At 61.9% G+C, this 55,961-nt stretch carries 58 protein-coding genes and 2 tRNA genes (1 of these 60 running past the window's edge); 47 read left to right on the forward strand and 13 right to left on the reverse strand.

The annotated features are described in order from the left end of the window. On the forward strand, positions 1 to 402 hold a 402-nt coding region (locus CRO48_RS32100), incomplete at its 5' end, for a hypothetical protein (RefSeq protein WP_097138092.1). Positions 403 to 503: 101 nt separating this feature from the next. Here CRO48_RS32100 and CRO48_RS08295 read toward each other — a convergent pair. Then, the gene (locus CRO48_RS08295) at positions 504 to 689 is read right to left on the reverse strand and encodes a hypothetical protein (protein ID WP_102026003.1); all 186 of its coding nucleotides are present in this window, start codon (positions 687 to 689) and stop codon (positions 504 to 506) included. A gap of 70 nt (positions 690 to 759) precedes the next feature. Here CRO48_RS08295 and CRO48_RS08300 point away from each other — a divergent pair, with 70 nt between their 5' ends. Beyond that, on the forward strand, positions 760 to 1,005 hold the full coding sequence (locus tag CRO48_RS08300) for a hypothetical protein (protein ID WP_141402022.1): 246 nt from the start codon (positions 760 to 762) through the stop codon (positions 1,003 to 1,005). Positions 1,006 to 1,043: 38 nt separating this feature from the next. Here CRO48_RS08300 and CRO48_RS08305 read toward each other — a convergent pair whose 3' ends face one another. Next, positions 1,044 to 1,271 (reverse strand): hypothetical protein, encoded by a 228-nt coding sequence (locus tag CRO48_RS08305; protein ID WP_097138096.1) that lies wholly within the window; start codon positions 1,269 to 1,271, stop codon positions 1,044 to 1,046. A gap of 243 nt (positions 1,272 to 1,514) precedes the next feature. On the opposite strand from CRO48_RS08305, the gene CRO48_RS08310 reads away from it, so the two are divergent. Then, positions 1,515 to 1,588, forward strand: a tRNA-Cys gene (locus tag CRO48_RS08310). Between the two features lie 263 nt (positions 1,589 to 1,851). Here the strand turns inward: CRO48_RS08310 and CRO48_RS08315 are convergent. Then, positions 1,852 to 2,157 carry a hypothetical protein gene (locus CRO48_RS08315; RefSeq protein ID WP_097138098.1) on the reverse strand — a complete coding sequence of 102 codons (306 nt, stop codon included), beginning with the start codon at positions 2,155 to 2,157 and terminating at the stop codon, positions 1,852 to 1,854. 165 nt (positions 2,158 to 2,322) lie between these two features. On the opposite strand from CRO48_RS08315, the gene CRO48_RS08320 reads away from it, so the two are divergent. Further along, positions 2,323 to 2,397 (forward strand) — tRNA-Asn (locus CRO48_RS08320). Between the two features lie 47 nt (positions 2,398 to 2,444). Here the strand turns inward: CRO48_RS08320 and CRO48_RS31750 are convergent. Next, positions 2,445 to 2,774 (reverse strand): hypothetical protein, encoded by a 330-nt coding sequence (locus tag CRO48_RS31750; protein WP_141402023.1) that lies wholly within the window; start codon positions 2,772 to 2,774, stop codon positions 2,445 to 2,447. Positions 2,775 to 2,776: 2 nt separating this feature from the next. Between CRO48_RS31750 and CRO48_RS08325 the strand changes: the two genes are divergently transcribed. Both CRO48_RS08325 and CRO48_RS08330 read left to right on the forward strand, forming a co-directional pair. After that, positions 2,777 to 4,150, forward strand: coding sequence for a DUF6538 domain-containing protein (locus CRO48_RS08325; RefSeq protein ID WP_141402024.1), 1,374 nt, complete (start codon positions 2,777 to 2,779; stop codon positions 4,148 to 4,150). A gap of 286 nt (positions 4,151 to 4,436) precedes the next feature. Further along, positions 4,437 to 4,736, forward strand: a complete 300-nt coding sequence (locus CRO48_RS08330) for a hypothetical protein (RefSeq protein WP_097138102.1) — start codon at positions 4,437 to 4,439, stop codon at positions 4,734 to 4,736. A gap of 511 nt (positions 4,737 to 5,247) precedes the next feature. Here CRO48_RS08330 and CRO48_RS08335 read toward each other — a convergent pair. Further along, complete coding sequence (locus tag CRO48_RS08335) at positions 5,248 to 5,559, reverse strand: sunset domain-containing protein (RefSeq protein WP_097138104.1); 312 nt, start codon at positions 5,557 to 5,559, stop codon at positions 5,248 to 5,250. A gap of 174 nt (positions 5,560 to 5,733) precedes the next feature. On the opposite strand from CRO48_RS08335, the gene CRO48_RS08340 reads away from it, so the two are divergent. Then, a complete protein-coding gene (locus CRO48_RS08340; RefSeq protein WP_141402025.1) occupies positions 5,734 to 6,336 on the forward strand; it encodes a hypothetical protein in 603 nt (200 codons plus the stop codon). A 188-nt stretch (positions 6,337 to 6,524) separates the two neighbouring features. On the opposite strand, the gene CRO48_RS08345 is transcribed toward CRO48_RS08340, so the two are convergent. Beyond that, a complete protein-coding gene (locus CRO48_RS08345; protein ID WP_097138107.1) occupies positions 6,525 to 7,079 on the reverse strand; it encodes a recombinase family protein in 555 nt (184 codons plus the stop codon). Between the two features lie 631 nt (positions 7,080 to 7,710). On the opposite strand from CRO48_RS08345, the gene CRO48_RS31755 reads away from it, so the two are divergent. From CRO48_RS31755 to CRO48_RS08400, 12 genes are all read left to right on the forward strand, one after another. Continuing rightward, a complete protein-coding gene (locus tag CRO48_RS31755) occupies positions 7,711 to 8,466 on the forward strand; it encodes a hypothetical protein (RefSeq protein ID WP_141402026.1) in 756 nt (251 codons plus the stop codon). Beyond that, entirely contained in the window at positions 8,399 to 8,659 is a 261-nt protein-coding gene (locus CRO48_RS08350) for a hypothetical protein (protein WP_097138109.1), read from the forward strand. Before CRO48_RS31755 ends, CRO48_RS08350 begins: the two co-directional genes overlap by 68 nt. A gap of 120 nt (positions 8,660 to 8,779) precedes the next feature. Further along, positions 8,780 to 9,199: a hypothetical protein gene (locus CRO48_RS08355; protein WP_097138112.1), complete on the forward strand. Its 420-nt coding sequence runs from the start codon at positions 8,780 to 8,782 to the stop codon at positions 9,197 to 9,199. Between the two features lie 582 nt (positions 9,200 to 9,781). Beyond that, positions 9,782 to 10,087 carry a helix-turn-helix domain-containing protein gene (locus CRO48_RS08360; protein WP_141402027.1) on the forward strand — a complete coding sequence of 102 codons (306 nt, stop codon included), beginning with the start codon at positions 9,782 to 9,784 and terminating at the stop codon, positions 10,085 to 10,087. Beyond that, complete coding sequence (locus tag CRO48_RS08365; protein ID WP_407071902.1) at positions 10,084 to 11,565, forward strand: cryptochrome/photolyase family protein; 1,482 nt, start codon at positions 10,084 to 10,086, stop codon at positions 11,563 to 11,565. Before CRO48_RS08360 ends, CRO48_RS08365 begins: the two co-directional genes overlap by 4 nt. Positions 11,566 to 11,695: 130 nt before the next feature. Beyond that, positions 11,696 to 12,736 carry a cysteine synthase A gene (locus CRO48_RS08370; RefSeq protein ID WP_097138114.1) on the forward strand — a complete coding sequence of 347 codons (1,041 nt, stop codon included), beginning with the start codon at positions 11,696 to 11,698 and terminating at the stop codon, positions 12,734 to 12,736. A 3-nt stretch (positions 12,737 to 12,739) separates the two neighbouring features. Then, complete coding sequence (locus CRO48_RS08375; RefSeq protein WP_097138116.1) at positions 12,740 to 13,483, forward strand: alanyl-tRNA editing protein; 744 nt, start codon at positions 12,740 to 12,742, stop codon at positions 13,481 to 13,483. A gap of 12 nt (positions 13,484 to 13,495) precedes the next feature. Continuing rightward, a complete protein-coding gene (gene sseA, locus CRO48_RS08380; protein WP_097138118.1) occupies positions 13,496 to 14,350 on the forward strand; it encodes a 3-mercaptopyruvate sulfurtransferase in 855 nt (284 codons plus the stop codon). Between the two features lie 4 nt (positions 14,351 to 14,354). Further along, the gene (locus CRO48_RS08385) at positions 14,355 to 14,921 is read left to right on the forward strand and encodes a GNAT family N-acetyltransferase (RefSeq protein ID WP_097138120.1); all 567 of its coding nucleotides are present in this window, start codon (positions 14,355 to 14,357) and stop codon (positions 14,919 to 14,921) included. 112 nt (positions 14,922 to 15,033) lie between these two features. Further along, positions 15,034 to 15,585: an OmpA family protein gene (locus CRO48_RS08390; RefSeq protein ID WP_097138122.1), complete on the forward strand. Its 552-nt coding sequence runs from the start codon at positions 15,034 to 15,036 to the stop codon at positions 15,583 to 15,585. A gap of 182 nt (positions 15,586 to 15,767) precedes the next feature. Continuing rightward, the gene (locus CRO48_RS08395; protein ID WP_176526690.1) at positions 15,768 to 16,823 is read left to right on the forward strand and encodes a phosphotransferase enzyme family protein; all 1,056 of its coding nucleotides are present in this window, start codon (positions 15,768 to 15,770) and stop codon (positions 16,821 to 16,823) included. Between the two features lie 64 nt (positions 16,824 to 16,887). Beyond that, the gene (locus CRO48_RS08400) at positions 16,888 to 17,352 is read left to right on the forward strand and encodes a DUF1203 domain-containing protein (RefSeq protein WP_097138126.1); all 465 of its coding nucleotides are present in this window, start codon (positions 16,888 to 16,890) and stop codon (positions 17,350 to 17,352) included. A 117-nt stretch (positions 17,353 to 17,469) separates the two neighbouring features. Here the strand turns inward: CRO48_RS08400 and CRO48_RS32105 are convergent, their stop codons facing one another. Further along, positions 17,470 to 17,634 carry a hypothetical protein gene (locus CRO48_RS32105; protein WP_097138128.1) on the reverse strand — a complete coding sequence of 55 codons (165 nt, stop codon included), beginning with the start codon at positions 17,632 to 17,634 and terminating at the stop codon, positions 17,470 to 17,472. 236 nt (positions 17,635 to 17,870) lie between these two features. Here CRO48_RS32105 and CRO48_RS08410 point away from each other — a divergent pair, with 236 nt between their 5' ends. Beyond that, on the forward strand, positions 17,871 to 18,770 hold the full coding sequence (locus CRO48_RS08410) for a calcium-binding protein (protein ID WP_210201985.1): 900 nt from the start codon (positions 17,871 to 17,873) through the stop codon (positions 18,768 to 18,770). A 133-nt stretch (positions 18,771 to 18,903) separates the two neighbouring features. Here CRO48_RS08410 and exbD read toward each other — a convergent pair whose 3' ends face one another. Both exbD and exbB read right to left on the reverse strand, forming a co-directional pair. Beyond that, a complete protein-coding gene (exbD, locus tag CRO48_RS08415; protein ID WP_097138130.1) occupies positions 18,904 to 19,329 on the reverse strand; it encodes a TonB system transport protein ExbD in 426 nt (141 codons plus the stop codon). 3 nt (positions 19,330 to 19,332) lie between these two features. Next, the gene (gene exbB, locus CRO48_RS08420) at positions 19,333 to 20,391 is read right to left on the reverse strand and encodes a tonB-system energizer ExbB (protein ID WP_245423467.1); all 1,059 of its coding nucleotides are present in this window, start codon (positions 20,389 to 20,391) and stop codon (positions 19,333 to 19,335) included. A gap of 288 nt (positions 20,392 to 20,679) precedes the next feature. Between exbB and CRO48_RS08425 the strand changes: the two genes are divergently transcribed. The 6 genes from CRO48_RS08425 (at position 20,680) to CRO48_RS33455 (ending at position 28,715) form a co-directional block, all read left to right on the forward strand. Then, positions 20,680 to 21,330, forward strand: coding sequence for a protein-L-isoaspartate O-methyltransferase family protein (locus tag CRO48_RS08425; protein ID WP_097138134.1), 651 nt, complete (start codon positions 20,680 to 20,682; stop codon positions 21,328 to 21,330). 337 nt (positions 21,331 to 21,667) lie between these two features. Beyond that, positions 21,668 to 23,065: a TolC family outer membrane protein gene (locus CRO48_RS08430; RefSeq protein ID WP_097138136.1), complete on the forward strand. Its 1,398-nt coding sequence runs from the start codon at positions 21,668 to 21,670 to the stop codon at positions 23,063 to 23,065. Positions 23,066 to 23,244: 179 nt separating this feature from the next. After that, positions 23,245 to 24,069 carry a PopZ family protein gene (locus tag CRO48_RS08435; RefSeq protein WP_097138138.1) on the forward strand — a complete coding sequence of 275 codons (825 nt, stop codon included), beginning with the start codon at positions 23,245 to 23,247 and terminating at the stop codon, positions 24,067 to 24,069. A 126-nt stretch (positions 24,070 to 24,195) separates the two neighbouring features. Further along, complete coding sequence (locus CRO48_RS08440; protein ID WP_097138140.1) at positions 24,196 to 27,039, forward strand: valine--tRNA ligase; 2,844 nt, start codon at positions 24,196 to 24,198, stop codon at positions 27,037 to 27,039. 360 nt (positions 27,040 to 27,399) lie between these two features. Then, positions 27,400 to 28,008, forward strand: coding sequence for a hypothetical protein (locus CRO48_RS33450; RefSeq protein WP_407071903.1), 609 nt, complete (start codon positions 27,400 to 27,402; stop codon positions 28,006 to 28,008). Continuing rightward, positions 28,005 to 28,715: an outer membrane protein transport protein gene (locus CRO48_RS33455; protein WP_407071904.1), complete on the forward strand. Its 711-nt coding sequence runs from the start codon at positions 28,005 to 28,007 to the stop codon at positions 28,713 to 28,715. The genes CRO48_RS33450 and CRO48_RS33455 overlap by 4 nt, the downstream gene beginning before the upstream one ends. A 224-nt stretch (positions 28,716 to 28,939) precedes the next feature. Here the strand turns inward: CRO48_RS33455 and CRO48_RS32110 are convergent, their stop codons facing one another. Beyond that, positions 28,940 to 29,092: a hypothetical protein gene (locus CRO48_RS32110; protein ID WP_176526691.1), complete on the reverse strand. Its 153-nt coding sequence runs from the start codon at positions 29,090 to 29,092 to the stop codon at positions 28,940 to 28,942. Between the two features lie 68 nt (positions 29,093 to 29,160). Between CRO48_RS32110 and exoR the strand changes: the two genes are divergently transcribed. Further along, a complete protein-coding gene (exoR, locus tag CRO48_RS08450; RefSeq protein ID WP_097138142.1) occupies positions 29,161 to 29,964 on the forward strand; it encodes an exopolysaccharide production regulator ExoR in 804 nt (267 codons plus the stop codon). Between the two features lie 61 nt (positions 29,965 to 30,025). On the opposite strand, the gene xth is transcribed toward exoR, so the two are convergent. Beyond that, the gene (xth, locus tag CRO48_RS08455; protein WP_097138144.1) at positions 30,026 to 30,808 is read right to left on the reverse strand and encodes an exodeoxyribonuclease III; all 783 of its coding nucleotides are present in this window, start codon (positions 30,806 to 30,808) and stop codon (positions 30,026 to 30,028) included. Positions 30,809 to 31,004: 196 nt separating this feature from the next. Between xth and CRO48_RS08460 the strand changes: the two genes are divergently transcribed. Then, positions 31,005 to 32,498 carry a nucleobase:cation symporter-2 family protein gene (locus CRO48_RS08460; protein ID WP_097138146.1) on the forward strand — a complete coding sequence of 498 codons (1,494 nt, stop codon included), beginning with the start codon at positions 31,005 to 31,007 and terminating at the stop codon, positions 32,496 to 32,498. A 66-nt stretch (positions 32,499 to 32,564) separates the two neighbouring features. Here CRO48_RS08460 and CRO48_RS08465 read toward each other — a convergent pair whose 3' ends face one another. Beyond that, positions 32,565 to 32,900, reverse strand: coding sequence for a HesB/IscA family protein (locus CRO48_RS08465; protein ID WP_097138148.1), 336 nt, complete (start codon positions 32,898 to 32,900; stop codon positions 32,565 to 32,567). A 212-nt stretch (positions 32,901 to 33,112) separates the two neighbouring features. Here CRO48_RS08465 and CRO48_RS08470 point away from each other — a divergent pair, with 212 nt between their 5' ends. From CRO48_RS08470 to CRO48_RS08540, 15 genes are all read left to right on the forward strand, one after another. Beyond that, positions 33,113 to 34,330 (forward strand): deoxyguanosinetriphosphate triphosphohydrolase, encoded by a 1,218-nt coding sequence (locus tag CRO48_RS08470; protein ID WP_097138150.1) that lies wholly within the window; start codon positions 33,113 to 33,115, stop codon positions 34,328 to 34,330. A gap of 67 nt (positions 34,331 to 34,397) precedes the next feature. After that, on the forward strand, positions 34,398 to 36,158 hold the full coding sequence (gene argS, locus CRO48_RS08475; protein WP_097138726.1) for an arginine--tRNA ligase: 1,761 nt from the start codon (positions 34,398 to 34,400) through the stop codon (positions 36,156 to 36,158). Between the two features lie 60 nt (positions 36,159 to 36,218). Further along, positions 36,219 to 39,782, forward strand: a complete 3,564-nt coding sequence (locus tag CRO48_RS08480) for an SPOR domain-containing protein (protein ID WP_097138151.1) — start codon at positions 36,219 to 36,221, stop codon at positions 39,780 to 39,782. Between the two features lie 117 nt (positions 39,783 to 39,899). After that, entirely contained in the window at positions 39,900 to 40,919 is a 1,020-nt protein-coding gene (gene nagZ, locus CRO48_RS08485) for a beta-N-acetylhexosaminidase (protein WP_097138153.1), read from the forward strand. A 93-nt stretch (positions 40,920 to 41,012) separates the two neighbouring features. Continuing rightward, entirely contained in the window at positions 41,013 to 41,819 is an 807-nt protein-coding gene (locus CRO48_RS08490) for a segregation and condensation protein A (RefSeq protein WP_097138156.1), read from the forward strand. Next, the gene (gene scpB, locus CRO48_RS08495) at positions 41,779 to 42,528 is read left to right on the forward strand and encodes an SMC-Scp complex subunit ScpB (RefSeq protein WP_097138158.1); all 750 of its coding nucleotides are present in this window, start codon (positions 41,779 to 41,781) and stop codon (positions 42,526 to 42,528) included. The genes CRO48_RS08490 and scpB overlap by 41 nt, the downstream gene beginning before the upstream one ends. A gap of 103 nt (positions 42,529 to 42,631) precedes the next feature. Then, a complete protein-coding gene (locus tag CRO48_RS08500) occupies positions 42,632 to 43,735 on the forward strand; it encodes an ABC transporter ATP-binding protein (RefSeq protein WP_097138160.1) in 1,104 nt (367 codons plus the stop codon). A gap of 43 nt (positions 43,736 to 43,778) precedes the next feature. Further along, on the forward strand, positions 43,779 to 43,976 hold the full coding sequence (locus CRO48_RS08505) for a twin-arginine translocase TatA/TatE family subunit (RefSeq protein WP_097138162.1): 198 nt from the start codon (positions 43,779 to 43,781) through the stop codon (positions 43,974 to 43,976). A gap of 48 nt (positions 43,977 to 44,024) precedes the next feature. Continuing rightward, a complete protein-coding gene (gene tatB, locus CRO48_RS08510) occupies positions 44,025 to 44,723 on the forward strand; it encodes a Sec-independent protein translocase protein TatB (protein ID WP_097138164.1) in 699 nt (232 codons plus the stop codon). After that, the gene (tatC, locus tag CRO48_RS08515; protein ID WP_097138167.1) at positions 44,720 to 45,568 is read left to right on the forward strand and encodes a twin-arginine translocase subunit TatC; all 849 of its coding nucleotides are present in this window, start codon (positions 44,720 to 44,722) and stop codon (positions 45,566 to 45,568) included. The genes tatB and tatC overlap by 4 nt, the downstream gene beginning before the upstream one ends. A gap of 71 nt (positions 45,569 to 45,639) precedes the next feature. After that, positions 45,640 to 46,923, forward strand: coding sequence for a serine--tRNA ligase (serS, locus tag CRO48_RS08520; RefSeq protein ID WP_097138169.1), 1,284 nt, complete (start codon positions 45,640 to 45,642; stop codon positions 46,921 to 46,923). Positions 46,924 to 46,939: 16 nt separating this feature from the next. Continuing rightward, positions 46,940 to 47,695, forward strand: a complete 756-nt coding sequence (gene surE / locus CRO48_RS08525; RefSeq protein ID WP_097138171.1) for a 5'/3'-nucleotidase SurE — start codon at positions 46,940 to 46,942, stop codon at positions 47,693 to 47,695. Between the two features lie 12 nt (positions 47,696 to 47,707). Next, entirely contained in the window at positions 47,708 to 48,364 is a 657-nt protein-coding gene (locus CRO48_RS08530) for a protein-L-isoaspartate(D-aspartate) O-methyltransferase (RefSeq protein WP_097138173.1), read from the forward strand. 277 nt (positions 48,365 to 48,641) lie between these two features. Next, on the forward strand, positions 48,642 to 49,262 hold the full coding sequence (locus tag CRO48_RS08535; protein WP_097138175.1) for a biotin biosynthesis protein BioC: 621 nt from the start codon (positions 48,642 to 48,644) through the stop codon (positions 49,260 to 49,262). A 234-nt stretch (positions 49,263 to 49,496) separates the two neighbouring features. Further along, complete coding sequence (locus CRO48_RS08540) at positions 49,497 to 51,005, forward strand: peptidoglycan DD-metalloendopeptidase family protein (protein WP_097138177.1); 1,509 nt, start codon at positions 49,497 to 49,499, stop codon at positions 51,003 to 51,005. A gap of 119 nt (positions 51,006 to 51,124) precedes the next feature. Here the strand turns inward: CRO48_RS08540 and CRO48_RS08545 are convergent, their stop codons facing one another. Continuing rightward, on the reverse strand, positions 51,125 to 51,979 hold the full coding sequence (locus CRO48_RS08545; protein WP_097138728.1) for an ATP-binding protein: 855 nt from the start codon (positions 51,977 to 51,979) through the stop codon (positions 51,125 to 51,127). Between the two features lie 208 nt (positions 51,980 to 52,187). On the opposite strand from CRO48_RS08545, the gene yajC reads away from it, so the two are divergent. The 4 genes from yajC to CRO48_RS08565 all read left to right on the forward strand — a co-directional run. Beyond that, entirely contained in the window at positions 52,188 to 52,523 is a 336-nt protein-coding gene (gene yajC / locus CRO48_RS08550) for a preprotein translocase subunit YajC (RefSeq protein ID WP_097138179.1), read from the forward strand. A 90-nt stretch (positions 52,524 to 52,613) separates the two neighbouring features. Next, positions 52,614 to 55,115, forward strand: coding sequence for a protein translocase subunit SecD (secD, locus tag CRO48_RS08555; RefSeq protein WP_097138181.1), 2,502 nt, complete (start codon positions 52,614 to 52,616; stop codon positions 55,113 to 55,115). Positions 55,116 to 55,117: 2 nt separating this feature from the next. Next, positions 55,118 to 55,504, forward strand: a complete 387-nt coding sequence (locus CRO48_RS08560; RefSeq protein WP_097138183.1) for an Mth938-like domain-containing protein — start codon at positions 55,118 to 55,120, stop codon at positions 55,502 to 55,504. 33 nt (positions 55,505 to 55,537) lie between these two features. Then, positions 55,538 to 55,961, forward strand: the 5' portion of a protein-coding gene (locus CRO48_RS08565; RefSeq protein WP_097138184.1) for a phytoene/squalene synthase family protein. It continues 467 nt past the right edge of the window; only the first 424 of its 891 coding nucleotides appear in the window; it begins with the start codon at positions 55,538 to 55,540; its stop codon lies beyond the right edge, outside the window.

The raw sequence follows: 55,961 nt of genomic DNA on the forward strand, positions 1-55,961 counted from the left end.
AACCTGAATACGATCATCCAGATCATCACGCTTATCGGCATGTGCGTCGGCGGCGTTGCGATCTGGGTGGACAAGAGCAGGGACATTGAAGAGCTTCAGGCATGGCGCACAGCGATCGAGCAGGACCGGAAGGAGAAATCGGCCGAATACCGCGCCAACATGGCGAAGCTCGAAGAGCGCGTGAAGGGCACGGAAAAGGACATCGGCAAGATCGACAACCTGCAATACCGGCTGACAGTGGCCGAGCAGTCCACCGCGACGACGGCCACGGCGATGAAAGAGCTTCAGGACAGTCTCAACGATATGAACGGCGATATCCGGGTCATGCGGGAGATATTGCAGCGGCTGGACAACGTGAACGGCCGCCGGGCGGAGAAGCAGACATTTGCCGTTCCAGGCTGATCACCACCAGCCAATCGCCTGTCCAAGCCGCCCCACGAAACTCGCCGCCGCGCCCAATGCGGCGACGATCAAAATAGCGTAGACCCACCAGGGATCACGCCTCATCGGCTTTCGCCGGCGCTATCCGGCCGGTGCTCCCCGCACCACCAATCGATCGTGCCCTTGCCGCGGTCATAGCCGAAACTTCCCCACCTCTTACACGCCGGGTGCTGGCACCAGTGTTCCTCGTGAATGCTGGCTGCCTTCTGCCCGTTTGGCTTCTCGTCACTCATCAATTTTTGTTCCATCTTCGTTCTCGTTGTGCCATTACCTCATTGAGGCATGCGGGCCAACACGAGAGCAAGAAGGATTTGGCTTATGGTTCGTAGATCCGGCCGCCACGAGCATATGTATGACCACGAGCGGGAAGCGTTCATCGCCCACGCAACGGCCCTTCACAAGACAATCCGCAACACTTCCGGCAGCCTGACGACCTCGAGCGAGGAATACCGCGTTCTGACCGAACTGAATCAGGCCATCTGCGGAGCGATCCAGAAGATTACCGGAGAACCGCCGGCGTGGGCTCGACCAGCGACACACACTTCCACGGGCGCGCCGAGGTAGGCATCTGGCCGCGCCCGTGCGGGACACTGGGCGCGGCTTCATTTCCTTCTCCGCGCGCGCTTCACCGACGCCTCCGTACGTCTGTTGTATTCCATAGCCAGGACATGGTTGTCGGCAAGCATCGCGATGGCCGTGCTCGCTTCCTCCTCATCCCATCCTGCCTGGACGGCGCGCCAGACGAGATCCTGGAAAGAGGCCTCCAACGCCTCTTCGCATTCGATGAGCCGGTCGGGCGTGTCGGGTGTTCTGGGTGACGGGATATCCATGCGTCTCCTCCATTGGGATGAGCTCCGCCTTTGAGTGAAAATGGCCATGGAGAAACGTAGGGCCACAGCCCCGGCAGTCCATCCCAAAGATGCTGGTCTGATGCCCTCAAGATGGCCTTGTGGAGAACTTTTCCCGAACCGTTGTTCAGAATGAAAAAAGGACAGCGTTCAGAATGGAGGGTATTGCGTCCAACTGAGATTCGTTCTAAACGCCCGACACCACACGCTTTTAAGCATACGGATGGCCTCGTGGCGGAGTGGTGACGCAGAGGACTGCAAATCCTTGCACCCGAGTTCGATTCTCGGCGAGGCCTCCACTTTTTCCCTTTATGACTTCAAAGTTTCAGGCGCGATCATTCGGCGCCTTTGTTGCTTTATCAAGTTCAAGTTGGTCTCAAATTCCCGACGGAGCGCGCGCGCGCGCGAGACAGAGAGAGAGAGAGAGAGGCTTCGCCGCCCTTCGACGAGGCCCGCACTCTCTCTCATTTTGGGGTGTGCGGCTATTGGGCAGCTGCTGTCTGCACTTGACGCGATAGCCATTGCATTAATTTCTTGCCCGAAACGCCACCGGCTTGCGCAGCTACCGTTCCGAGCCGCGTTTCACGCCGGCACGGCGCTGTTTGCGCGTCGCCCACCAGATGGCCAGTTTTCGGCGCTGGCGTCGGACGAGCGGGGAATCGTGCGACAGCACGAGAAGGCCGAGCGGAATCATCCAGAAGCCCAGCACGGGCAGAAACCCCAGTAGGCCGAAGAAGATCAGCACGAAGCCGATCGTCATCCGTAGCGCCCGCGATTGCGGAAGCTTCCAGCGGAACGGCCCCATGACGATCTCGTGCGTGCCGTGGTCGATGCCAAAATGGGTCTTTGACGTGCTTTTTGGTTTCATCCGCTCGCTTCGCAATTCAGGGATGCCGGATTTCCGGGCACTTGCGTGAGACATCTGGTTCCTTCTCCACAGTCAATCAAGGAGGATGCGAATTTTTCTGAAAAAACCGCTTGGCAAATCGGTTCAGCATTTGTATTACGCGCTCACTCCGCAGCGAGCGGATGATCCCTGGTAGCTCAGCGGTAGAGCATTCGACTGTTAATCGACAGGTCGCCGGTTCGAATCCGGCCCGGGGAGCCAAATTCAGAGCCTTCGCAGAAATGCGGAGGCTCTTTTTCTTTGGAAAATCAACGGCTTGGCGTTCCGCCCCTCTTCGGATCGGGCGGCATTGTTACATTTTGCTGATACATTTGCCCCTTCAGTCTCGCTTCGGCAAATTCGCCAACAGTAGAACTTCTTCTGAAAGAAAGTAATCGAAGGCATTCGCCAAGAATTCGTTTTGATTTCAAATTCTTACCGGCACCTTTCCTTTCCAACGCCCATTGACGGCTGCGAATATCTTCGATATGCTTTGGAACAATTGGGCGGCTCGGAAGAACCCGTTGCCCGTCCTGCTGTATCATCATCAACATTTTGGGACAGGTGAAACCATTGGCATGAAACGCCAGTGACTTCATACGTGCGCAATTCAACCTTACAAGAGCACTTCAAATTGCAAAAAGCTGAAACGAAATATCTATTTGCGCGAAACGGAACATATTATTTCCGTCGCATCATCCCAAAGGATCGGGTTGCCGACTTCAACAAATATGGAAAGAGAAAGCGTGAATGGGTTCATAGCCTCAACACCAAGTCTATTACCGAAGCGCTGCCTCTGCTGGCAGAATACGCCGAACACTACGACAACGTTCTTTCCATTACCCCGAACACATCGGGCGAAATCACGATTCCCGCTGTAAGGGACCGCGCGAAGCTGTGCGGAACGGTCTATCAGCACGTTGACCGGATCGTGACCGCCCCTGTTGAAGACATCGATGAATTCGGTGCGATGCTGGAAGAGTATGCTCGAACGCCGAATCCGGACCCGATCATGATCGCGACCGCTGGCGGGGTTGTCGAACCGCCCGCCGTGACGATGCGCGAAGCGTTGGAACAGTTTCAGACCGATTCCCGCGATATGTGGCTGAACCTGTCGCATCGGGCACGCCAAAAGAAGTGGAACAAGTACAAGGAAGCCGTCACCGACTTCGAAAAAGAGATGGGCGCGGATTTGGATATCCTGAAGCTCACGAAAAAACAGGTCTACGAATATCGGTCGAAGCTGCTGGAACGCGTGGAGACTGGACGCATCAAGGTCGACACGGTTCGCAAAAAGCTGATGTGGCTTCGGGTGATCGTGCGCCACGCCTATGAGATCGACGACCGGAAGGGCGACGACTCACCGTTCGAGAACCTTCGACCGATCAAGGGTATTGGCGACGAAGTGAAGCGCCCGCCGATTCTCAACGATGAAGCCATTGCGATCCGGAAGCATTTTGCCGAAATCGGCGCTCACCCTGAACTGATAGCGATTTGTGCCGTGCTCGAAAACACCGGCGCACACGCATCAGAAATCGTGATGCTCGCCAAGGACGATATTGTTCTGGACGCAGAGATTCCGCATCTGCTGATCCGTCCAAACGAATTCAGATCGATGCTGAAGACCGACAACCGCATTCGGAAGGTGCCACTCGTCGGAATTGCCTTAGCGGCGATGAAGCGCTTCCCCGAAGGCTTCCCGACCTTCAGGTTGGACAATGGCAATGGTGGTGGGAAGCTATCTGATGACGCCAATCATCTCATTCAGCAGGCTGCCCCGGGCAAGACGACGTACGGCTATCGCCACAGAATGGCGGACTTGATGAAGGCGAAGAAATACGAATATTCGCTGCGAACCGCCATTCTTGGGCAAAGCGACGGCAAGAAAAGGATTGGGGACCACTACGGGACAGAACTGCCGCTGGACGTAAAGCTTGAAATTCTAACCAAATGCCTTCCACCGGAAGCATACTAATATCAACTATAACAAAGGACATTGGCTTAAAGCGAAGACGAAAGTCACTTATATATTATGAATAAGCCCATGTATCCGATAAGGATCATGGAAATTGAAAAGGAAATATACATTCAATAATATTTTCGATTATCCTGAAATTCGCGATGAATTCTTCCGCGACTATCAGATACTAATCGATGATCTAAAAGCGCAGGGGCATAGAGCCGTTGCAATGAAGCATGCAAGAAATTTAAAGCGATACAAAGAAGAGCTTGCATCAATCTGACAGGGAGAACGAACAAACATGACCATCAGCGTTGAAGACATTAAGGCACGGATCGATTCCGCTCAGGGCACAAGCCACGATCCGGAATTCTACGACTGGAAGAACGCCAAGGCGTTCGCTGACCTTCTTGGCTTCAAGCTGAAGTCATGGCGCGACGAGGATACAGGCGCAACCCATTATGGCGAACCGCCTGAAGACGCGCGTGACGTGGATCGCCTCACATTCGACAATGGAGCCGCGTGGAGAAGCAATCCACCGGAAAAGCGCACGCATTTTGGATTCAATCCAATCGGTTGCACACCCATGCATCGACGGTAGTAAAAGCACCAGAACCATCCAGTGCGATTTCCGTTATTTTTGGGTGCCCCCAATTCATATAGTATGTCGTTGGAGCGGAGTTATAATCTCCGCCGGACGCAACGATGACAGATATATTTGACTGACCTTGATAGTCCTTGAACGTGCTCTGGTACAATATCCGTGAGTAGAAGCTTACTTTCTCTTTCCCTTTCTGGTCGAGTACCTTAGAAAAATTGGTGACCTGACCGCCATTCAACTTCGCGTTTACGTATATTCGAAGCCCTCTGAATTGACTGCTAACCTGCTGTTCGCAGTGCATCTCTGCTGCAAATGCGGAAATCGGCGAGACAACCGATAGTGCCACTGCTAAACACCAAGCTTTCCAATCCATAACGCGCCCCATCGCAACTAAGTGACTCGCCACAATATCACGCGATTCACGTGAGGAAAGCGACAGCAGAACCTGCCAGATGAAAGGTGCGGCATTTGGCTATAGAACCCGCCCGATCTTGCAGCGACCACGCTTCGCTTAGTTTCGCGCCTTCCGCCATCCAGCCGCAAGCGCTTCGGCTTCGGAACAGAACCACCTTTCCCCGTATTCCAACCGAATACGAGTGGCGTCGTAGTCTTCCTGCCCCGGCACATGATAAATGCGTTCGCCGCCGTTGAAGCTGACGTTGCCCTTTACGTTGCAGCCTTTGGCAAGAGCGCCAACAGACGACATCATACCGGTGTCAGCGGAAAAGACCGCCCCGGCTATGGCGAGCGCACCAAGAACGAATATGCCGGGTGCCTGTCTGATCAATGATCGCCGCTGCTGGCGAAACTTTCGATAGCGCATTGAACAAACTCCCTTCTCGCACTTAGATAGCAGATGAAAGTTGATGCTCGTTTCCGAATATTAGTAGATTTTGATGGATCGATAGACGGATTCAGGACCGCTTTTCATTTGATACGAAGTTGTGAATATTCCGCTGCACACTCAATCATCTGGTGACCAATGCACGACGATTCCATGAGCATGATGATCAGTCCGGACTACAGCGTTGACTACTGGCAGAAGCTGCAACTTGATCCAGACAACCCGGATGAAAACGAATGGACAAAGGCGGCGAACGTCTTACAGAACCGGATTCAAAAGAGATTCCTTGAACCCGCTGATGCATTGATTGTGGCGGATGCGCCGAATAGCCGTGGCACTTTTGGTTTCGCGATCCTCGCGTTGGATTTCATCGTCATCGAGACAATTCAGGGGTTTCGCGAAGGGCGTACCGGAAACAGCCAAGACCAGTCAGTTCGCTTCATGAAGAGATGGGACGAATTCTTGGCTTGCTTGGACGACCGAACTCAATGGAAATCCAAAGCTGAAAACCTTTATGCGCAAGGACGTTGTGCGCTCCACCATAGAGGCAGTACCGACAAAATCGTCGTTCGGCGGGGCGAGCGGTATCCAATGCTGAAATTCAATGACGACGGTCGAATTCAAATCAATCGGACGAAATTTCACCGAAGCCTGTCCGATGCATTCGGGCGCTACATTGATGAACTGAAACAACCAGAATCAGTCTCGCTACGTCGATGCTTCAAACAGAAGATGGATGCGATTTGCGCGGATTAGCGAGCATGAATATTGCGCGAACGCTTATTTTGATGACGTTTGCGCCCCTGCGCTCGCTGCCCCGGAAATTCCGCCAAATTGCCCCTATTTGCAAGTCATTCGCAACAGAACAGATTCCGAACATTGGGCATGAAAAAGGGGCGGCACCAATCGGTACACGCCCCGGGTAAACGGCTATTCATTCGGCTTCAGGCGGTCTTTGACGGCAGATAGCGATAAACCGATGCCCGACCTATTCCAAGCTCTTTGGCAATCTCTGTAGCGCCCTTACCGGCTGCTACCAGCTCATTGATCCTGTCGGCATCGATGCTGGCTTTTCTGCCCTTGTATACGCCGTCGCGTTTCGCCTTGGCGATTCCTTCAAGCTGTCGCTCTTTCCTGATAGCGGTTTCGAATTCAGCGAAGACACCAAGCATTTGCAGGAAGGCACGACCAGCCGGGGAACCGGTATCGATTGGCTGTTCTGTCGCCTTCAGGTGAACGCCCTTCTTTTCGAGCGTACGAACGATAGTGGCAAGATCGGCAATGGATCGGGCAAGCCTGTCGATGCGCGTGACAATGATCGTATCGCCAGCCCGGGCGAACTCGATAAGGGTTGCCAGTTCGTCGCGCCCTTCAGTCGTGGTGCCGCTCTTCTTCTCGCTCCGGATGATCGTTGCACCGGCTGCACGCAAGGCGGCTTCCTGAATGGTCAAGTCTTGGTCTGTCGTGGATACGCGGGCATATCCGTAAATCTGTGTCATTGCGCTACCTCACTGTCTCATATGGATTTAGATGTGTGAGTCATATTGTCTCGGAATAAGGAAATCAACCCAAATAAGACGCGCAATCTGTCTCATTCAAATGTCTTGGTGCGGTAAACCCAAATGACACATGAAAGGCGTCAACGCGACGGGTAGCGCCCGACCGAACGCCTCGTGATCTGCTCACGACACACCAACCAAACGTGATGAACGCTGCTGTTCGGCGGATCAGGTGCCTCAGCGCTGCGCCAGACTTGATGGTAGAAAACCACCCAAGAAATTGCAATTTATACAATATTTTCATTGACTTATAAGGGAAAATGGACTAATATGTCGGCGTTGGATTTTACTGTAGGCGGGAAATGGTGGCGGGAAGCTATCTGATGACGCCAATCATCTCATTCAGACCGAACGCCTCGTGAAGTGCTCACGACACACCAACCACGCCGATCTTTGAGGCGTGATCCACGCGAAATTCACACGCGCTTCCCAAGCTAAATAGACAGCCGACCAAGTTGGCGCTCAAGAACCCGATCAATAGAACGAGCTTGAGGCTTTCCAAATAATTTTCAATGCGCTTCTTCGATGAAGTGGCGCAATTAGATATATATTACCTAATAACAGAGTTACAATGACATCAAATCAAACAAGCACATGGGCATTTCAAAAGATAATCGATAAAGCCGCATACGATATCAGCGCATCTTCAAATACAGACCTAAATCGTATAGAAGACTACATTAGACACAACGCCTTTTTGGCAACTATCCTGCTCGATAGCGGCGGAACGCCTTGTCACATTGGGGATGCACAAAGAAGATTCAACAAAGCCTTCGGAAAATATCACGCAACCGAAATGAGGAAACAGTGCCTATCAAACGGTAAAGTCACGCGCCGGAACAAGAAGCTTCAGCCACTGGCGTTCATGGCATTCGATATTGAAGGCACTCGGCACAATGGCTTCAACACTGTAACGGCGCACCCTCATGGTCATGGAGCCGTCATCTTCCACGAACGTACCCTTGCCAATTTCGAGGATGCGAACAAAGAGTTCCTAACATTGGAAGGCGGTTACAAGATTAGCAACCCGACACCGGGCATTTCCTTGGTCGACCTCAAGCCCGTAAACAGCTTCGAAGACCTCGCCAGATTCCTGACATATTCCCTCAAGTTGGAAGGCAAGCTGAAAAACAACGATACGAACTATGCACCGTACGACTTTTATCCAGCATGGTCAGTGGATTTTCCCTTCTGGAGCTTCCGTGCTCCGGTTCCGGCGCTGTCGCCTCTCCCACCTAACACAACACGAGGAGCAACAAATGAAGGCGAACGGATATGGTCGCTTCATTCAGAAGATTGTCATCAATGTCGCCCCGACCGATCTTGACGCGGTTTCGCAAAAGCTCGGCATTCCTGCGGAAGAGGAGATCGGTGACCCGCTAACTCGGAGATTGATCTGGACGCGCCTTACTCGTCAACTCGGCAATGACGAGGATGTCGTTTTCGATCTTTGGATGGAACTGGGGCATCTTGCCGACAAAACGGAATGGCAGATAGACTGGGAGGCGTCCGATTATTGACTTGGTGATTCAACGTTACCAACTGTTCGAAACAGTGAGTGCCAAAAACCTTCGTTTTCTGGCTTCTTAACGTTTGTGCGTACTTGATGAGGCGTGACATCTTCGAAGCAGCGGAAGCATATGGACGACTTTGCCCCAATCGACCTGAATGACGACGATAGGCGCACTTACAGCAAGCTATGCGCAGCGGTCCACGATTTTTCGATGGCGGTGGAGTACGGGGAATTCATTCTAAAAAAGGGATGGAATGCCCATGCGGCTGACCGAGGCAATGCCTACTTGCTGCAATCCGCCTTTGTGACTGCGATGCTGGTCTCGTACGGACGTGCCTTTACACAAAGCAATGGCTGGAACGATTTCCCGAAAGAACTCCTTGACCTTTACGATGCGGGCGAACTTGGACAGCACGAGCGCTTCCGGGAACTAAGAAATAGGGTCTATGCTCACACAGACCCGCGAGAATTTAAGGTCCATCCATGGACGAAGGTCCTGATTTCTGTCGCCCCCCGACATCATGTAGAAGCCGACGAATCGAGATGAGCGGCAAGATGATCGAGGCACTTCATGACATGTGCTTTGGGATTACCGCTCGATACGCATCGAAGTGACGACCAAATCCGAGAGCGTAGACGATAATTGAGCACTGCAAAAAGGCCTGCTGACCACGTCCTGTCTTTTTTCAGGTCTAATTCCAGTATTGAAATACCGTCTGTATTCCCGTCGTCCTGAAGGGGATTTAACTAAATCTGTTTTCCCGGCTCATCATCCTGATTTTGGGCGCGTCCGGTCACTGCGGCGAAATGAACAATTTTTTACATAGCCCGATTACTTCCAACAATGCGACAGCATTTCATCAATAATGTTACATTTTGCTGCTACATTTTCGCTTATTGGTTCATTGATTCTATTGGAAAATTTCGACCCAATGGAATAGGCCCGGGGAGCCAGTTTCAGAAGGGCTGCGCCACAACGGCGCGGCCCTTTTTCATTTTCGCCCTATCATCGCGTCTGTGGAACTCTGGACGACCCGTGGGTATTTACAGCCCATCCGGGACCGGGGTGATGGCGTGATCACGTTGTACGCCGCCCGACCGTCCACGAAGCATCGACGCGAGGATCGTGATGGCCATTTCCCCCTCCCAATGCCGCGCTGCGCGGGCTCTGATCGAATGGAGTGAGGAACGGCTTGCCAAGGCCGCCCGCGTTTCCGATCGCACGATCATCGACTTCGAGCGCGGCAGCAAGGTGCCGCCGTCGGCCTCGCTGGAAGCGATCGAAAAGGCGCTTCTTGCGGCGGGCGTCGAAATGATCAGTGAAGACAATGCCGGCCCGGGTGTGCGATTGAAGCAGGGCGGCAACGAGGAACAGGCGGGAGCATCGATGGAGAGGGGTGGCAGATCGAGCAGAGCGGGCGAACGCATCAGATGAGCGCGGGCAAGGCGTTGCCGGCCGATGCGGCCCCCGTCATCCTGTGGTTTCGCCGCGATCTCAGGCTTCACGACAACCATGCGCTGGCCGCCGCGGCCAGCAGCGGTCGGCCAGTGGTGCCGCTCTTCATTCTGGAAGACGGCAATGACGACGCCATGCCCTATGGTGCAGCGCAGGCCTGGTGGCTGCATCGCTCGCTGGAGCGGCTGACCGCACGTCTGGAGGCGATCGGCAGCCGGCTGATTCTGCGGCGGGGCGGAGCGGCGGACACTGTCTTCTCCGTCGCGGACGAGACCGGTGCTGACGCCGTCTTCTGGAACCGGCGCCACGACGCTTGCGGGATCGAGATCGACAGCGCGCTGAAGGCGGGCTTGCGTGCGCGGGGAATCGACGCCCAGAGCTTTGCCGGGCAGCTCTTGCATGATCCCACGCGCCTGAAGACGAAGACCGGTGGATCCTACAAGGTCTTCACGCCGTTCTGGCGCGCGCTGCAGCAGGGCGGGGAACCCGATACGCCGATAGACGCGCCCAGTTCGGTTCGTTCGCCCGAACGCTTTCCCGCCAGCGACCGTCTCGACGATTGGTCTCTGCTTCCGACAAAGCCCGATTGGGCCAGCCGGTTCGGTGAGGTCTGGACACCGGGAGAAGAGGGCGCGCAGGCGCGACTATCGGTCTTCGTGGCGGATCGGATCGGCGACTATGACCGTACCCGTGATTTTCCCGCCATTGACGGAACCTCGCAGCTTTCGCCGCATCTGGCCTTCGGCGAGATATCCCCCGCAGTGCTGTGGCATGCCGCGCGCCTTGATGAAGGCAGCCGCTGGACGGAGGGTCTCGTCACCTTCCGGAAGGAACTCGCCTGGCGCGATTTCTCCTACCACCTGCTCTATCATCACCGAAAGCTCGACAGCGAAAACATCGACCGCCGCTTCGACGCGTTCGAATGGCGACGCGACGATGAGCGTTTTGCGGCCTGGACCAGGGGGATGACGGGATATCCGATCGTTGATGCCGGTATGCGTCAACTCTGGAAGCACGGCTATATGCACAACCGGGTGCGGATGATCACGGCATCCTTCCTGATCAAGGACCTGCTGATCGACTGGCGGCGCGGCGAACAGTGGTTTCGCGACACGCTTCTGGATGCCGATCCGGCCTCCAATGCGGCGAGCTGGCAATGGGTGGCCGGATGCGGCGCCGACGCCGCGCCCTTCTTCCGCATCTTCAATCCCGTCCTGCAGGGCGAAAAATTCGATCCGGATGGCTCTTACGTGAAGGCCTTCGTGCCGGAACTCGCGGAGATGCCGGCAAAGTACGTCCACCGGCCGTTCGAAGCGCCGGCACCCGTCCTCAGGCAGGCCGGCATCGCTCTCGGGACAGACTATCCGCAGCCTCTCGTCGACCATCGCGCAGCCCGCGACCGGGCGATGGAGGTGTTCGCCCGGATCAGGGGCGGACACGCCGGCGAAGGGGACTGAGATCGGCCGAAAGACGCGAAATTATACCGGCGGAAGGCGAGCACTAGGAACGGAATTTCTTGCAAACCATTGCTTGCGGATCGAAAAGTCGCTCCCTAATCTATTGGAAAAATTGTGAGGCTCGCGAGCGATGGCTATTCTTACCTCGGTACTGGACGCGATTGGCAACACGCCGCTGATCCGGCTGAAGGGGGCGTCGGAGGCGACGGGCTGCACCATTCTCGGCAAGGCGGAGTTCCTCAATCCCGGCCAGTCGGTCAAGGATCGCGCGGCGCTGTCGATCATTCGTGCGGCGGAGAAGGCGGGTCAGCTGCGCCCGGGCGGCGTGATCGTCGAGGGAACGGCCGGCAATACCGGCATCGGTCTGGCACTGGTCGCCCAGGCACTCGGATACCGCACGGTGATCGTCATTCCCGAGACGCAGAGCCAGGAGAAGAAGGACGCGCTGAAGTTGCTGGGCGCCGAACTCGTTGAGGTTCCTGCTGTACCCTACAAGAATCCGAACAACTACGTGAAGCTGTCCGGCAGGCTTGCCGAGCAGCTCGCCACAACCGAACCGAATGGTGCGATCTGGGCCAACCAGTTTGACAATGTCGCAAACCGCGATGCCCATATCGAGACGACGGCGCCCGAAATCTGGCGCGATACGGACGGCAAGGTCGACGGATTCGTCTGCGCGGTCGGATCCGGCGGTACGCTCGCCGGCGTCGCTGCGGGCCTGCGTGCCAAAAATCCTAACATCAAGATCGGCCTTGCCGATCCCGACGGCGCCGCACTCTATAATTTCTATGCGCACGGCGAGATGAAGGCGACGGGAAGCTCGATCACCGAGGGGATCGGGCAGGGGCGTATCACCGCCAATCTCGAGGGCTTCACGCCCGACTTTTCCTACCAGATCCCCGATTCGGAGGCGGTTCCGCTCGTCTTCGACCTGATCGAGCATGAAGGCCTCTGTGTCGGCGGCTCGTCGGGCATCAACGTAGCGGGCGCCATCCGGCTGGCCAAGGATCTCGGGCCGGGCCATACGATCGTGACGATTCTCTGTGACTATGGTAATCGTTACCAGTCGAAACTCTTCAATCCGGACTTCCTCGCGTCGAAGGGCCTGCCCGCACCGGCATGGCTGACGAAGACGTCGGGGCTCAAGGTCCCCTACCAGGCCGTTGACTGATCGATGACAAAGCTCGTTGCCGCGCTCTTCCGCGACGATTTTTACCTGTCCACGACCGAAGCGGTGGTGACAGCGATCCATGAGGACGGCGGCATCGAGCTTGATCGCACCTGCTTCTATGCCACCTCAGGTGGCCAGCCCGGCGACACGGGCTTTCTCGAGCGTCTTGACGGCAGCCGGATCGCGCTCGGGCCGACGGTTCATGGCGCCGGCAAGGACGTCATCATCCACCGCCCTCTGGAAGCCGGCGTTCTGCCCGTCGTCGGCGAGAAGCTGGTCGCCCATATCGACTGGCCGCGGCGCTACCGACTGATGCGCATGCATACCGCCTGCCACCTTCTCTCGGTCGTCTGTCCGTTCCCGATCACCGGTGCCGCGGTCGGCGAGGAGGAGAGCCGGGTCGACTTCGACATGAGCGAGACCATCGACCGCGACGAGGTGACGGCGCAAATGATGAAGCTTGTCGAAGATAACCACCCGATCTACGTCCAGTGGATCACCGACGAGGAACTTGCCGCCAATCCGCGCATTGTGAAGTCAAAGAACGTTCGCCCCCCGATGGGCCTTGGCCGCGTCAGCCTCGTTTGCATCGGAGAGAATTCGTCTGTGGACAGCCAGCCATGCGGGGGAACCCATGTTTCGGAGACCCAGGAGGTCGGCGCGATCCACATTTCCAAGATCGAGAAGAAGGGCAAGGAGAACAGGCGATTCCGCATTCGGTTCGGAACGCCTACGTCCACCCCTTAAGGAGCAGATTCTTTGACCGCACCCAAGAGCAAGTTCGTCGTCAGCCCCGACTGGGTGCAAAAGCAGCTGGGCGCGCCCGCCTTCCATATTGTCGATGCCTCGTGGTATCTGCCGGCGCAAAACAGGAACGGTGCGGCGGAATATGCCGCCGGTCATATTCCGGGTGCTGTCTTCTACGACCAGGATGCCATCGCCGACCATTCCACGGGCCTGCCGCACAGCGTTCCCGCACCCGAGGCGTTTGCGCAGTCGATGGAGAAGCTTGGCATCTCCGATACCGATACGATAGTCGTCTATGACGGTCCGGGCATCTTTACCGCGCCGCGGGTTTGGTGGCTGCTGCGCATCATGGGCGCCCGCGACGTCTTCGTCATGGACGGCGGTCTGGACGGCTGGAAGCGAGACGGCCGGCCGCTGGAGACCGACCTGCCGGAGCCGCGTGTCGGCCATTTCCGGCCAAAGTTCAACAAGGACGCGATCACGTCCTACGATGAGATGTTTGCCATCGTATCCGGCGGCGGTCGCCAGATTGCGGATGCGCGTAGCCTCGGCCGCTTCGCCGGCGAGGAGGCCGAGCCGCGGGCGGGGATGCGCTCCGGCCATATGCCCGGAGCCCGCAGCATGCCCTCGGGTTCCTTTTCGGTCGAGGGCAGGCTGAAGGACCTGGACGGGCTGAAGGCGACCTTCGAGGCTGCCGGGATCGATCTTGCCGCGCCGGTGGTGACGACGTGCGGATCGGGTATCACGGCAGCGATCATCACCCTGGCGCTGCATTCCCTCGGTCACGAGAACAACACGCTCTACGACGGCTCGTGGTCGGAATGGGGCGCCAGGTCGGACACCCCCGTCGTCACCGGGCGGGGGTGAGACGATGCCGTCGAGAAAGACGCCGGACGCGATATTGGCGCACATAACCGAACTGCGCATGACCGCACCGCCGAAACAGAGTTTGCCCGTGCCGGTCAACATCCAGACCGCCATCATGCGGGTGCCGGAAATTCCGCTGGCTTACTACCGCTTCCTCTATACCCAGGTTGGCAGACGCTGGCACTGGGTGGAGCGCCTGCGCATGGACGACGCGGCCCTTGCGGCCATCGTCCACGACAAGCGCACGACGGTATCGGTGCTCTACGTCGATGGCGCCCCGGCCGGCTTCTTCGAGCTTTTCCAGGGGGACCCGGATACGACGGAGCTCGTTCATTTCGGCCTGTTCGAACGTGCGCTCGGTCTCGGGCTTGGCAAGTGGTTCCTGCTCCAGGCACTCTATGCCGCCTGGGCCACGGCACCGCAGGCGCTGACCGTCACCACCAACAATCTGGACCATCCCCGCGCCCTGCAGCTCTACCAGATGTTCGGCTTTTCGCCGGTCGGCATGCACGACGTCGAGGTGCGGCCGCTGTCGGACGACGAATTGCTGGACCTTGCCCGCCGGAGCTGAATGGCCGGCTTTCGTCAAGGAAGATGAATGCCGGCCGAATGGCCGGTTCAGCGATGCTTCAAGCTGCATACCTATCCTGGGTCGGCAATGAAACAGCTTGAGGAAACGTCCGATGGATCGCCGTTCATTCCTGATCGCCCTTTCCGCTGCAGCCGCAGCACCAGCTCTCGCCTATGCGCAGGAGACCCCCTCCGAGGACATGATCCTGCGTCGGCTGGATGCCGCGCCGGCGCGTCGGATGCGCGGCGAGGAGCGGGTAACCGTGCAGGAGTTCAAGCGCCGTCCCGAGCTGCGCCGGGCGGCACCCTCGATTGATATCCAGTCGATCAACTTCGCCTTTGGCTCGGCGGACATTCCGCGTTCCGAATATGGCAAGGTCCGGCAGATCGCCCGCGCGATGGAGCAGCTTCTTCGCCGCCGCCGCGGTGCCCGCTTCCTGATCGAGGGGCATACGGACGCCGTCGGTTCTGCCTACGCGAACCAGATCCTCTCGGAGCGCCGCGCCGAATCGCTGAAATGGGTGCTGGTGCGCGCGTACGGCATTCCCCAGCGCGTGCTGGAGACGGTCGGCTACGGCGAGCAGTACCTGCTGGTGCCGACCGAGCGCGAGGAGTGGCGCAACCGGCGCGTGACGCTGCGCCGGATCGACGAGTTCGTGCGCTGATCGTCGCTCCCGCCGCCGGAAAGCCCTTGCAAGCCGGCAGTGCGCATCGAAAGACGGGATGACGCACCGCGGTGGACTGGAATCCGGCTACGGTTTGCGCCATAACGTGCCGGCTTCAATATCCGATGGCGTCTGCGGCGTTGGCATCGGGGCGCAGGACGGATCAGGTACATCGGGCACGCATGAAGAGCGCCAATCCCAGCATAGGCGAATTGCTCGCCGGCCATGTTGACGTCGTCCACACGAAATGGCGCTTCAGCCTGCAAAAGCGCATCGTCGAGCTAAACGGGAGCAAATATGTGCTCTATCGTTTCCGCTCGAAGAAAATGATGCACAGGTTCGAGGACGCGCTCGCTCTCCTGTCCGGGGCAGGGGTCCCGGTGCAATCGGTCTGCGCGCGCACGTCGACGGTCGGCGAACGTCTGAGGCACGGACATTGGCTCGCCTTGTCTTATCTGCCCGGACACCCGCTGGGCAAAAATCCGGGGCGGCGGCTGATGGCCGAGCTTGGGAAAACCATGGCAAAGGTGAACGGTATATCGGGATCGATAAAGCAGTCCCTGTTCAGCCGAAGGCGCCCTGAACTGCCGCACCGCGCCTATCTTGAGATGGCCACGGGCCTGGACGACAGGCAGCGCGAATGGATCGGCGCGAGCCTCGCGCGGCTGGAGCGGCTGCAGGGCGCGCAACTGACGCATGGCGACCTGTTCGTCGACAACATCATCGTGATGCCCGACAAATCGATTGGCCTGATCGACTACGAACTGATGGCCTATGATCTTTCCGGCATCGAGCTGGCCGGAACGTTGCTGCGCTCGTTCTGCCGGAAGCGCCATACCCGCCGGGCACTGGTCAGAGCCTACATGGCAGCCTGTCCGCCAAGATTGAAGACTGAGTGGAAACAATATTGCAGGGACTTTGTGTTCGCGGCCGCGGCGCGGCTTGTGCTGGCGCGACAGGATCGGCTCCGGCACATCGCGAGAAAACAGCGTATTCTGGACTTGCGGAGCGCCCTGCCGTTCGGACCTAACACCGCCGAAATTGCGCGGCAGCGAAGGGCGTACCAGGGCATCGTCCGTTCGGCGAAGAAAAACGAGGAATACTATCTGCACGTCCTGCGCACGATCATCGACATATGCATCAAGAATGAGGGAATCGGCGCGGTGGCATTGCTGGACAAATGTGACCGGAGTTATCGGCCCATGATCGTACGCCGTCAGGACGGCGCGAAGCGCTGAAACCGGGTGGCTTCTGCCGCGCCATTGGCTGCATGTTTCTCCAATCGAAAATGGGAGACGTGCAATGACCATCCGCTATCGACCGATCGCCACGCAGCTTGCCGCTTCTCTATGGGACGGCGGCCCCGATTCATACGGAATGCAGCCGGAACGACGTATTTCGGATGGTTACGGCGTGCCTTGCCGACATTGTCTTGCCGGCGTGAAGGAGGGCGATGCCTACCTGATTCTCGCCCATCGGCCGTTTGCATCCCTCCAGCCCTATGCGGAGACGGGGCCGATCTTTCTGCATGCGGAACCCTGTCGCGCCTACGACGGCGCCGATCTGCCGCCGATGCTCGATAGCCGTGACTATATCGTCCGTGGCTATTCCCGCGACGACCGGATCGTCTACGGCACCGGCGCGGTTACACCACGTGCGGAGATTGCGGCCTATGCAGAGACCCTGCTTGCGCGTCCCGATATCGCCTATGTCCACGTCAGGTCGGCGCGCAACAACTGCTACCAGTGCCGCATCGAACGCAACTGACGTTTCGCGGAGTGGGGTGCGATGCCTCTTCTGGCGGGAATGAGAATATGCGTCTTCAACCGCATCTGCCGCGCGGGCTGGTGCGGGTGACTGGCCGCGGAAGCGGATGGCGGACGATCAGTACGGCGCGTTCAACGTGCCCGTGCGCATTCCATTGACCTCGGCATCGGGGGATGGCCCCTGATACTGGGAATAGGTCGTATTGTCTGCACCGCTTGTCGCGCAGCCCGCCAGCGTCATGAGCGCCAGGGCGAGTGCGACGAACGAAGAACGATAGGTCATGGCTTCAATCCTCTCTGCCCATTGCGCAGGGCACCAATCTACCGTTCGTTGTCGGCGGGGCGCAAGTGGAGTGGGCGCACGTGAGAGTAAAATTGTCCAAATTGCGGCAAAATCCGGCATCTGCTTAACCGCCTGTTATCCCTGCGCAGATGCGGAACATCGCTGTGCTGTTTTGGGAATTGTGGTGCTGACGCATTCCGGGATATCGATGGCGCGACACAATCAGGAGAAACGGCGTGGCGACGTTCACATTCAAGGGATTAACTGCAACCAGCGGTATGGAATTCGGGCTGCTGATGAGCGAAAGCCTGCAGACGATCCTGGACTATGATTCAGAGAAGTTCACCTCGACCGGGATCCTGTTCAAGGACGACGCAAAGAACTACATGCAGTTCACGGGAACCGGCCTCACGTACAAAATTCAAGGCGGCGAGGTGTACGGGATCAAGGCCGGCAAGTTCACCGGCTTCAAGGTTGTCAGCGACGGGATCACCATCGCATCCGCCTCCGGGCTGTCGGTCACCGGCAAGCTAGTCAGCGATGCGATTGACAGTGGCAAGACGTCGAAGTTCTTCGACGCGCTCCTGGCGGGCAGCGACAAGATCACCGCGACCAAATATGCCGACAATTTCGCAGGCGGCGCCGGCAACGACAAGATCTACGGCCTCGGCGGCGCCGACACGATACACGGCAATGCCGGCAACGATCGGCTTTATGGCGATGCGGGCAACGACAAGCTTTACGGTGACGCCGGCAACGACAAGCTTTACGGTGACGCCGGCAACGACAAGCTTTACGGCGGCAAGGGCAATGACCAGCTCCATGGCGGAGCAGGCAAGGACCTTCTCGACGGCGGCGCCGGCAAGGACACCCTGACCGGCGGCGGCGGCGTGGATACCTTCGTCTTCCGCAAGGGCTATGGCGCCGACACCATCACCGATTTCGATGCGGTCGGCAAAGCGCATGATATCCTGGATCTCACCGGCGTTTCCGCGATCACCAGCTTCAAGGATCTCAAGGACAACCACCTCAGCATTTCCGGCGACAAGGTGATCATCGATGCCAACGGCGGTGACAAGATCATCCTCCAGGGCGTCAAGCTCGCCGACCTGGACAAGGGCGATTTCCTGTTCTGATTTTCTTGGCCGAGCCCGCCGGCGGTTCATCATCGCCGGCGAAAACGGAATACGAGACAGTGCAACATGAAGAAAGCGGCGCCCGTGGAGCGCCGCTTTCTTGTTCAACCCTGTCGTTCGGGGCTTGCCCGGCTCAGCCGGGAGCACCCTCGAGGCCGACCAGTGCGATCTTCGGATAACCGGCGGAACGCAGAAGGTTCATCACGTCCATGACGGCGCCGTAGTCGACGGCCTTGTCGGCCCGCAGCAAAATCCGCGTTTCCTTGTTGCCTTCCGTTATCATGTCGAGCTCGCTTGCGAACGTATCGCGCGCAACCGTGCCGCTGCCGAGCGAAAGCGTGAGGTCCTGCTTCAGCGTCACGAAGACCGGCTTGTCCTCACGGGGCACCGGTCTGGCGACGGAGGAGGGGAGATCGACGTTGATGTCGACGGTGGCGAGAGGTGCCGCCACCATAAAGATGATCAGCAGAACGAGCATGACGTCGATGAACGGCGTCACGTTGATTTCGCTGTTTTCCTCCAGGTCGTCGCCGCCGCCTTCCTTGATCCTGCCGGCCATGGGTCACCCGATCCTGACGAGAGTGGAATCCTGCCGTGCGCCGCGCTGCGACGCCAGCCGGGCGCGGCGTACGTCGAGATCGCGGCTCACCAGGCGCTCGATGGCCGCGGACGTGTCCGTCAGCGCCTGCCGGTAGCCGGTGATGGCGCGCGCGAGGAAATTGTAGAACACGACCGCCGGGATGGCGGCGACCAGGCCGATCGCCGTTGCCAGCAGCGCCTCGGCGATCCCCGGCGCCACAATGGCAAGGTTGGTCGTCTGCGCCTGCGAGATGCCGATGAAGGAGTTCATGATGCCCCAGACGGTCCCGAAAAGGCCGACGAACGGTGCCGTGGAACCGATCGTGGCGAGAAGGCCGGTACCCTTGGCGATCTGCCGGCCCGCCTGCACCTCAGAACGCTGCAGGCGCGAGGCGACCCGCTCCTTCACGCCCCCGTCGGAGACGAAGTCAAGCACGGCGTCGGAATTGTCGACTTCCTGACGCGCAGCCGCGACCATGCGGGCCGGGACGTTGCGCTTGCCCGAGAAAAGCTCCTCGGCGGCGGCAAGACCCTTGGCGTCCGTCAGATGTCGGACGGCGCGGGTGGCGGCGCGTTGGGCGGCGCCCAGTTCGAAGATCTTGGCGATCAGTACGGTCCAGGTGGCGACGGAGGCCAGCGCGAGACCGATCATCACCCCCTTCACTACGATGTCCGCCGCCATGAACATGCCCCAAGGCGAAAGATCGTGCGGCAGGCTCGACTGGCGCTCTTCCAGCGCTTCGGCAAATTCGGTCTCTTCGGCTGCGGCATCCGCATCGCCGGACGGGGTCGTGCCGGCGGCGGGCGCCGGTGCTGCGGTCGGCGCGTCCGTGGTGGTCGGCGACGCCTGTTGTGCCGTTGCAGGAGTTGGGGCCTGCGCCTCGCCGCTTCCGGCAGCGCCGGCCTCCGGAGCGGCGAGGGGACGCGCTTGCGTTTGCGTCGTCACCGCGGGCGTTGTCACCTCCTGGGCTTGGAGGGCGGAAGTGGAGAAGAGAAGGCCAATTGCGGCGCAGGCCGCGGCCAGATGGGGCCGTTTCGACAAGGTCGGATCCTCTGGTAGTGTTGTCGCGGAGATGCGCCGCATGGCCGCGCCGCGCTCCGGTCGCGCTTGATGATGAACGTCCCATACAACGAATGACTGTATCTGAGCAATGTTATCATGAGTGTTTTTATCATGATAATTGGCGTGGATGCGCCCTTCCTGGCACATTTTTTAACCGGTGGTGGGGGCGATGCGTATGGACACCCGAGCCGAAAGCGCATTAAACAGGCTTGAATTATCCGCCTGCGCGCCGCACCGGCCGCCAGGTTCTGACACAAGGCAGCAATGATGGACTACACTGCAGCGCGCATCAAAATGGTCGACAACCAGGTCCGCACGACGGATGTGACTTCGCACTCGGTGCTCGACGCGTTCCTTACCGTGCCGCGCGAGGCATTCGTTCCGGCGCAGCTCAAGCCGCTCGCCTATATCGACAACGACATCGAGGTGGCGCCTGGGCGTTACCTGATGGAGCCGTCGCCGCTGGCGAAGCTGATCCAGCTCGCCGCCATCACGAAGGACGACGTCATCCTCGAGGTCGGCTGCAATTCCGGCTATGCCTCGGCCATCCTTTCGAAGCTTGCAGGTTCCGTGGTAGCCCTCGAAGTGGATGAAGAGCTCGCCGCCCGCGCCAGCGAGACCGTCGCCGAACTCGGCTATGACAATGTCGCCGTCGTGCCCGGCGATCTCGAAAAGGGGTATGCTGCCGAAGCACCCTATGACGTGATTTTCGTTCACGGTGCGGTCGAGGTCGTGCCCGAGGCCCTGTTCGCCCAGCTGCGCGATGGCGGCCGCCTCGTCGTCGTCGAGGGCTATGGCAACGCCTCCCAGGCCCGCCTCTACATCAAGGAGCGGGGTCTGGCATCGGAGCGCAGCGCCTTTAACACGGCGGTGAAACCGTTGCCCGGTTTCCGCAAGGCTGCCGAATTCGTCTTCTGACGCACGAGCTTGCGAAATTCCGAGTCGATTTGAGCAAAGTTTTATGTGCAAACTCCCAGATAGCGACTTTGCCCCTATCGCCGCCAGACGGCTGGATAACGGTCGATGTCGCATGTGACCGAAGCCCCGCAAAAGGGGTTTCGGATCGCCGGTCGGTCATAATGGTGCCGCAGCAGTGATGCTGTTGACGGGGATAAGTCACAGGTGACAGCACAAGGCGGGACGCAGCGGATGGCAAGTTCGTCGCTCCCGTGAGAAACATGCGGCGCAGCGTCGGCGCGACCAGCGCTGCGTCACGAGCGTGACCGGTGTGCCCGGTCCAGTCTGGAGTTGGTACGTGTCAGTATTTCGCAAGACCGCGCTCGCCGCGGCACTCGTTCCCTTTCTTCTGGCGACGACGCAGCCCGTGTTCGCCGAGACGGTGGCCGGGGCCATGGCGAAGGCCTATGCGAACAACCCCGATCTCAACGCCGCGCGCGCAGCCCTTCGGGCGATCGACGAAAACGTGACGATCGCCAAGGCGGCGATGCGCCCCCAGATCAGCGGCGTGGCGCAGGCCGACGCATCCCGGCGGATCTACGACAAGCCGACGTCGTCCGGCGTGTTCGGTCCATTGATAAAGCGAAACGATACCTTCACTTCTTCCTACGGGATCTCGATCACGCAGCAGATCTTCGACGGGTTCCAGACCCTCAACAACGTGAAATCGGCCGAATCGAACGTTCTCGCCAACCGGGAAGCCTTGCGCGCGCAGGAAACCAACACGCTGCTGGCGGCGGTCGAAGCCTATTCCAACATCGCCCGCGACCAGGCGATCGTCGGGATTCGCCAGCAGAACCTCGCCTTTCTGCGTGAGCAGTTGAACGCATCCCGCGCGCGCCTGGACGTGGGCGAGGGCACCCAGACCGACGTCAGCCTGTCCGAGGCCCAGCTTGCCGAGGCCCAGGCGCTTCTGGTTTCCGCCGAGGCGCAGCTGAAGACGAGCCAGGCCGTCTACTACCAGATCGTCGGCGATCAGCCGAAGGACATCAAGCAGCCGCAACCGGCGACCCGCGGGATGCCGAAGTCGCTCGAAGAGGCGTTCGCAATTGCGATGCGCGAGCATCCTACGATCCTGTCGGCGGAGCGCAGCGTCGATGCGGCTGGCTACAACGTCAAGGCGGCCGAAGGCACGATGCTGCCCGGCGTATCCATCCAGGGTGACGTCTACAAGTCTGTGAACGACAGCGGCAGCACCAACGATAACGTCGAAGGCAGCATCTCAGCCCGCGTCACCATCCCGCTCTATCAGGGCGGTGCCGAGTACGGCCAGATCCGGCAGGCCAAGGAACGGCTCGGCCAGCAGCGCATTCTCGTCGATTCGGCGCGCATGGAGGTGCAGCAGACGCTGATCTCGGCGCAGACGCAGCTCGATGCCGCCCGCGCGGCGATCAAGGCGAATCAGGCCGAAATCGCGGCGGCCGACATGGCACTGCAGGGCGTCATCGAGGAGCGTAACGTCGGCCAGCGCACCACGCTCGATGTACTGATCGCGCAGCAGACCGTACTCGACGCGCAGGAGAGCCTGGTGCTTTCGCAGCGCATCGCAGTCGTCGCCAGCTATTCCGTCCTCGCCTCGATGGGCCGACTCACCGTGCGGGGGCAGAACCTGCAGGTGGCCGAGTACCGCGCGGCCGATCACTATGAGGCGGTGAAGGACAAATGGTTCGGTCTTCGCACCGTCGACGGCCGCTGAAACCCGGGCTGAAACCCTTCGTCATTGGCATCCCCCACAAATCTGTGCATCACTGTTAAGAGTTGATTCGCGACGATTTTTTTGCCCTCGCGAGTGGCCTATGGTCTGCCCATCCGCAACGCGCGAACGCTTTTACTGTCGTGTTCGCAGGTCGGGCGGCGCAGTGAACGGGGATAAAAATGGCTCAGCCGAATGTAGCGCGTGAACCGTCGATGGACGAGATACTGGCGTCGATCCGCCGTATCATCGAAAGCAACGATCCGCCTGTCGGCGCGCCGCCGGTGCTGTCTTCGATCTCCAGCGGTGCGGGTGTCGACGAGGACAGCTTCGATGACGAGATGATCGTTGCCGACTTCCACGCCCAGGAGGCGCTTTCGGCTGCCGCGTCGGCCATGGTTCACTCCCCCGTCTCCGTTGATCGGACCGCCACCGATCGTGGCTCCGCTGATCCCGCAGACGAACCGCGTGTCCAACCGGCGATGTCGCTTGCCGACGTCGCAGCGCGCGTTCGCGCGGCGTCCGAGCGTAACGGGATGATGCTGCGCGAGCAGCCCGCCCGCCCGCTCCCGGTGGAAGAGCCGGTTTCCGTGCGCGCCGAGCCCGTGTTCGAACCGCCCGTTCCGCCGGCGTCCAATGTGATGGCGATGGTTCCGCCGATGGTTGCGAAGATGCCGCAACAGGAGCCGCCGGTGGAGCGTAGCCAGCCTGAAGCCGCACCGGCGTTTGCCGACGAGCCCTATCGCCCGGAAGCGCCCGCCGCCCACGCCCCGCCGGCGGCTTCGCCCGCCGCCCTCGTCTCGGCCGCAGTCGGCGCACAGGTCGCAAGCTCCTTCGGTGCACTGGCGGAAGCCGTCGAGGCCGGTCCACGCCGATCTTTCGACGATATTGCCAAGGACATGCTGCGGCCGATGCTTCAGGAGTGGCTCGACGACAACCTGCCGACACTGGTCGAACGCCTCGTCCGCGAAGAGATCGAGCGCGTGGCGCGCGGTCCGCGCCGCTAATACGCCTTGTTTTCCTGTTGCCATGAGCCGCGCCGTCCCGGGCGCGGCTTTTATTTGTTGTTGTTGACTTCGATCTAGCCATCCGGTTTAGAACCGGGTGACAGAAACCATGGTGTGGCCAGTAAGATGCTTGAGAAAAACTATGATTCCGCGGCCGTAGAACCGAGAATTGCCAAGGTCTGGGAAGAGGCGGACGCCTTCCGTGCCGGCGCCGGTGCAAAGCCGGGGGCAGAGACCTTCTCGATCGTGATCCCGCCGCCGAACGTGACCGGCTCGCTGCACATGGGCCACGCGCTCAACAACACGCTGCAGGACATCATGGTGCGCTTCGAGCGCATGCGCGGCAAGGACGTGCTCTGGCAGCCGGGCATGGATCATGCCGGGATCGCCACCCAGATGGTCGTCGAGCGCAAGCTTATGGAGACCCGGCAGCCGAGCCGGCGCGAAATGGGCCGCGACGCCTTCGTCGAGAAGGTTTGGGAGTGGAAGGCCGAATCCGGTGGGCTGATCTTCAACCAGCTCCGTCGCCTCGGCGCCTCGGCGGACTGGTCGCGCGAGCGCTTCACCATGGACGAAGGTCTGTCGGAAGCCGTTCTCGAAGTGTTTGTAAGCCTTTACAAGGAGGGGCTCATCTACAAGGACAAGCGCCTTGTAAACTGGGACCCGAAGCTTCTGACCGCCATTTCCGACCTTGAGGTCGAGCAGGTGGAGGTCAACGGCCATCTCTGGCATCTGCGCTATCCGCTCGAGCCAGGCGTCACCTATCAGCATCCGGTTGCCTTTGACGAGGACGGCAAGGCGACCGAGTGGGAGACGCGCGACTATCTGGTCGTTGCCACGACGCGGCCGGAAACGATGCTTGGCGATACCGGCATCGCGGTTCATCCGAGCGACGAGCGTTACCAGGGCATCGTCGGCAAGCACGTCATCTTGCCGATCGTTGGTCGCCGTATCCCGATCGTCGCTGACGAGTATCCGGATCCGACCGCCGGCACCGGCGCGGTGAAGATGACGCCCGCGCACGACTTCAACGACTTCGACGTCGGCAGGCGCCAGGGCCTGCGCGCCATCAACATCCTGACGGTCGACGGCCGCGTGACCCTGAAGGACAACGAGGACTTCCTGGAAGGTCTCGATCATCCCGCAGCCCTGCACGGCGCCTGGGACCGGCTGGACGGCAAGGACCGTTTCGAGGCGCGCAAGATCATTGTGGAGATCTTCGAGGAGGCCGGGCTTCTGGACAAGATCGAGCCGCACAAGCACACCGTTCCCCATGGCGACCGCGGCGGCGTGCCGATCGAGCCGCGCCTGACGGAGCAGTGGTATGTCGATGCCAAGACGCTGGCCCAGCCGGCGATCGCCTCGGTGCGCGAAGGCCGCACCAGGTTCGTCCCGAAGAACTGGGAGAAGACCTACTTCGAGTGGATGGAGAACATCCAGCCCTGGTGCGTCTCCCGCCAGCTCTGGTGGGGCCACCAGATCCCGGCATGGTACGGTCCGGACGGGCAGGTCTTCGTGGAGAAGACCGAGGAGGAGGCGCTGCACGCCGCCATCCAGCACTACATCTCCCATGAAGGCCCCTGGAAGGCCTGGGTCGAGGAGAAGCTGGAGAACTTCCAGCCGGGCGAAATCCTGACCCGCGACGAGGATGTGCTCGACACCTGGTTCTCGTCCGCGCTCTGGCCGTTCTCCACGCTCGGCTGGCCGAAGGAGACGCCCGAGCTCGACCGCTACTACCAGACCGACGTGCTGGTGACTGGCTTCGACATCATCTTCTTCTGGGTCGCCCGGATGATGATGATGGGCCTGCACTTCATGAGGGACGATCTCGGCAATCCGATCGAGCCGTTCCACACCGTCTATGTCCACGCGCTGGTGCGCGACAAGAATGGGCAGAAGATGTCGAAGTCGAAGGGCAACGTCATCGACCCGCTGAGCCTCATCGACGAGTACGGCGCCGACGCGTTGCGCTTCACCCTCGCCATCATGGCGGCGCAGGGGCGCGACGTGAAGCTCGATACCTCGCGCGTTGCCGGCTACCGCAACTTCGGCACCAAGCTGTGGAACGCCACCCGCTTTGCCGAGATGAACGGCGTCAAGCTGGATCCGCAGTTCGTTCCCGAGGCCGCGTCGCTGACGATCAATCGCTGGATACTCACCGAACTCGCCCGCACCGCGCGCGACGTCACCGAGGCGATCGAGACCTACCGGTTCAACGACGCAGCCAGCGCGCTCTACCGTTTCGTCTGGAACCAGTTCTGCGACTGGTACCTTGAGCTGTTGAAGCCGGTGTTCAGCGGCGAGGACGTTGGTGCCAAGGCCGAATCGCAGGCCTGCGCGGCCTATGTGCTGGAGGAGACCTACAAGCTCCTGCATCCCTTCATGCCCTTCATGACGGAGGAGCTTTGGGCGCATACGGCCGGCGAGGGCAACGAGCGGCTGGGGCTGATATGCCATGCGGAATGGCCGTCTCCGGCCTATGCGGACGAAGCAGCGGCCGACGAGATCAACTGGCTCGTCGAACTCGTTACCGGAATTCGCTCGGTTCGCGCGGAGATGAACGTCCCGCCGGCTGCCATCGCACCGCTCGTCATCGTCGGCGCCAATGCGCAGACACGCGTCCGTCTCCAACGCCACGAGGCTGCCATCCGCAGGCTGGCGCGCGTCGACGAGATCACACTCGGCGACGTCGCTCCGAAGGGCGCCGCACAGATCGTCGTCGGCGAGGCGACCGCGTGCCTGCCGCTCGGTGCTCTCATCGACCTGGCGGCGGAGACCGGACGCCTCGAAAAGGCGATTGCCAAGGCAACGACCGAAGCCGAGCGCATCCGTGGGAAGCTGGGCAACGACAAGTTTGTCGCCAACGCCAAGCCCGAGGTCGTCGAGGCCGAGCGCGAGCGGCTCTCGGAGCTCGAGCAGCAGCTCTCGAGCCTGGGTACGGCGTTGTCGCGGGTTGTGGAAGCCAGCTGAGTCGCACCGAGCCGGAGCCTCAAGATCGTCGAACCGCGTCGCTTCTGCGGCGCGGTTTTATTTTGCGCAGGCCTTGTCGCTGACCATTTCTCTCGATGTGGTCGAAATGTGACACAGTGTTATATGGACGGAATAAAATACTATGAATTTTAGGGGTTTTCCTAATCCTGGAGAAATTTGAACTACGGTATACGGCTTCGTGGCGGATCGAGAAATCTCTTACGTAAGTCAGTCGACGTGACGACAGCGCCGGTCGCGAAATCTGGCATTTGCAAAGCGCGCGGCAGTCTTTGATACTTCTCCGACGACGGCGCGGTTGCGGGGACACAAGCGCTGCAAGGAAATGCCAGGGGGGACTTAATGCTAAAATTGAAACTGATGTCGGGTGTCACGGGGCTCGTGGCCGTTGCCGTTTCTACATCGGCAATGGCCGGCGGACTTGAGCGCCATGGCTACGACGTCGATCTTCTGTTCCAGAACTCTCCGTTCTATTTCGACGGCTCGGTCACCTATGTGATGCCGAACCGCAAGATCAAGAATGCCAGGGACGAAAGCGTTCCGGAATCAAACCCGACAAATCTGAACAGCCTCGGGTACTCCACGACAGCGGACGAGTATGAGAACTATGCCGATCCCTATCTCGGCGGAAAGGCCGCGATCGGGGATGCGATCGACTGCATGGTCGACTATTCCGAGCCGTGGGGCGCCAATTCCAACCCCGGTCGTCACTGGGCTGGCGCCAAGGACATGACCGAGATCGAGGTGTTCAGCCGGAACTACGGCGGCACCTGCTCGTACAAGTTCGATGCCGGTCCGGGACAGTTCCGCATCATCGGCGGCGGCTTTTACCAGGAAATCGGCGGCCACAAGGAAGCGGTGGTGTTCGCGCCGGAAATCCTGCCGGGCATGGGGCCGCGATCGGGCAGGATTTCTCCGGATACAGCGGCCTCGGCCGTCTGGACGGCATGAAGGACAGCAGCGGTGGCTGGCGTCTCGGCATCGGCTACGAAATTCCCGAATATGCCATGCGCGCCAGTCTCGTTTACAACAGCCGCGTGAAGTACGACAGTATCGACGGCACGTTGGACTTGACCGGGGTTCCTGCCGCGGCCGCTCTGCTGGAACTCGATCCCATGAAGCGGGCGCTCTATTCGCGCATCTTCGGGGTCAGCACGCCGGTCACAGGCTCGGCCACGCTACCTGATTCGCTGGAACTGAAGCTGCAGTCCGGCATAGCGCCGGACTGGCTGGCTTTCGGATCGGTCAAGTGGACGAACTGGAGCCTGCTGCAGACAGTCGAGTTCACCTGCGCAGGCAGTGCGTCTTACTGCGGCACGGCCGACGGTGTGGCCCTGACTTCGCTGGACCTTTATTACCGCGACGGCTGGACGGTGACGGGCGGCGTCGGCCACAAGTTCAACGAGGAGTGGAGCGGCGGCGTCAGTCTCACCTGGGACCGCGGAACGAGCACTGTCACCGGTTCCCAGTCGGACAGCTGGACTGTGGGCCTGGGGGCTGCCTATACGCCGACGCAGAACGTCGAGCTTCGCGTCGCCGGTGCCCTTGGCTTGCTGACGAGCGGCCAGTCCAATCCTATCAACATGACCACCACGAGCTACGATTTCGATACGGACTACGTGTCGGCGCTATCGGGCGAGTTGAGGGTTAAATTCTGATTTACCAGAGTTTCCATTGAAGTGGCCCGGGTCATACCCGGGCCTTTTTTTTGGTCGATCATGTATCGTCGCTGGATGAACCGGCGGGCTTATGGTTGACGAGTACTCTTCTCCTTTGGCGGATGTGCCGATTTGGCAACACATTCTTTGCGATAGTCTGCTAGAGAGGAATGAGGAGCTGACTTGTCCATTTCCCGCCACAAACAGGGAGCAGCGATGGGGCTCTAGAGCGCGCTTGCGGACGAGCGCCAGAGGAACAGATGAACCGAGTGACGCCATTGATCGCTGGACTGTCTGACGAACACCTGAAGGGTGTTTCGGAAACGGTCGGGATTGTCGGTATGGCGGGCGACCGGAACATGGCTGACCTTGTTCAAGTCCCTGTTCCTGTTACCGAAAGCCGCGTTCCGTCTATTGCGGACAGCTGCGGAAGATTGCTGTAGCCATGTACAAGCCTGAGTTTCTTTCTTTGAAATGTGTGGCCCTTGGCCTTTGTCTTTCCCTAAGCCAGGGAATGCTGGCGACGCGTGCGCTTGCCTTCGATCCCTCGGCTGGCGTGAACAAGGAAAGCCGCCCGTTCGATCTCTTCAAGTTCGGCTTCCTCTCCTACAAGGAAGGGCGAAAGGACGACGCTATCGAGGCCTATCGCTATGCCGCCGAGAAGGGGCACACGGGGTCGCGCTGGGCGCTTGCCAACATGTATGCCGATGGCGACGGCGTGCCGGAGAATGACCTGGAGGCGTTCAAGATCTACAGCGAGATCGCCAGCGAAGGCATCGAGCCGGGATCGGAAGACACGGGCTTCTTCGCCAATGCCCTGATCGCCCTGGCCGGCTACTACACCCGCGGCATCCCCGACAGCCCCGTGCGCGCCGATCTTTCGCAGGCCCGCCAGCTCTATTTCCAGGCCGCATCCACCTTCGGCATCCCGCAGGCCCAGTTCGAGCTCGCTCGCATGATGCTGTCGGGCGAGGGCGGCGCCTCCAACGTCCACCAGGCCAAGAAGTGGCTGAACCGGGCGCAGAAGAACGGTCACGCCGGTGCCATGGGGCTTCTCGGCAACATCATTTTCCAGGAAGGCCAGTCCGCGCGCGGGCTGGCGATGATGACGGCCGCGCTCGACAACTGTTCTCCGAAGGACAGGCCCTGGCTGCAGGAGATGCAGGAACAGGCCTTCTCGCTCGCCAGCGAAAAGGACCGCCGCTCGGCGGTTTCCATGACCGCAAAGATGAAGGGCGGCGTCAACTGACGACACCGGCGATTTTCCACAGACAGTACTGACCGCTATGCCTAACGCGGGCCTCGCCGGCTTAGGCGAGGTGCGCCACGACGGGCACGTGGTCGGAAGGCTTTTCCCAATTGCGGACGTGCTTTTCCACGTCGGCGCTGAGAAGGCGGTCCGAAGCCTCCGGCGACAGCATCAGATGATCGATGCGGATGCCGTTGTTCTTCGGCCAGCAGCCGGCCTGATAGTCCCAGAAGGTGTAGAGCGGTGTCGCGTCGGTCGAGGCGCGCACGGCATCAATGAAACCGAGGTTCTCCAGCCGCCGGAACGCCTGTCGCGTCGGCGGCAGGTAGAGGGCGTCGTTTTGCCAGACCTTCACGTCCCAGCAATCGTGCGGCTCGGGGATGACGTTGTAGTCGCCCGCGAGAACCAACGGCTCCTCCAGGCGGAGCCGGTCCTGCGCAAACGCGACAAGCCGCTCCATCCAGGACAGCTTGTAGGGGTACTTGACCGGGTCCTGCGGCGGGTTGCCGTTCGGAAGGTAGATCGAGCAGACACGGATGACGCCGCTTCCGACGGTGAACACGCCCTCGATGAAGCGCGACTGCTCGTCTCCTTCGCCGCCCGGCAGGCCACGATTGATTTCGTCGGGGCGCATTTTCGACAGCAGTGCGACACCGTTGAAGCCCTTCTGGCCATGGGTCTCGACATGATAGCCGAGCGCTTCCACCTCTAGGCGCGGGAAGGCCTCGTCCTGGCACTTGATTTCCTGCAGGGCGACGATGTCTGGCTGCGATTCCTTCAGCCAGGCCAGCAGATTGTCGATGCGCGCGCGCACGCCGTTGATGTTCCAGGTCGCGATCTTCATCGGCAGTCTCCATTGCAGCAGGACCCGTGCGGGTCGCGGCTCTTTCTAGCCGCTCCGATTTCCTTTGACAAACCGCTTCGTTGCCTCATGCTGGCGATGCAACCCTGAGGGAGGGCAGGGCGGCGGCCATGCCACACAGATCGCGTCGGCCCGCACCATTCGCGTGCCCAAGCGCGACGGAAAACAGGGGAACCCGATGTCATCAACAGATACCACGCATCCCGTCGATACAGTTCTGCCGACGGGACGGCTTGCCACGCTGGGCCTCCAGCACGTCCTTGTCATGTATGCCGGTGCGGTCGCCGTGCCTCTGATCATCGGCCGCGCGCTGAAGCTACCGCCCGAAGACGTCGCCTTCCTGATCTCGGCCGATCTTTTTGCCTGCGGGATCGTCACGCTGATCCAGTCGTTCGGCCTCACCCAATGGTTCGGCATCCGCCTGCCGGTGATGATGGGCGTCACCTTTGCCGCCGTCGGCCCTATGCTATCCATGGCGGCCGTCACCAGCGGCACGGAGGGTGCGCGCCTGATCTTCGGCTCGATCATCGGCGCGGGGATCATCTCCATGCTGATCGCGCCTCTGGTGAGCCGGCTCCTGCGCTTCTTTCCGCCTGTCGTCACCGGCACGATCATTCTCGTCATCGGCGTGTCGCTGATGCGCATCGGCATCAACTGGATCTTCGGAAATCCGGTCGGACCCACTGCGCCGAGTCTGGTCGATCCCGCGCACACGGCCTGGCTCGACGGCGTGAAGGCGGTCGCGGGCGAGGGCGCAACGGTCGCCGCGGTACCGGAAAAGCTGGCGCTGGCGGCCACCGTGCCGAACCCGGCCTATGCGCCCCTGCACGGCATGGCGCTTTCCGCTGTCGTCCTGCTGTCGATCCTGCTGATCGCTCGCTTCGGTCGCGGTTTCGTCGCCAACATCGCTGTGCTGCTCGGCATCGTCATCGGCGCCGTCGTCGCCGGCGTCACCGGTCTGATGAGCTTCGCCAAGGTCGGGGAGGCCGCATGGTTCGCCCCGATCATGCCCTTTCACTTCGGCGCGCCGATTTTCGATCCGCTGCTGATCTTCACCATGTGCATCGTGATGATCGTCGTAATGATCGAATCGACAGGCATGTTCCTGGCTCTGGGCGAGATGACCGAAAGGCCGGTGACGCGGCCGATGCTGTCGGCAGGCCTGCGCACCGACGGGCTCGGCACGCTGATCGGCGGCATCTTCAATACCTTCCCCTACACGAGCTTCTCGCAGAACGTCGGCCTGGTCGGGGTGACGGGCGTCAAGTCACGCTTCGTCTGCGTGGCCGGCGGTATCATCCTGGTGCTGCTCGGACTGCTGCCGAAGGTGGCAGCCCTTGTGGAATCGCTGCCGACCGCGGTCCTCGGCGGCGCCGGGCTCGTCATGTTCGGCATGGTTGCCGCAACCGGCATCCGCATCCTTGCCACCGTCGATTTCAAAACCAGCCGCAACAATCTTTTCGTGGTGGCGGTCTCGCTCGGTTTCGGGATGATCCCGCTGATCGCGCCGAACTTCAAGCAATGGATCGCCCACGGCCTGCATCCGCTGATCGATTCGGGCATCCTGCTCGCCTCGCTGGCGGCCGTGCTGCTCAACATGTTCTTCAATGGCGCGACCTATGACGAACGCAGCGCGAAGGTTGCTGCGATGGCGGCGGACGGCGGCCACTGAGACAACGTCCGGCGGGCGGCTGACACGGGTCGGCCGCCTGATGGCGCGTCGTTCGAAGCGGAAAGCCTAGATGGAGAAACTCGTGCCGCAGCCGCAGCTTGCCACTGCGTTCGGGTTCCGGATCTGGAACGACTGGCCCATGAGGTTGTCGATGAAGTCGATCTCCGAGCCGTCCATGTAGACGAGCGAAAGCTGGTCGATGAGGACGCGGGCGTTCCCCTTCTCCAGCACGATGTCGTCGTCGGCCGCTGCCGTATCGACGAGGTCGAACTTGTAAGAGAAACCGGAACAGCCGCCGCCCTCGACGGAAACGCGCATGGCGCTCTTTTCGGGATCGGCGCCCAGAATGGTCGCGATTCGTTTTGCAGCCGCATCGGACAGGGTTACGGTCTTGTCGCTCATCAACACCTCCGGGCGGGTTCAAGGTCCGCCGAGAATCGATTCTGTGCCGCAGCCGGCGGCCGTGGCTCTTCACGTCGTTGAAAGGCATTCCGCAAGCCGATGATTCGAAAAGCATATTCGCATCACGCTTGCGGTGCGCTTTCACGCTGTGCACACTATAGGTATGAAGGCATGGGGGCCGCGTCAATGGGCGGCCCGAATGCAGGTGAGCTATGACACTGGACAGACATGCCCTCGGTTTCGGCGCAGGCCAAAGGGCGATCTTTGCGGCCGATCCCTGGTCGAGCCGCGGACGGCTCTTCGATGAGGTCACGAGCCCGACGCGCTCGGATTTCCAGCGTGACCGAGACCGGATCGTCCACACGACAGCCTTTCGCCGCCTCAAGCACAAGACCCAGGTCTTCATCGCCGCGGACGGCGACCACTACCGCACGCGTCTGACGCACACGATCGAGGTGGCGCAGATCGCCCGCGCGCTCGCCCGTGCTCTCAGGCTGGACGAGGACCTGGCCGAGGGGGTGGCGCTGGTGCACGACTTCGGCCACACCCCCTTCGGTCACACCGGCGAGGACGCGTTGCATGAAGCGTTGCTGCCTTATGGCGGATTCGACCACAATGCTCAGTCCTTACGCATCGTCACCAAGCTGGAGCGGCGCTATGCCGAATTCGACGGGCTGAACCTCACCTGGGAGACGCTGGAGGGACTGGTCAAGCACAACGGGCCGCTGTTGACGCCCGACGGCGAGGGCACGCGCGGTCCCGTCCCGCAGCCGATCCTCGACTACTGCGCCCTGCACGATCTGGAACTGGCTAGCTTTGCGAGCCTCGAGGCGCAGGTCGCGGCGATCGCCGACGACATCGCCTACAACACCCATGACATCGATGACGGGCTGCGTTCCGGCTACCTCTCGTTTGACATGCTGGAGGAAATCCCCTTCCTTGCCGGCCTGATGGCCGAGGTGCGCGGCCTTTATCCGGGACTGGAGCCGGCGCGCTTCACCCACGAGATCATGCGCCGTCAGATCACCGCGATGGTCGAGGACGTGATCGGCTACGCGCAGGATTCGCTGCGTGCCGTGCGGCCGCAAAGTGCTGCCGACGTCCGTGCCGCCGGCCGCGTGATGGCGACGTTCTCGCAGGACATGGCGGTCACCGACAAGCAGATCAAGAAGATGCTGTTTTCCCGCATCTACCGCCATCCCGAAGTCATGCGGGTGCGCGCGAATGCGGCGTCCATCGTCACCGATCTGTTCAACGCCTACATGAACGATCCCGCGCTGATGCAGGGGCACTATTGGGTCGATTGCATGGCCGGCGTGCCGGAGGCCGCCAAGGCCCGCCATGTCGGCGACTATCTTGCCGGAATGACCGACAACTACGCGATCAATACCCACAGGCGTCTGTTTGACCATACACCGGAATTGCGATAGTCACCGGGCCCACTGGAAATTCAGCGCTTTGAGCGCATTTGCGCCTCCTGGCGCGCGGATGGATGACATGAACCTCTTTACCGATTTCGAATGCAGAATCAAAAGCGTGCTGGAGGAACTTGAGATCGTGCGCGAGAAGCGCGCCGATGTCGATTTCACCCGCGTCGGCGTCGAGCCACCGCGCGATTCCAGCCATGGGGACGTCGCCACCAATGCCGCCATGGTTCTCGCCAAGCCGCTCGGCACCAATCCGCGCGCGCTGGCCGAACTGATCGTCGAGAAGCTGCGGCAGGATCCGGAAGTGGCCGAAGTCACGGTCGCCGGTCCCGGCTTCATCAATGTCCGCCTGTCAGTCGGCTACTGGCAGAAGGTGCTGGCCGACATCATCCGCAAGGCGACCGCATTCGGGCGCAGCGAACTCGGCGCCGGCCGCAAGGTCAACGTGGAATACGTCTCGGCAAATCCGACGGGACCGATGCATGTCGGCCATTGCCGCGGCGCCGTCGTCGGCGATGCGCTGGCGAACCTACTCGCTTTCACCGGCTACGAGGTCACGAAGGAATACTACATCAACGATGCCGGCTCCCAGGTGGACGTGCTCGCGCGCTCCGCCTTCCTGCGCTATCGCGAGGCGCTCGGGGAAAACGTCGGCGAGATCCCGCCCGGCCTTTATCCCGGCGATTATCTCGTTCCGGTGGGCAAGGCGCTGGCGGGCGAATTCGGCTCCAGCCTCCGCCTGATGCCGGAGGAAAAATGGCTGCCGATCGTGAAGGACATCACCATCGACGCGATGATGGCGATGATCCGCGCCGATCTCGATGCGCTGAACGTCCATCACGACATCTTCTTCTCCGAACGGACCCTGCACGCCAATGGCGGCGCCCCCATCCGCACGGCGATCAACGATCTGACCTTCAAGGGCCATGTCTATAAGGGCGTGCTGCCGCCGCCGAAGGGCCAGTTGCCAGAAGACTGGGAGGATCGCGAGCAGACGCTGTTCCGCTCCACCGAGGTGGGCGACGACATCGACCGGCCGCTGATCAAGTCCGACGGCAGCTATACGTATTTCGCCGCCGACGTCGCCTACTTCAAGGACAAGTTCGACCGTGGCTTCAGCGAGATGATCTATATCCTCGGCGCCGATCACGGCGGCTACGTCAAGCGGCTGGAGGCGGTCTGCCGGGCGATCTCGGATGGCAATTCCAAGCTGACGGTGCTGCTCTGCCAGCTCGTCAAGCTCTTCCGCAATGGCGAGCCGGTGAAGATGTCCAAGCGCTCGGGCGACTTCGTCACCCTGCGCGAGGTGGTGGACGAGGTCGGCCGAGATCCGGTCCGGTTCATGATGTTGTACCGGAAGAGTTCCGAGCCGCTCGATTTCGATTTCGCCAAGGTGACGGAGCAGTCGAAGGACAATCCGGTCTTCTACGTACAGTATGCGCATGCGCGCTGCATGTCCGTGTTCCGCCAGGCCGGCGAAGCCTTTCCGGGCCTGGAAATCGACAAGCTCGATCTGGCGTCCGCCGTTGAGGGCAAGATTTCCGACCCGCATGAACTGCAGTTGCTTGCCAAGCTCGCAGAGTATCCGCGGGTCGTGGAAGCGGCTGCACTCGCCCATGAGCCGCACCGCATCGCCTTTTACCTTTACGATCTCGCCAGCGCCTTCCATGCGCACTGGAACAAGGGTAAGGACCAGCCGGACTTACGTTTTGTTAATGATAAAGACAGAGAATTGAGTATAGCCAGACTCGGGCTGGTGTTTGCTGTTGCATCTGTTCTCAAGTCGGGACTCGCCATTACCGGTACGGCGGCACCCGACGAGATGCGGTAGCGTCACCATTTGCCCACAATAAGCTGGCAGACGCGATTTGTAGCTTGTGAGTGGAGCAGTATGGCAGACAAGAACCTTGCGAGAAGCGGAGCCGCTGACATCGACCTGCTGTCGGACGATGATCCTTTGGCGGAACTGGCACGCATTGTCGGCTACGAGCCACGCAATGTGCCGACGGCGGCGCGTCCCGTCCCGCCTGAACCTCTTCAGGAGCCCGTCTTCGACCTCGAGGGCGAGTTGCTTCGCGAGTTCGCTCGCTACGACGCCCCCTCTCTCGATCCTGCAGGCGATCTCGCTGAGCCTGTCGATCCCGTCGCGGTCAACCAGAATGCCCGCACCGTCGCAGATGTCGTCCCGGCCGTCGAGCGTGTCGATGACGCGGACCCGGAGCCCGCGATCCGCCCGGAGCCTGTCGGGCAGCCGCCGGTGGCAGTACGTGACGAAGTCGGTGTCGAGCCTGAGTTCGTGACAGCTCCCGTGGCGCCTGGTTTGCCGGCTGCATTGCCGGATGCCGGGCAGGGTGGCTATGAAGCCGTTCAGTCTGAGGCATCTGTGCCGTCGGCCGAGCCGGAAGAGGTCGCTGCTCCCCAGTCCGTGTCTCTCGAGCCTGCGTTTCCCGAGCCTGCATTTTCGGAGCCTGCGTTTCTGGGGCTCCAGCCCGTCGAGGCTCCCGTCGCGCCCGTGGCTGCGGAGCCGTCGCTGTCGCTTGACCTCGACCAGGAACTGGAGCTTTCGCTGGGCGAGGCCTTCGCCGAGCAGCCCGAGCCATCCCATCTGGATGTCCCGGCGTTGTCGTTCGCGGAGCGCCAGGAAGAGCCGGCCACGACATCCTTTCAGCCGCAGCCGCATGAGGACGTCGAGCCGCAGCACGCCGATCCGGCCCCGCACGTCGAGGTTCATGCCTATGACCCCGCCGCGGCCGGATATGCCGTCGTGGATACTGGCGCGACCCATGCGGGCGTTTTGCAGGAATCGCTGGTCGAATCCCTTCCTGTCCTGGAGCCGTATGATGTCCATGCTGCGGAAGCCACGGCAGCCTATGCGGAGCCGCTGGCGGTGACGCCGGCAATCGGCGAGGGGGCGCATTTCGAAGTCGAGGCGCTTCCCGTCGAGATCGCGGCCGTCGATTTCGTTCCCGAGTGGACGCCCGAACCGCATGCGGAGACCGCTCTCGTTGGTGCGGAAGACCTGCTTTCTGCCAGTGTCGCGCACGACGCCGCCGCGGAAGCCTACGCTGTAGCCGAGCCCAGCTATGCTGTCGCACCGCCTGTTCCGGCCGCCGTCAGCCTTGATCTCGATGAGCTTCTGGCCGAAGTGGAACGGTTCCCCGTTCCCGAGAGCCGGCCGCCGGTGATCGCGCCCGTCGAGCCCGTCCGCCCGCGGCCGGGGACGCTGGAAGGGTTCTCGAACGTCAAGTTCAGCCGTGCGACCCCCGTCGCCCCCGGCCGACAGACGCAGGTTGCGCCTGTGTTCTCGCAGCCCGCCGCCGCAGCCGCGGCGCCCGTGGCGCTTGATCCGGTATCTCTGCCGCCCGTGCCTGCCGCCCCGGTGGCGTCTGGTGCCTTTGCCCCTCTGGCCGCTGACCCACTGGCCGCGACACCCGCAGGCGAGCCCGTCATCGCGCGGGCTCCTGCTCTGGAGCCTATGCCGGCCGACATCGCCGCCGACCCCGTTGCCGGTGTTTCCGCGGCTGATCCGGGCGATCCTTTCGCCAACTTCGAGCTCGATCTGTCGGACATCGAATTCGACATGGATCCGCCCGACCTTGGTCCGGCCCCGGCGGCTGCGCTATCCCCCGCCTTTGCTCCGGAGCCGATCGTGGCGGCGGCCGCTGTCGCACCGGTTGCGGTGGCCGCTGCTCGTGCGGCGGCACCAGCCCCCTTCATTCCCACGCAATCGGTTGCGCCGGCTCCGGCCGCACCGGCACCGGTCATGGCTGCCCCGGTCATGGCTGCCCCCGCCGTGCAGCGCCTTGAACCGGCTCCCGTGCCGCTGGCACCCGCCGCGGTCGGCGCCGTGGAACGGGAGGATTTCGATTCGGTTCTGCCCTTTGATCCGTCGCTGATTGCCGAAACCGACGTCAGCGTCGGTCAGGTCGGCGACCTCAACGTGCCCCAGCTTCCTCTCGTCGAAAGGGAACGGCCGCCGGTCCAGCAGCCGGATTACGATCTCGATATCGATGCCGAGATGGCGCAGCTCTTTGCCCCCGATCCGGCCGCCTCCGGCCATGCCCAGGGTTTGGATCGCGGCACCGCCGCGCCGGCTTCCGGCAAGGCCGCGCCCGGCCAGGCCGACGAGTTCGACAGAGCGCTGGAGGAAGACCTGCGCCGTTCGCTCTCGCAGCCCGAGCGCCACGCCATTCCGTTGGACGCGCAGCAGGTGGACGATGACTATGTCGGCGACGGTTACAATGAGCCGGCCCGCCGCGGTCGTGGCTTGCTGATCGCCGCCGTGGCCGCGACTGCGGTTGTTCTCGGCGGCGGCGGTGTCTACGCCTATCTTTCGAGCGCCGGTGTCGTCGGCAGTGGTTCGGGCGAACCGCGCGTCATCATGGCCGACAAGGAGCCGGTCAAGATCGTGCCGGAAGAGCGCGGCGGCAAGAGCGTTCCGAATCAGGACAAGGCGGTCTACGACCGCGTCGCCGGCAAACAGGATGCCGGCCCGCGCCAGGAGCAGCTGGTCACCACCACCGAGGAACCGGTCGACGTGGTTCAGCGTACCCTGACGCCCGAATCTCTGCCGAACGATGGCCCGATCGAGGATCTGTCGGCAGACGGTGCGGCCAGCGCGGCCGCGGATGACGACCGTCTGTTGCCGGGCGTGGACGATCAAGCCGATGTCACCTCCGAAGAGGAGTCCAAGGCCCCCGTCGTTTCCCCGCGCAAGGTCCGCACGATGATCGTGAAGCCGGATGGCACGCTGGTCGCGCGGGAAGAGTCGGTTACGGAACCGCAAAACGCTCCCGCTCTGGCGGAAAGCACGCAGCCGGCCGAAACCAGCGGCAGCGCGGTCGCCAATGCCGGCGCATCCGCAGCCGCGGGCGGCGACGCTGGCCTGCGCGCCGTGGCGTCCGACACTACGGCCGCCGCTGAAAATGGCGACGATCGTGCACTGCAGGAAGTTGCCGGCGCGTCGGTCGACGGAACCGCTCCGGTCCGCCAGGTCAAGACGACCACCATCGGTGCCGCTCCCGCAGGCGAGGCTGCCACTGGCGCTCCGGTTCCGGCAACCCGTCCGGCCGAGCAGCCGGTGGAGGTCGTGGGAACCGTTACCGAACGCGGCCGCGTGACCGATGCACCCCCGACCGAGACTGCGGCGCTTTCAGACGCTCCGGCCGTGCAGCCGGAGACCCCCGCAGCCACGGCCGCAGCACCGGCCAACCCCGGCGGCTACGTCATCCAGATCGCGTCGCTGCCTTCGGAAGCCGACGCGCAGAAGTCCTACAACAACCTGTCTGCCAAGTTCGGCGTGATTGCCGGCCGCGGTGTCGACATCAAGCGCGCGGACATTGCCGGCAAGGGCACCTACTACCGCGTCCGCATTCCGGCCGGTTCGCGCGAAGAGGCCAATGCTCTTTGCGCCAAGTACAAGTCCGCCGGCGGGAGCTGCCTCGTCACCCGCTGAGGGGAGTATCGTGAAATCGCGAATGGCGCGTCCTCCGGGCGCCATTTGCTTTTGGGCCGTTTGTAAAAGACGCCTGAATGCTCTCGCCTTTCGCTGCAAGGAGCTTATGATTCGGGCATGAGCGAATCGAAGTCTTTCCTTTCCGGCTGCAAGGGCCTCGTGCTGACCGAAGATGAGAAGGCGTTCTTCAGGGACGAGCGTCCCTGGGGCTTCATCCTTTTCGGCCGTAACATAGGGGAACCCTCGCAGGTCGCAGACCTGACCGCGGCAATGCGCGACACCGTCGGTGGCGATCCCGCCGTCCCCGTCCTCATCGATCAGGAGGGCGGGCGCGTCCAGCGCGTCAAGCCGCCTTACGTGCCGCAATATCCCAATGCGGCAGCCCTCGGCGCCATTTACCGGCGGGATGAGGAAAAGGGCCTTCGCGCCGCCTGGTTGATGTCGCGCCTGTTCGCCTTCGATCTGTCGCGCCTCGGCGTGAACGTCGATTGCCTTCCGGTGCTCGACGTTGCTGTGCCCGGCGTCCACGACGTGATCGGCAACCGCGCCTACGGTCAGGAGCCGGGCATCGTCGCGGCGATGGGCAAGGCGGCCTCCGATGGCCTGAAGGCCGGAGGTCTCCTGCCTGTCATGAAGCATATGCCGGGCCATGGCCGCACCATGGTCGATTCGCATCACGATCTGCCCGTCGTGACAGCGCCGGTCGCCGAGCTGGAGGCCGTCGATTTCGTGCCCTTCCAGCGGATGCGCGACGAACTGATGGCAATGTCGGCCCATATCGTCTTTACCGAGATCGATGCCGACAATCCGGCCACGACCTCGGCGAAGGTGGTCCGCGACATTATTCGCGGCCACATCGGTTTCGACGGCCTGCTGATGTCCGACGACGTCTCGATGAACGCCCTGCGCGGCGATATTGCAACCCGTGCGCGCGGGATTGTCGCGGCTGGTCTCGATTTGGTCTTGCATTGCCACGGCATCATGGAGGAAATGATCGCGGTTGCCGAGAACGTACCGCCGCTGGCAGGAGAAAGCCGCCGGCGGGCCGATGCGGTGATAGCTGGTTTCCCGAAGGCCGACGGTGCGGACGAGCAGGCCTTGCGGGACGAATTCAACGCGCTGATCGCGGTCTCCTGAGGGGTGGCATCCCTTCGGCAGGTCGCGCAGGGAGCCTAGGTGAACGGATCGCGGGTCAAGTCGCAGAAGGGGCGGACATCGGACAATGCGCCGATGGAGGAGCTGTGGCAGGACAATGACAGCCGCGGCCTGCACGAGGAAGGGCTGGTCGTCGACCTTGCCGGCTTCGAAGGCCCGCTGGATCTTCTGCTGCATCTCGCCCGCACGCAGAAGGTGGACCTTGCGCGGATCTCGGTGCTGGCCCTTGCCGAGCAATATATCGCCTTCATTGATCGTGCGCAGCGCATCCGCATAGAGCTTGCCGCCGATTATCTGGTGATGGCGGCGTGGCTGGCCTACCTCAAGTCGCGCCTGCTCATTCCGCAGCAGCCGAAGGACGGCGGCCCGTCCGGCGAGGAGATGGCCGCGACGTTGGCGTTTCGCCTGAAGCGGCTGGAAGCGATGCGGGACGCCGCGACGCAGCTCGTCAATCGCAACCGGCTCGGCCGTGACTTTTTCGCCCGCGGCGCGCCGGAGCACATTCCCACCGAACGCCGCTCGGCATTCGATGCCACTCTCTATGACCTTCTGAGCGCCTATGCCTCGCTGCGGCAGCGCAGCGCGGTGACACAGGTCACGATCGAGAAGCGGAACGTCTGGTCGCTGGTGGAGGCGCGCGAAGTCCTCTACCGGATGATCGGCGAGGTCGAGGACTGGACGGCGCTGGACCATTACCTGCTGCGCTATCTGACAGATCCGCAGGAACGCAAGACGGCGATGGCCAGCGCATTCGCGGCATCGCTGGAGATGGTGCGCGAGGGGCGCCTGGAGATCCGCCAGGAAGGCGTGTTCCAGCCGATCTACCTGCGCCGCGGCGGGCATGCGGGTGCTTCCGCAGAAGAGGACGGCGATCGTGTCTGAGCTGGGCGGAAACGAGGACTTTGTGGCAGGCGAGGGCGCCACCGTTGTCGATCCGCGGCGGCTGCATGAGGCGGCGCGGATTGCCGAGGCGCTGGTTTTCGCGTCTGCCGGCCCTGTGCCCGAAGGTTACATCGCCGACCGCCTCCCCGGTGGGGTCGATGTCGGCCATGTCATGCGGCAGTTGAAGGCGCTCTATGCCGGGCGTGGCGTCAACCTCGTCCAGGTCGGCGACCACTGGGCATTTCGCACCGCGCCCGATCTTTCCTTCGTCGTCAGGGGCGACGAGACGGAGACGCGCAAATTGTCGCGTGCGGCACTGGAGGTCCTCTCGATCATCGCCTACCACCAGCCCGTAACCCGCGCGGAGATCGAGGATATCCGCGGCGTCCAGACCTCGAAGGGCACGCTCGACGTGCTGCTCGAGGCCGGCTGGGTTCGCTTCCGCGGCCGTCGCCGCACGCCGGGGCGCCCCGTGACGTTCGGTACGACAAAGGACTTCCTGGATCACTTCGGCCTCGAAGAGCTGCGCGATCTGCCGGGACTGGAGGAGTTGAAAGGGGCTGGCCTGCTGACCGGACGGATACCGTCGAACTTCCAGATCCCGCTTCCGCTGGCCGAGGACGAGGTCGCCGAGGACGAGGATCCGATCACCTCATTGGATCTGGAGGAGCTTGGGCTCTTGACACCAGGCGGAAAAGAAGACGAATAGCTGAAGGTTATCGTCGCCCTGAATTGCCACCGCTTTTCTCGGCGGATCGGCAGAAGCGTCATGGGGCTCTTCGGTCCATGGACGCAGGCAGGGATTGGCAGGCATGGCGTCGGGGTCGTCGAATCTGAACGGGATCGAACCGCGGACAGCCTCCGCCGTCACGTTCGCGGCCAAGTTGTCCTTCGAGGACATTCACCACAGCTATCACGGCAAGGAAACGATCCGCGGCATCTCCATGTCGGCGCAGCCGGGCGAGGTGCTCTGCCTGCTTGGTCCTTCCGGCTCGGGCAAGACGACGCTTCTGCGGATCGCCGCGGGCATCGAGGCGCAGGGTGGCGGCCGGGTGCTTCTCAACGACCAGGAGATCGCCGGTCCGAACGTCTTCTTGCCGCCGGAACGGCGGGGCGTCGGGCTGATGTTCCAGGATTTCGCGCTGTTTCCGCATATGTCGGTGCTCGACAACGTCCGTTTCGGACTGACCGCACTTCCGAAGTCCGAAGCGACGAAGGAGGCGAGGTTCGCGTTGGAACGCGTCGGGCTTGCGCATTATGCCGACAAGTTTCCCCACGCGTTGTCGGGCGGCGAGCAGCAGCGTGTCGCGCTGGCGCGTGCATTGGCGCCGCGCCCCTCGGTCCTCCTGATGGACGAGCCTTTCTCCGGGCTCGATTCGCGCCTGAAGGATTCCATCCGCGCCGACACGCTCGCCATTCTGCGCCACAGTCGCGCCACCGCGATCGTTGTCACCCACGATGCCGAAGAGGCGATGCGGATGGCCGATCGCATTGCACTTTTGCGTGATGGGCGGCTGGTGCAGGTGGGAACGGCGGAGGAACTCTATCTCAAGCCGGCGGATATCTTCGCGGCTGGTTTCTTTTCCGAAATCAATATCTTCCCGGGCTTTGTTAAATCGGGCCGGGTGGAGACGCCGCTGGGCAACGTGCCTGCCGGCCCGCTCGCAGATGGCTCAAACGTCCGTATTGCCGTACGCCTTTCCGGCGTTGCGGTATCGCAGTCGGGTGGTACGATTCCCGCTCGCGTGCTGTCGCGTCGGTTCCTGGGGGTGGTCGAACTTCTGGAACTCGCCGTGCCGGGCACGGATCAACTCGTTCGCGCACGCATAAGGGCCGGTCAACTTCCTAGTGGATTGCGCGAAGTCACCGTATCGGCTAACGAACGCGATATACTAGTGTTTGAAAAAGACGCTTGAACATCCTACATCGGTTGGGATTTCCTAGAGGGAGCAAAAAGAAATGGGTTCTTTCAGCATCTGGCATTGGCTGATCGTTCTGGCGGTGGTGCTGCTGCTTTTCGGCCGCGGCAAGATCCCCGAACTGATGGGCGACGTGGCGAAGGGTATCAAGAACTTCAAGAAGGGCATGACCGACGACGAGACGGCTTCGGCCGATCCGGCAAAAACCGTCGATCACAAGGCCGACGAAACCAAGTGACCGGTATCGGTCGCGGCGGCTTGTTGCGGTTTCTGAGGACAGTGCCTGATGCTTGATATCGGCTGGACTGAATTGCTGGTCATCGCTGTCGTTCTTATCCTCGTGGTGGGTCCGAAGGACCTGCCGCCGATGCTGAGGGCGTTTGGCCGTATTGTGACCAAGATGCGGGCGATGGCCGGCGACTTCCGCCAGCAGTTCGATGAAGCGTTGCGCGAGGCCGATCTGGACGACGTCCGCAAGACGATCGACGACGCCCAGAGACTCAACCCGATGAATACCATCCGCGAGGCGGTCAATCCGTTGCGGCAGATGGGTGAGGACATCAGGTCGGATATCACCCGGTCCACCAGCAGCACGAAGTCCAGCCCTGCGGAGATCGCAGAGGATGAAGCAGAACCTGCGGCTTTGGCGACTGCCGGAAGCCTTCCGTCGGCTCCGGCCAGCGTCTCGCAGGTAACGGCGCCGCCTGCAGCAACGCCCGCTTCGCCTCTGCCGCCTGCTCCGGTGCAGGCGGTGCAGTCCGCACCGATCGCCCCGCCCACGGCGGCCGAGGTCGCGCCGGCGCCGCGGAAGACCGCCACACGCGGCAACGAGGCTGCTGACGCCGAGCCGAGCGCGCCCGCCCGCAGGCCGGCCCCCGCCAGAGCGTCGACCGCCAAGGCAGCTCCCAAGACGAAGGCTTCCCCGAAGGCTGCGGCCGACAAGACTGAAAAGACCACGCGCAAGTCGAAGAAGGACGAGGCATGAGCGGCGACTACGAGGACAAGCCCCAGCCGCTGATCGAACATCTGATCGAATTGCGTCGCCGGCTCATGTGGGCTGTCGGTGCGTTCTTCGTGGCATTTCTGGTGTGTTTCTATTTTGCCAAGGGCCTGTTCAACATCCTCGTGCTGCCGTTCAAATGGGCGGTGTCGTGGGCGGGAATTTCCCATCGCAACGTCGAACTGATCTATACGGCGCCGCAGGAGTTCTTCTTCACCCAGATCAAGGTGGCGATGTTCGGCGCGCTGGTCATCGCCTTTCCGGTGATTGCCCAGCAGATCTACAAATTCGTTGCTCCCGGCCTTTACAAGAACGAGCGCGCCGCTTTCCTGCCGTTCCTGATCGCTTCTCCGATCTTGTTTCTGATCGGTGCTGCGCTGGTCTACTTCTTCTTCACGCCGATGGTGATGTGGTTCTTCCTGGCCATGGAGCAGGGCGGTGGCGATGGGCAGGTCTCAATCCAGCTCCTGCCGAAGGTTTCCGAATATCTGGGGCTGATCATGTCGCTGATCTTCGCCTTCGGCCTGGTCTTCCAGCTTCCGGTGGTCTCGTCGCTGCTGGTGCGCGCCGGCTTCATCACCGCGCAGACGCTTGTGGACAAGCGCAAGTATGCAATCGTGATCGCCTTCGTGGCGGCTGCCGTTCTGACGCCGCCCGATCCGATCTCCCAGATCGGCCTTGCGCTACCGACCATCCTTCTCTACGAGATTGCCATCTATACGGCCCGACTCATTGAACGGCAGCGGGCGGGCGCCACCGAGGAATCGGACTCCGAGGACGAGGATGTGGCGCAGGTGCCGCCATCGCAGGAAGCCGACAACAAGGCTTGAACCGATGACAGGCGCAGGCGGATGCTGTCGGGCGAACAGGGCATAACCCCTTAAATACGCCTGGAGCGAAAATGCTTGACATAAAATGGATCCGCGAAAACGCTGATGCACTGGACGCCGCCCTCGCCAAGCGGGGCGCGCATCCGCTTTCGGCAAGCCTGATCGCGCTTGACGAAACGCGCCGCGCCCTCATCCAGAAGGCGCAGGACATGCAGTCGCGCCGCAACGCCGCCTCCAAGGAGATCGGCGCGGCGATGGCGCAGAAGGACAACGCCCTCGCAGAAAAGCTCAAGGCGGAGGTGGCGGAGATCAAGACGCAGCTTCCCGCCGCCGAGGACGAGGAGCGCAAGGTCACCGCCGAGCTCTTCGACGCATTGTCGCGCATTCCCAACATCCCCCTCGAAGACGTTCCCGTCGGCGCCGACGAGAGCGACAACGTCGAGAAGCACAAGTGGGGCACAAAGCCCGCGTGGACTCACAAGCCGCTGGAGCACTACGAGATCGGCGAAGCGCTCGGCGGGATGGATTTCGAGGGCGCTGCCCGCATTTCCGGCTCGCGCTTCACGATCCTCAAGGGCCAGGTTGCCCGGCTGGAACGCGCGCTCGGCCAGTTCATGCTCGACACCCACACGCAGGAGCACGGCTACATCGAAGTGCAGCCGCCGCTGCTCGTGCGCGACGATGCCATGTTCGGCACCGGCCAGCTGCCGAAATTCGCCGAAGATCTGTTCCGGACGACGGACGGGCGCTGGTTGATCCCGACCGCCGAGGTGTCGCTGACCAATCTCGTGCGCGAGGAGATCCTGGCGCAGGAAAAGCTGCCGCTACGCTTTACGGCGCTCACCCCGTGCTTCCGCTCGGAGGCCGGATCTGCCGGACGCGACACCCGCGGCATGCTGCGCCAGCACCAGTTCATGAAATGCGAGCTTGTGTCCATCACGGATGCGGAAAGCTCGATCGACGAGCACGAACGCATGACCGCTTGCGCCGAGGAGATCCTCAAGCGTCTCGGGCTGCACTACCGTGTCGTCACCCTATGCACCGGAGACATGGGTTTCGGCGCGCGGAAGACCTACGACATCGAGGTCTGGCTGCCGGGGCAGGATACCTATCGCGAGATATCCTCCTGCTCGGTCTGCGGTGATTTCCAGGGCCGTCGCATGAACGCCCGATACCGCGGCAAGGACGACAAGAACCCGAAGTTCGTCCACACGCTGAACGGCTCGGGCACTGCCGTCGGTCGCGCGCTGATCGCCGTGCTTGAGAACTATCTCAACGAGGATGGATCGGTGACCGTGCCCGATGTGCTCTTGCCCTACATGGGCGGACTGAAGAAGATCGAGAAGGCTGACTGAGGAGCTGACGGTAGCGATGCGCATCCTGCTGACCAACGACGACGGCGTCCATGCCGAAGGCCTCGCCGTCCTGGAACGGATTGCCCGGAGCCTTTCCGACGACGTCTGGATCGTCGCCCCGGAAACCGACCAGAGCGGGCTTGCCCATTCCCTGACGCTGTCCGAACCGCTCAGGCTGCGGAAGGTCGATGAGCGCCGTTTCGCGCTTCGCGGCACGCCGACGGATTGCGTCATCATGGCCGTTCGCGAGGTGCTGCCCGGAAAGCCGGACCTGGTGCTCTCCGGCGTCAACGCCGGTGCCAACATGGCCGATGACGTGACCTATTCCGGCACAATCGCCGGCGCCATCGAGGGCACCCTGCAGGGCATTCGCTCGATGGCGCTCAGCCAGGCCTTTCGCCATGCGGATGGCCGCATGGTTCCCTGGGAGGTCGCAGAACGCCATGCACCCGACCTGATCCGGCGGCTGATGGACGTCGAGCTGCCGGACGGCACCTTCTTCAACCTGAACTTCCCCAACTGCGCTGTCGATGCGGTGACCGGTATCGAGGTAACGTCTCAGGGCAAGCTCGACTTCGGCATCACGATCGAGGAGCGCATGGATGGCCGCGGCTTTCCTTATTTCTGGCTCCGCTTCGGCGATCGTCACGGCGATTTCCGCAATGGCACGGACATCCAGGCGGTGCGCGACCATGCAATATCGGTCACGCCGCTGAAGCTCGACCTGACGGACTATGCGGTACTCGACAGGGTCCAGCGGGCGCTGGGCTGAGGGAGGTTTCGATTGGGCGCGGCACGGGTGGTTGAAAAGGAAGGCTTCGCCGCACTGGCTCTTCGGCTGCGCGGCCAGGGCATCAACGACATCGAACTTCTGACCGCCGTCGAGCAGACGCCGCGCACGCTTTTCGTCCCGCCGCAATTTGCCGGCGATGCCTATTCCAGCCGGCTCTTGCCGATCGAATGCGGCTCGTTCGTCGAGGGTGTGGACCTTGCGGTCCGCCTCATGCATGTGCTCAATCTCAAGGCCGGACAGCGCGTTCTCGAAGTCGGCACCGGCAGTGGCTTTACCGCAGCCGTCATGGGGCGGCTGACGGAACGCGTGCTCACCGTCGATCGCTACCGCACGCTCGTGACCGGGGCGCAGCAGAGCATCGAGAAGGCGGGCATCCGCAACGTCGTCGTCCGCCAGGCCGACGGCAGCAACGGCATGCCGGGCGAGGGGACCTTCGACCGCATCTTTGTGACCGCTGCCTTTCCGGCGATGCCGCGGCTTTTCGCCGAGCAGCTCGTATCCGGCGGCATGCTGCTGGCGCCGGTCATGGTCAGCGACACGGAATGCCGCATGCTGAAGCTGGTCAAGACCGGCAGCCGTTTCGACCGCGAAGACCTCTTCCAGGTTCCCTATCTGCCGATGGTGCCGCACCTGGCACAGGCGCTCTGATCCGCGCCGACGTTCCAAGCAAAAAATGCCAGAACAGTTCAGACATCGCGTCGTCAGGCGCCGGTGGCTGCAATGGGCCTTTTGGTCGAAGGGGACGTTGCCCCGCATCCGCTCCCACTGGGGGGCACCCTCAGAGATGGTGCATTAACGACTTGTTAACTTCCGCAAGCCTCGCACAAGCTTCGCATCCTATGCCGGTACCCGAGACGCATTCCGCGTCGCAGCACGGCGGCTTCTTTCGGGACTATCGCGCCGCACCGTGCCGATGGAGATGCTCATGCAAATCTCGAACAGGATCGCCGGCACGGCGACGCAGGACAGCCTGGCAAACCTCGCCGCGCGCGCTGCGGGCAAGGTTGGCGAAGAGGCAGGCGATGCCGGTCGCCCCAATTCGTTCAAGGCGGGCTCCCATGACCCTTCCGAGCAGGTGTCGCTTTCAGTCGACGCCTTGTTCGTGCTGACCGCGTCGCGGGACGACCAGCGTCTCCCGGCGCTGACCGAGGATGAGCGCAACAACATCGTCTCGCCGGCTCTTGAAGAGCGGGAATATGTATCGTTCCGGCACTATCGCGACGAAGGCGACATGAAGAGCTACTATCGGTCCTACATCGCCTATTTCGACAATCTGCAGCCCCAGGACCAGACGAGTGCCCGCTATGCCGGCAGCCGCCAGGTCGCCGTTTCGGCGTTGCGTTCGCTTGCCTATGCGGAAAACGCGATGGATGACGAAGGGGGAAGCGAGGCGCCGGCGGTCATCGACACGATTCTCGCCAGCGGCAATACGATTCGCCGCGATGTCCCGCAATTGGCACCGTTCAGCGCTGCCGTTCAAGGCGGAGACGGCGTCCGCGTCTCCTCGATTTCGCACGCCACCTCCATGTACCTGGGCAGCTTCTGATCCGGAAGATCGTCCCTCGGACTCGTCCGGACGGCCGGCATTCCAGCCATGGCACGCCGCTGCAACTTTGCTGCATGCGGCCGGTTTCCGATGTCCCGTCCGTCGCCGGCGGGCGGTGCATGGTTATCAACTCCTCACGAAAATAGGCCGATCTGCGGCTTTTTAACCGGGCGGTAACTCTAACGCGCTTTAATCATTTCACAGTTGGTTGTGTATCGATCGGGTAAGTTAGACATGCGTAACAGAGTATCGCCGAGTTTTGCCAGGACCGCCCCCCGGATGCTCGTGGCGGTGTTGCTGGCCGGGGTGGCAACCGGCTGCAGTTCCGATGCAACCCGCTTTGGCGGTTTGTTTTCCTCTTCCGATGATATGACGACCGGCTCGATCCCGCGCCGTACCGTGTTCGGCGGCAGCGCGGTTCCGCGCGGCGACGTGAATGGTTACAGCCAGGCCTCGAATCAGGGCTATTCCACGCAGGTGGCTTCCGCTCCATCCACTTCCGACGGCGGCTCGAGTGTCAGGGCCGCCAGCACGCCGATGAATGTCCAGCGGACGGCGCTGGCCGATCCTGTCGGCACGGCCCGGCCGGCCAGCCAGGAAGTGGCGATGGCGCAGCCCATGCCTGAACCGCAAAAGGCGCCCTCGCTTTCTGATGCTGTCGAGCGTCCGGCACGGCCGACGGCGGCGCCCGCAAAGGGCGCCAGCGGCTGGTCGACGGCGAATGCGCCCGTGGTCATGCTTCGTCCCGGCGAAAGCGTGAAGACCCTGTCGAGCCGCTACGGCGTGCCGGAGAAGGAGATTCTGAAAGCAAACGGCATGGCGAGCGCATCCGACGCCGAGCCGGGCCAGAAGATTACGATCCCCGTCTTTGGTACGGCGCAAAGTGCTGCCAAGGCGTCGATCGATACCGCGCTGAACACCGATCGCAAGCAGCCGACACCGGTAAACACCGCAGGCGATGAGGTCGCCATTCTGCCGAATTCTGCCAAGGGCCGCGACAAGGCCGCCGGCGACAACGGCAAGAACAAGGTTGCCGCCGGCGGCGAAGGCAAGCCGGAAGGTGGCTATGAGGTTCAGCCCGGTGATTCGCTTGCCAGGATCGCTGCGAAGAACGGTGTGTCGGTCGATGCGCTGAAGAAGGCGAATGGCATCGCGGGCGCCTCGATCCGCGTCGGTCAGAAGCTGAACATCCCGGCCGCGTCAGAGGCCGCACCCGACCGGACCATGACGGCCTCGCTTCCCGCGAAGAAGGCTGTGGAGCCTGTTGAGAAAAAGGCAGAAGCCTACGCGCCGGTCCAAAAGAAGCAGACCGTCGCCGAGATCGAGAGCAAGACGGATGTTACCGACGACGCGCCCGAATCGACTGGTATCGGCAAATTTCGCTGGCCGGTTCGCGGTGCTGTGATCGCCGGTTACGGCGCGAACGTCGAAGGCAGCCGCAACGAAGGCATCGATATCTCCGTACCGGAGGGAACGCCGATCAAGGCGGCTGAGAACGGCGTGGTCATCTACTCCGGAAGCAGCCTGAAGGAACTCGGCAATGCAGTCCTCGTTCGCCACGACGACGGCACCGTCACCGTCTACGGGCATGCATCGAGCCTCAACGTCCAGCGCGGCCAGAAGGTCCAGCGCGGCCAGACGCTGGCTGCCTCGGGCATGAGTGGAAGTGCAAGCCGCCCGAAGCTCCACTTCGAGGTCCGTAAGAACGCGTCGGCGGTCAACCCGATGACGTTCCTCGAATAGACGGCGGCATCGACCGTTCCGGCATAAAAGAACGGCAGGCGTTTCCATTCGGATCGCCTGCCTTTTTCGTTTCGGTTACCTTTGGCAGAGCCGGCCGAAGCCGTGCTCGTTTCAGGCGATCATTTTGCGAGTGCGTTCCCCTGCCGCCCGGCGAGATCCTGGATGAACTGCCAGGCGACGCGGCCGGATCGGGAGCCGCGCGTCGTCGCCCATTCCAGCGCTTCGGCGTGGATCGTGGCGCGATCGCCCGTAAGGCCAAAGTGTTCCGTATAGCTGTCGATCATGTCCAGATACTCGTTCTGGCTGCACTTGTAGAAGCCCAGCCAGAGGCCGAACCGGTCGGACAGTGACACCTTTTCCTCTACCGCCTCGGATGGATTGATGGCGGTGGACTGCTCGTTTTCCATCATGTCGCGCGGCAGCAGGTGGCGGCGGTTGGAGGTGGCATAGAGGATGACATTGTCCGGCCGGCCTTCGACGCCGCCGTCGAGCGCGGCCTTGAGCGACTTGTAGGAGGTATCGTCGTGGTCAAATGACAGGTCGTCGCAGAAGACGATCACCGGCGCTGGCGCGACCTTGAGGATCTCCATCAGGGTCGGCAGGGTGGCGATGTCCTCGCGGTGGACCTCGACGAGCTTGAGCGCGATACCCGTTTCCCGTGCCGTATCCGCATGTACCGCCTTTACCAGCGAAGATTTCCCCATCCCGCGGGCGCCCCACAGCAGCACGTTGTTGGCGGGAAGGCCCTTGGCGAAGCGCACTGTGTTGTCGGTGAGTATGTCTCGAACGTGGTCGACGCCCCGGATAAGCTTCAGTTCCACCCGGTTCGGGCGGGGGACAGGCTGGAGGTGCCGGCGCGCCGGCGCCCAGACGAAGCAGTCGGCAGCTTCCCAGTCGTTCAAGGCCGGCGGCGGTCCTGCGAGCCGTTCCAGTGCGGTGCGAAGTCCGCTGATCTCGCGCAGCAGCGTCTGCATCTGTTCGTCCTGGGTCTTGTCCACGTCGTTCTCTCCCTTTTCGTTCCCGCGCGGTAGCACGCGCGAGGAATGCATTAAAGAGAGAAATCCCTGAATTTCCGGCAGGATCGGGGCTGTGTTGTTGCATTCAGAACGCTCTTGCCTATAGTCGCGCGCACTGCACCGGGGGCATTTCGTCCCGGTGCGTCCCGTTTTCGAGGAGTTTTGAATGTTCATTACCGAGGCTTTCGCCCAGACGGCGCCGGCTCCTGCAGCAGGTGGTGCGGATCTTCTGATGTCCGTGCTGCCGTTCCTTCTGATTTTCGTCGTGATGTATTTTCTCATCATTCGCCCGCAGCGCGCCGCGATGAAGCGCCGCGAGGAGTTGTTGAAGAACATCCGCCGCGGCGATCAGATCGTGACCGGCGGCGGCATCGTCGGCAAGGTGACCAAGGTCATCGACGACAAGGAACTGGAAGTCGAGATCGGCGAAGGCATGAAGGTCCGCGTCGTGCGCAGCGGCGTCACCGAGGTTCGCGTCAAGGGCGAGCCCGTCAAGGAATGATGTGATCATCGCCGTCCGGTGGCGGTCTGCCGCCGGACGGGTATCATCAGGCTTCCCGCCGGCAGGATTGCCCGGTATTTCGAGAGTGTGATGCTGCAACCCGCCCGCTGGAAAACGCTCGCTGCCTGGCTCGCCGTCGTCGCGAGCCTTGTCGTTCTTTTGCCGAGCGTTTTGCCGCCCGGCTCACGTGACGCGCTGCCGGAATGGCTGTCTGCGCATAGGCTCCAGCCCGGCCTCGATCTGAGCGGCGGCGCCGGACTGACGCTGAAGATCGAGCGCTCGGATATCGAGGACGACCGGCTGTTGGCCGTTGTCAACGCCGTCGGCCAGACGCTCAGAACCGCTAGGATCCCCTATGCCGGTCTTGCCGGTTCCGGCCGCGAAGTCACGCTGCGCATCAATGATGCAGCCAGGGTCGAGGAGGCGCGTACCGCACTTGCCGAGATCCCGGGAACGACGGTGACGGCAGCCGGCGACGGTGCCGTCAAGCTTGTCGTTATGGCGGAATCGATCGATCTCGCCGAGGGTGAGGCGGCTCAAATCACCTTGGACGTGGTGCGTGAGAGGGTCAGTCAGGTCGGCGGTGTCAATGCCGACGTCGGGCTTTCCGGTCGCGACCGCGTCGTTCTCCAGGTCCCCGGCTATTCGGATCCGCAGCGTCTCAAGGACATCCTTGCCCAGCGCGGTGCATTCTCCGCCCGGCTGGCCGAGGCGGGCGTTTCCGTCCAGCAGGCGCTGGAGGAGGGACCGCCGCCCGGTACCGAGATCGTCTACACGATGGGCGAGCCTCCGGTCGGCTATCTCGTTCGCCGCTCCGCCATCTTCACATCGCGCGACGTCGTTTCCGCCGAGATGGTGTTGGGAACGGACGGTGAGGGGGCTTCCGTCGTCTATCAGCTCAGCCCGGATGCCAGCCGCCGGCTGGCCGAGGCCACTGCCGCCAACGTTGGACGCACGCTGGCGCTGCTTTTGGATGATCAGATCCTGGCCGCGTTCGAGATCGCTGCTCCCGTCGTGGACGGTCGCGGCGAGATCTCAGGCGACTTCGATGCGCAGGGCGGGGCCAACCTTGCGGTCGTATTGCGCAGCGGCGCGTTGCCGGCCTCGCTGACGGTCGTGGAGGAGCGCTCGATCGAGCCGGCCTTCGGCGGCGCGTCGGCGCGTGCGGCACTCGCCGCCGTGGGCGCGGCCGGACTTGCCGTCGCCCTGTTCATGGTCTTCTGGTACGGAGCCTTCGGCGCCATCGCCGTGCTCGCCCTTCTTTTCAATCTCGGGCTCATCCTGGCGATCCTCTCCCTTACCGGCACGCCGCTGACGCTGCCGGGAATCGCGGGAATGGTCTTGACCATCGGCATCGCCGTTGACGCCAGTGTGCTGATCTATGAACGCATGCGCGAGGAAGCGGCCAACGGCCGCCCCTTGGCCGACGCTCTCGCAACGGCATTTTCGCGCACGTTTTCGACGATGCTTGATTCGGGCATCACCACGCTTGTTGCGGTGCTGGTGCTTTTCTTTATGGGTTCCGGTCCGACGCGCGGCTTTGCCGTCACCGTCGGCATCGGCATTTTCACGACGCTTTTCGTGACGTTCACGCTGTCGCGTTGGCTGGTCTGGCGTTGGGTCTCGCTCCGCGGCCTCACGCACCTGCCGCGTAGCGTCCGCACCGGCCTGTTCGCCAGCCTGCATCTGCGCTTCATGGCGATCCGCAACTATACCTTCGCCGCATCCGCCGTCGCAGCCCTTGCGGTCGCGCTGCTGGTCGACGTCGGCGGCATCAATCTCGGCATCGACTTTACCGGCGGTTCCCTGCTGGAGGTGAGGGCCAGTCAGGGCGCTGCCGATGCCGCCGATATTGCCGGCCGTCTCGACGAGGCAAATCTTGGCGACGCGACGGTGCGGGTCGGTCTGGACCCCGCGACTGCGACGGTCCGAATCCCGCCGCAGGGCGGCGGGGAAAATGCCGAGCAGACCTCGGCGCTTGTCGCACGCGGCGAACTTGAGGCTGCGGGCTACGATATCCGCCGGGTCGAGGTCGTCGGCCCCTCCGTCTCGGGAGACCTGATCTGGGCGGCCACGGTCGGCATGGCGATCGCACTCGCAGCGCTGATTGGCTATATCTGGGCACGTTTCGAATGGCAGTTCGCCATCGGCGCGATCGTCGCGGTGGCGCACGATCTTCTCCTGACCATGGGGCTGTTCGCGCTGACGCGGATGGAGTTCAACATCGGCTCCATCGCCGCGCTCCTGACCATCGTCGGCTATTCCCTGAACGACACTCTGGTCGTCTACGACCGCATCCGCGAAAACCTGCGGCATTTCCGGCAGATGCCGCTGCCGCTCCTGATCGATGCGTCGATCAGCCAGACGCTGTCGCGCACTGTACTGACGGCGGCGACGACGCTGATCGCGCTGGCCGCGCTTGCGATCTTCGGCGGCGAGATCATCCGCGCGTTCGCGCTCACCATGCTGTTCGGCATTGCCGTCGGCACCTTCTCTTCTATCTATATTGCCGGACCGGTCTTGATCCTGTTCCGGCTACGGCCGGATCGCTATCGCCTAGGCGGCAGCGGCAACCCGACGGCAAAGGCATGAGCATGGCAAAAGGCATAGAAATCCGGCAGGCGCATTTTCCCGGCAGGGCTCCGATCGACGCCTATGGCAATGGCGGCTTCCGCTTTGCCGACATGTCGCATCGCGGCTCCCTGCTTTGCCTGCCGTCGGGCATCTACGGCTGGGAAAAGACCGACGCCGCCGGGCTTTCTCCGGCCGATCTGCAGCGGGTGCTGGACGAGGCCGAGCAGATCGAGGTGCTGCTGGTCGGAACCGGCGCGGAGATCCGGCCGCTTTCGGCAGAGTTGCGCACAGCGCTTCGCGAGCGCCGCATCAGCTCCGATCCGATGTCGACGGGGGCTGCCGTGCGGACGTTCAATGTGATGCTGGCCGAGTCGCGCGCGGTTGCCGCCGCGCTCATCGCGGTCTGAACGGCGGCCGGCCGGAACTTTCGGAAAATGCACATGCAACGAACACCAGCCGCTCCGGCGGAGCGTGACGACAGGGGCGCGGCAGCGGCCGACTACGCACACTGCCTGGCGGTGCTGCGCGACACCGATCGCGATCGCTACCTGGCCTGCCTGCTGGCGCCGCCTGACAAGCGCGGGCCGCTCGCCGCCCTGTATGCCTTCAACGCGGAGATCGCCCGCGTCCGCGACGTCGTGCGCGAGCCTTTGCCGGGCGAAATCCGCCTGCAGTGGTGGCGCGATACGCTGGAGGGCACGGGTGAGGGCGATGCCGCCGCCAATCCGCTTGCCGCCGGCGTTCTTCGCTGCATCACGGAACATCGGCTGCCGGTCGCGGTTCTGACGGACATGATCGAGGCACGGATATTCGATCTCTACGACGACCCCATGCCCGACCGCGCAGCACTCGAGGGATATGCCG

It is taken from the genome of Rhizobium subbaraonis, from assembly GCF_900220975.1.
GTDB classification, from domain to species: domain Bacteria; phylum Pseudomonadota; class Alphaproteobacteria; order Rhizobiales; family Rhizobiaceae; genus Mycoplana; species Mycoplana subbaraonis.

Coding starts and splice junctions, on each gene's coding strand:
- CRO48_RS08295 (WP_102026003.1), bottom strand. CDS start 689: ATGGAACAAAAATTGATGAGTGACGAGAAGCCAAACGGGCAGAAGGCA.
- CRO48_RS08300 (WP_141402022.1), top strand. CDS start 760: ATGGTTCGTAGATCCGGCCGCCACGAGCATATGTATGACCACGAGCGG.
- CRO48_RS08305 (WP_097138096.1), bottom strand. CDS start 1,271: ATGGATATCCCGTCACCCAGAACACCCGACACGCCCGACCGGCTCATC.
- CRO48_RS08315 (WP_097138098.1), bottom strand. CDS start 2,157: ATGAAACCAAAAAGCACGTCAAAGACCCATTTTGGCATCGACCACGGC.
- CRO48_RS31750 (WP_141402023.1), bottom strand. CDS start 2,774: ATGAAGTCACTGGCGTTTCATGCCAATGGTTTCACCTGTCCCAAAATG.
- CRO48_RS08330 (WP_097138102.1), top strand. CDS start 4,437: ATGACCATCAGCGTTGAAGACATTAAGGCACGGATCGATTCCGCTCAG.
- CRO48_RS08335 (WP_097138104.1), bottom strand. CDS start 5,559: ATGCGCTATCGAAAGTTTCGCCAGCAGCGGCGATCATTGATCAGACAG.
- CRO48_RS08340 (WP_141402025.1), top strand. CDS start 5,734: ATGAGCATGATGATCAGTCCGGACTACAGCGTTGACTACTGGCAGAAG.
- CRO48_RS08345 (WP_097138107.1), bottom strand. CDS start 7,079: ATGACACAGATTTACGGATATGCCCGCGTATCCACGACAGACCAAGAC.
- CRO48_RS31755 (WP_141402026.1), top strand. CDS start 7,711: ATGACATCAAATCAAACAAGCACATGGGCATTTCAAAAGATAATCGAT.
- CRO48_RS08350 (WP_097138109.1), top strand. CDS start 8,399: ATGAAGGCGAACGGATATGGTCGCTTCATTCAGAAGATTGTCATCAAT.
- CRO48_RS08355 (WP_097138112.1), top strand. CDS start 8,780: ATGGACGACTTTGCCCCAATCGACCTGAATGACGACGATAGGCGCACT.
- CRO48_RS08360 (WP_141402027.1), top strand. CDS start 9,782: ATGGCCATTTCCCCCTCCCAATGCCGCGCTGCGCGGGCTCTGATCGAA.
- CRO48_RS08365 (WP_407071902.1), top strand. CDS start 10,084: ATGAGCGCGGGCAAGGCGTTGCCGGCCGATGCGGCCCCCGTCATCCTG.
- CRO48_RS08370 (WP_097138114.1), top strand. CDS start 11,696: ATGGCTATTCTTACCTCGGTACTGGACGCGATTGGCAACACGCCGCTG.
- CRO48_RS08375 (WP_097138116.1), top strand. CDS start 12,740: ATGACAAAGCTCGTTGCCGCGCTCTTCCGCGACGATTTTTACCTGTCC.
- CRO48_RS08385 (WP_097138120.1), top strand. CDS start 14,355: ATGCCGTCGAGAAAGACGCCGGACGCGATATTGGCGCACATAACCGAA.
- CRO48_RS08390 (WP_097138122.1), top strand. CDS start 15,034: ATGGATCGCCGTTCATTCCTGATCGCCCTTTCCGCTGCAGCCGCAGCA.
- CRO48_RS08395 (WP_176526690.1), top strand. CDS start 15,768: ATGAAGAGCGCCAATCCCAGCATAGGCGAATTGCTCGCCGGCCATGTT.
- CRO48_RS08400 (WP_097138126.1), top strand. CDS start 16,888: ATGACCATCCGCTATCGACCGATCGCCACGCAGCTTGCCGCTTCTCTA.
- CRO48_RS32105 (WP_097138128.1), bottom strand. CDS start 17,634: ATGACCTATCGTTCTTCGTTCGTCGCACTCGCCCTGGCGCTCATGACG.
- exbD (WP_097138130.1), bottom strand. CDS start 19,329: ATGGCCGGCAGGATCAAGGAAGGCGGCGGCGACGACCTGGAGGAAAAC.
- CRO48_RS08425 (WP_097138134.1), top strand. CDS start 20,680: ATGGACTACACTGCAGCGCGCATCAAAATGGTCGACAACCAGGTCCGC.
- CRO48_RS08435 (WP_097138138.1), top strand. CDS start 23,245: ATGGCTCAGCCGAATGTAGCGCGTGAACCGTCGATGGACGAGATACTG.
- CRO48_RS08440 (WP_097138140.1), top strand. CDS start 24,196: ATGCTTGAGAAAAACTATGATTCCGCGGCCGTAGAACCGAGAATTGCC.
- CRO48_RS33450 (WP_407071903.1), top strand. CDS start 27,400: ATGCTAAAATTGAAACTGATGTCGGGTGTCACGGGGCTCGTGGCCGTT.
- CRO48_RS33455 (WP_407071904.1), top strand. CDS start 28,005: ATGAAGGACAGCAGCGGTGGCTGGCGTCTCGGCATCGGCTACGAAATT.
- exoR (WP_097138142.1), top strand. CDS start 29,161: ATGTACAAGCCTGAGTTTCTTTCTTTGAAATGTGTGGCCCTTGGCCTT.
- xth (WP_097138144.1), bottom strand. CDS start 30,808: ATGAAGATCGCGACCTGGAACATCAACGGCGTGCGCGCGCGCATCGAC.
- CRO48_RS08460 (WP_097138146.1), top strand. CDS start 31,005: ATGTCATCAACAGATACCACGCATCCCGTCGATACAGTTCTGCCGACG.
- CRO48_RS08465 (WP_097138148.1), bottom strand. CDS start 32,900: ATGAGCGACAAGACCGTAACCCTGTCCGATGCGGCTGCAAAACGAATC.
- CRO48_RS08470 (WP_097138150.1), top strand. CDS start 33,113: ATGACACTGGACAGACATGCCCTCGGTTTCGGCGCAGGCCAAAGGGCG.
- argS (WP_097138726.1), top strand. CDS start 34,398: ATGAACCTCTTTACCGATTTCGAATGCAGAATCAAAAGCGTGCTGGAG.
- CRO48_RS08480 (WP_097138151.1), top strand. CDS start 36,219: ATGGCAGACAAGAACCTTGCGAGAAGCGGAGCCGCTGACATCGACCTG.
- nagZ (WP_097138153.1), top strand. CDS start 39,900: ATGAGCGAATCGAAGTCTTTCCTTTCCGGCTGCAAGGGCCTCGTGCTG.
- CRO48_RS08490 (WP_097138156.1), top strand. CDS start 41,013: ATGGAGGAGCTGTGGCAGGACAATGACAGCCGCGGCCTGCACGAGGAA.
- scpB (WP_097138158.1), top strand. CDS start 41,779: ATGCGGGTGCTTCCGCAGAAGAGGACGGCGATCGTGTCTGAGCTGGGC.
- CRO48_RS08500 (WP_097138160.1), top strand. CDS start 42,632: ATGGCGTCGGGGTCGTCGAATCTGAACGGGATCGAACCGCGGACAGCC.
- CRO48_RS08505 (WP_097138162.1), top strand. CDS start 43,779: ATGGGTTCTTTCAGCATCTGGCATTGGCTGATCGTTCTGGCGGTGGTG.
- tatB (WP_097138164.1), top strand. CDS start 44,025: ATGCTTGATATCGGCTGGACTGAATTGCTGGTCATCGCTGTCGTTCTT.
- tatC (WP_097138167.1), top strand. CDS start 44,720: ATGAGCGGCGACTACGAGGACAAGCCCCAGCCGCTGATCGAACATCTG.
- serS (WP_097138169.1), top strand. CDS start 45,640: ATGCTTGACATAAAATGGATCCGCGAAAACGCTGATGCACTGGACGCC.
- surE (WP_097138171.1), top strand. CDS start 46,940: ATGCGCATCCTGCTGACCAACGACGACGGCGTCCATGCCGAAGGCCTC.
- CRO48_RS08535 (WP_097138175.1), top strand. CDS start 48,642: ATGCAAATCTCGAACAGGATCGCCGGCACGGCGACGCAGGACAGCCTG.
- CRO48_RS08540 (WP_097138177.1), top strand. CDS start 49,497: ATGCGTAACAGAGTATCGCCGAGTTTTGCCAGGACCGCCCCCCGGATG.
- CRO48_RS08545 (WP_097138728.1), bottom strand. CDS start 51,979: ATGCAGACGCTGCTGCGCGAGATCAGCGGACTTCGCACCGCACTGGAA.
- yajC (WP_097138179.1), top strand. CDS start 52,188: ATGTTCATTACCGAGGCTTTCGCCCAGACGGCGCCGGCTCCTGCAGCA.
- secD (WP_097138181.1), top strand. CDS start 52,614: ATGCTGCAACCCGCCCGCTGGAAAACGCTCGCTGCCTGGCTCGCCGTC.
- CRO48_RS08560 (WP_097138183.1), top strand. CDS start 55,118: ATGGCAAAAGGCATAGAAATCCGGCAGGCGCATTTTCCCGGCAGGGCT.